Below are 55,633 nucleotides of genomic sequence, written 5' to 3'. Positions count from 1 at the left end.
ATCAAAAACAAGCAGCATAATCAATCACACAACCGAACCAGAGCCTCCAATGTTCAAGCCACTCTGATGTCCCATTTTATATGACGACGGACAGTTCTTGTCACCAGGCTTCTTTTGCTCATGAAGCAGATCGTAGAGAGGGGCTTTCACGCTTTCGGGCGTTCCCACTGGCTGGCCAGTCAATACGTCGATCGGACGACCGTCGCCTTTCACCCAGCCCTCCACTGCGTCAAAGAGCTTGCGGTCGCCAGTCGCTCGGACGTACTCGATTGCGTATTTCAAATCGACCGGCGTGCCAGGATCGTAATGCTCCCACAGGTAGTGAGCACACTCGATTGGGTCTTTGATGCCGCAAGTCCAATCGATCTGTTTCGTTTTTGGATCATAGACCCACCAAGGTTTCCTAGTCATGCGATAGCTCCCCCGGCTGCCACGAAGGCATTGTTAGCAAGGTCCCTGCCCTGTGGATGCTCGGGCTATCCGCCATTCTATGCCCCAGCCTTCTGCATCGGGACAACGTTTTCTCCGGTACCTTTGTCGCCCAGAAGGGCGGCCCATGCCTCCATCATCGGGCGGCGCTGTTCGGTATAGATATCGCGCTGATACGCCTGTTCCACGCTGTCTCCGAACTGGTGAGCCAAAGCAAGCTCTGCGTGTTCGCGGCTGAATCCTTGCTGCCCGGCCCAGACTCGGAAGCATGAACGCAGCCCATGCGGCACTGCCGGGCGTTCGCTGTCCTTATCGAGGAACCCCAGCCCGCCCGCCTTCAAGTCAGACTCGTGCATCCGCTTCATGGTGGCGCTGAGCGTCATATCCGACATCTGGCCACCGCGCGCTGCCGGGAACACTAGACTTTCCATGCGCGGCAACGCTTTCAGCAGAGCCATGGCATCCACAGGAAGGGGCACGGTGTGATCGCGCTTCATTTTCATTCGCTCTGCCGGGATGGTCCATACGCCTTTGTCCAGATCGATCTCATCCCAAGTTGCCCCGCGAACTTCGCCCGAGCGCACCGCTGTCAGGGCAAGGAATTCCAACGCGCGGCTGCCCAACCCCTCCCGCTGGCGTAGATCGGCCATCCAGCGAGCCGCGTCTTCGACCTGTAGGGCGGGCTGGTGCGTCACCTTCGCCCCGGCGGTCTTTGCCGACAGCTTGCGCTTTATCCATCCTGTGGATGCTGGATTCGGGCCTGACCGTTGCTTCTCATCCTCTGCCCAATCCAGAACTGCCGCAATGCGGCCTCGTACCCTTCGCGCGGTATCGGGCGTTCGTTTCGCAATCGGCTCAAGGCAGCGCCAAACGTCTTCCTGTTCGACCTGATCGACCTGCATGTCTTGCAGGCCCTCAACAGCGCGCACGGAGCTGAGCCAGATCAGTCGGTGCTTTTCACTGCTGAACTTGTGCAGATGCTCTCGGTCCCAGCCATCAATTGCCTGCGCGAACGTCAACTTGGCTACCTCGGCGGCCAACGCGACGCGCGCCGCTTTACGTTCTTTTATTGGGTCAATGCCTTGCCGGATCTTGTCCTTGGCCTCGCGCGCCCGGTCGCGGGCCTCGCCAACGCCGACCTCGGGATAGCTGCCCAGACCAAGCGACCGGCGCTTGTACTTGTCCGTGCCCGGCACCCGCACCGAGTAGCGATACGTCCAGCTCTTGCCCTCGCCCGGCGTCAGTTGCAGGTGCAACCCTGCTACACCACCGACAGCTTTGAATACCGGCAGGGGCTTGTTGCCCTTCGCCTTCATCTCCTCGTGCGGATACTCCAAGCGCTTCACTTCAAGCGCGCTCAACTCCTTCACTCGCTTTGGCATATGCTTAATCCTATGGCCTTTCCTATTTGCCATAAGAATTGCCATTTATTACCGAGGCAGGCAAGCCGTTGCCTACGGTTTTTCCATATTATTATTAAACTTCAGTATTCTGAGGCCGATGATTGCCTAAGAATGCCCAAGGATAAATTCGGTAGCAGATAGCCCTACGGGCTACCACCTTGCCAAAAAGCGCTGAAATCATTCATTTTGTGCCGATTTTGCATCCGGAATCGCGGGTGACACACTGTTCCCCGTTTGCCCCTCGCCCCCAACACCTTTCCTAAAGCCGCGAGGTCGCCCGTCCATCTGACAGCACCTCCGGATCAGCTTCACGTACGTTTGCAGCTTGTCGAAGTAGGTATCGGGAACAAACCGTCACCGCATCTGTTGTAGTGATGGGTGACACTGGCGGCATCCCACCGTCGCGATAAACCGATGAAGTCCGGCTTGGACTGCCCCGATGCAATCCCTCCGCTGGGGCATGGCTCTGGTCGCGTTTCGTGTCCCCCGTGGGCGGCGCCCTATGCCAGCCCTTGCGCCGCGGCGGAAACGAACCCTCCCCGTCGGTCGCCGCGGCGCACTTTCCCGGCAAAGCCTGGTTTCCCGCCTCAGCCCTTTGACCAGTCCTCAAGTCCCTCGACAACGCTTTTACCGATGCCCCGCGCTTCGGGCGTCAGAAGCGGACAGGGAAGAGACAGCCGCGCGTTCATGTCCTCCGGATGAAACCCGTCCGGCCGCGCCAGATCGTCCAGCTCCTCCCACGAGACCGGAACCGCGACCGCCGCACCGGGGCGGGCTCGAAGCGAGTAGGGCGCAATGGCAGTGGCACCGCGTTCGTTGCGCAGCCAATCGATGAACACCCGCCCCTTGCGTTTTGACTTGGACATGGTCGCGGTAAAGGCGTCGGGATCGCGATCCGCCAGGATCTGCGCGAAGGTGCGGGCAAAATACTTTACCGTGTTCCAGTCCGAAATCCGGCGCAGGGGCACGATGACATGCACCCCCTTGCCCCCGGTCACCATCGGCACGGACTGAAGGCCGCAAGCTGTCAGCCCCTCACGGACCTGCTGCGCCGCCGCCTTGACTTGCCTGAAATCCAATCCTTCGTCGGGATCAAGATCGAACACCATGCGGTCGGGCCGTTCGATCCGGTCGCGCACCGCGCCCCAGATATGGAACTCGATCGTTCCCATCTGTGCCGCGCCGATCAACCCTTCGCGCGTGGAGACATGCATGTAGTCCTGCACCTCGCCGTCCTTTTCCTCGATCGGCATGGTTTTCACTGCATCGGGAAATCCCTTGCCCGCATGTTTCTGAAAAAAGCAGTCGCCCGAAATCCCGTCCGGGCAGCGCAACAGCGACAGCGGGCGGTTGGCGGCATGGGTCAGCATCCGCTCGCCCACCCTTGCGTAATGCTCGGCCACCCCGCCCTTGGTCAAACCGGCCTCGGGATAGACGACGCGCCCCGCGCTCGAGATACGGACGCCGCCGACCTCCAGTTCTTCATCGCTTTCGCTGTCGGTCTCGGCTTCCGCTTTGGCACTCACGTCCTTGGCCTCCTTGTCCTCGCGCAGGCCCTTGAAAACGCCGTGACGTATCCGGCCTTCGCTGGTGAATTCGGTATATTCGGCTTCGACAACCAGTTTCGGCGTGACCCAGTTGGCGCCGTCTGCTTCGGATGGCAAATCGCTGCCGAAAGGCGGTGATTTGCGGGCAAGCGGGGCAAGCGCTGATTGCAATGTGTCGAAATCCTCTGCGTCAAAGCCCGTGCCGATGCGGCCACGATAGACCAGTTCGCCGCGCTCGTAGCTGCCAAGGATCAACGAGGCGAAGGGCCGCCCCCGCTTTGTCGAGGGCGACCAGCCAGCGATTACGAACTCGGCCCGGCGGACGCATTTGGACTTGATCCAGCTTTTGCTGCGCCCACCGCGATAGGGCGCATCGAGTCGCTTCGAGATGATCCCCTCGCCGCCCGCGTCACACATCGCCGCCAGCGTCGCGGCACCCTCGCCCTCTATGATGGGGCAAAGCCGGATCGGGCCGCGCGGCGGCAGGCCCCTGAACAGTTTCTCCAGCGCCTTGCGTCGCTCCGAAAGGGGCTTCCCGGTCAGGTCCTCGCCATCCAGCGCCATACAGTCGAAGGCATAGCAGGTCAGCGCATCGCCCGATTTCAACGCCGTCTGCAGCGTCGAGAAATCGCCGCCACCGTCCCCGGCAATCACTTCGCCGTCGATCAACGCGGAGTCGCAGGCAATACCCGCCGCCGGTTCGCAAAGCGCGCCGAACCTGTCCGACCAGTCCTTGCCACTGCGCGAATAGAGCCGCACGCCCCCCTTGCCCAAGGCGATCACGCAGCGATAGCCATCGAACTTGGCTTCGTGCTGCCAGTTCTCGCCCTCGGGCGGCGCATCCTTCAGCGTCGCGAGCTGCACCTTGCGAAATCGTGGCCGCGCCTTGCCGTGGCGGGTAGGGGCCGGGGCCTTTCCCTTTGCGATCTCACGCATCGCCCGCCCCGTTGTCACGCTTGTCCTGTGCTTCCGGGTCAGCGCATCTGCGCCCGAATCCGCGAATTCATCGCGCTCCTTGATCAGCAGCCAGTTCTCACGCTTCTCGCCCGCCTTGGCGCGCATCCGCACCAACGCCCAACCGCCCTTCATGCGCGCGCCGTGCAGGCGAAGATGCAGCTTGCCTTCCTTCAACCCCTCTTCGGGGTCATGCAGGGGCTCCCACCAGCCGGTATCCCACAGCATCACAGTGCCGCCGCCGTATTCATCCTCCGGGATCGTGCCCTCGAATGCCCCATATGCCACGGGATGATCTTCGGTCCGGACCGCAAGTCGCTTTTGCGAAGGATCGGTCGATGGTCCCTTGGTCACCGCCCAAGACAGGAGCACGCCGCCCCATTCCAGCCGGAAATCGTAGTGCAGACGACTGGCATCGTGTTTCTGCACCACAAAGGACAGGCGATCTCCGCCTGCCTCGACCAGCTCTGCTCTCGGTTCTGGCGTGGCATCAAAATCACGCTTCTTCTCATACTCCTCAAGCGATCTCATGACGCCTTCTTGCGCCTCCCACCGGACTTGCCGCCCTTGCTTTCCTTGAGGCTTTTCTTCAGCGCGTCCATCAGGTCGACGACGTTCTCGCCCTCGGGTCGATCATCGTCCCCCTCGGCCTTGGCGCGCGGCGTCTTCTTAGAGCGCATTTTGCGGTCGATCAGATCCTTCAGAGCCGCCGCATAGTGATCCTCGAAGGCCGACGGATCAAATGGCGCGGTTTTCCTGTCGATCAACTGCGTGGCGACCTCCAGAAGCTCTTCGTCGGCGGCATCGTCCGCGATCCCCGAGAACAGCGGATCGGCGTCGCGGATTTCCTTTTCGTAGTGCAGGGTCTCCATCAGCAGCCCGTCGCCGCAGGGTCGCACGGCACAGAGATATTCCTTGCCGCGCATCGTCAACTGGCCCAGTCCGGCCTTTTTCGTCTGCCGCAACGCATCGCGGACGACACGGTAGGCATCCTCGGCCAGTTCGTCCGACGGAACAACGTAATAGGGTCGATCAAACCAGATCGGGGCGATCTCCGTGGTCTCGACGAACTGAACCAGTTCCAGCGTCCTTTTTGTCTCAAGCTTGATCGCATCGATCTCGTCGGGCTCCATCAGGATATATTCGCCATCTTCCGTCTCGTAGCCCTTCATGATGTCGTCGCTATCGACAGGGCCGACGCCTTGCACCGTTTTCTGGTAGCGCACGGGCTTTCCGGTCGGCTTGTGGATCTGGCGAAATGACACCCGCGAGCCGGAGTTGCGGGCCGAATGGATTTCCACTGGGATGGACACCAGCGAAAGCCGCAACTGCCCTTTCCAGATTGCTCTTGATGCCATGCCGTGACCCCTTGAGTTACGCGTCGCACGACGCAGCCAGTTCCATGCGGGGCGTCGCACAAGCGGCTACTATCGCTCGATTTCGCCGTCGCGTGGTTCGATCGCTTCGGTCGGTGCGTCTTCGGTCGCCTCCACATCCCCTTTGGGACGCTCGGCCTCCGCCACTTGCGGGTTCGTGTCGGGCGGACCAATGGCGCGGCACCTTTCCACTTTGGAAATCAACGGCAGCGGACCGGAAATGTTCCAGCGGCGGGCGGTGGTGGTTCGCCGCGCTTGTCGTTCTTGGCCCGCACTTGGCGCTCGGGTTCTGAACCCGGCACGCTATCGCGTGCCGGGCATGGATTTCAAGCATCCGTCAATGCCGGTGTTCGGGCAAGCTCTTCAATTCATCCTTGGTCAGCAGCGTGGTCGCATGAACCTTGCCGTTCTCATCGCGCATGAAATTCAGCGCGGAAACATTAAGTGAAACGGGCTTGGCACCGAGGCCCAGAAATCCACCCACATCCACAACCACCTTGGCCGTCGCGCCGGAGCCGTGGAAATGCGAAACGCGGCCGATGTCGTGGTCATCGGGTCCGTAGACATTCGTGCCTTCCAGATTCGACGCGTTCAACTCTTCGGGGCGAAGCGGCGTATGTGCAGAATGATCCATGAGTGAATCTCCCTTGATGCTTGTGTTTCGAGCGGAGGTGAAACAGCTCATTCCCACCTATGTTCCCTCCCGCGCCATAGTATTGGCGAAAGCCCGCCCAGTGGCATCGCGACAGGATCGGTGGGTTGATTGTGGCGCTTGCATGAGCTGCATTTCGCGTCTCTTCCGCCGGTCGGGGAACTCTTAGGCATCACGCGTTGTTCCCCAACTGTCCGCGTCCCCGTGCAAGGGCGCGAACGATGAAAGGAAACGCCATGTCGGACGCGAAAAAGACCACCAGGATCATCCCCACCGAGGTTCAGCGCAAGCGGGGCAATGTCATCAACCAGACCGCTCAGCAGATCGACCCCGCGGGGCGGCACCGCGTTGACGTGAACGCCAATACAGAAGGCGGTCTCAACACCAAGCAACCCGGTCATCTGCCCGAGGACCTGCCCGCCCAAGGGCCCGACCCGCAACAGGACCGCAAGTCGGTTCGCGACGCTGGGACCGAAGAGATGGAGAACCCGCCGAAAAGATGGGACGAGGTCGACGAGGAAAACGACGAGTCCTTTCCGGCGAGCGATCCACCGGCCAATTACTGACTTTACAGACGCGACCGGCTTGGCACGGCTGCCCCAGTGGCTGGGGTCATTTGTCCGGGCGACCGCGCCCTGAGCCCGGTCGCGGGTCATCATCGCGTTGCCAGGGTCTCTCCAGTCCACATTGCGCGCAAACCTCGCGCAGGGCGGTCTTCAGGCCTTCCTCAAGCGTCGGGTGATAAAAGGGCAGTTCCAGCGCCTCGCTTGCTGTGGCCTCGCCTTGGATCAGCCATGCCAGCAGATGCGCCAGATGCTCGCCCCCCGGCGCACAAAGCGACGCGCCGATCAGCTTGCCGTCACTGGCGCGGGCATGAAGCCGGGCAACGCCATGCGCTTGTCCCATCACCACCGCGCGCCCCTGATCCGCGAAGTCCACCACGCCGGTGACATGGCCGCTGTCATCCTCTTCGGGGATCGTGCCGATCACCGCCGCGGCGGGCTGTGTAAAGGCGATGCTGAGCGGAACCTTGCGCGCGGTGCTGCGCAGGTCGGGAAAGGCAGCGGCATTGCGCCCCGCGATCGTGCCTTCCTGGGATGCTTCGTGCAACAATGGCCTGTGATGATTGGCATCGCCCGCGATGAACACCGGCGCATCGCCGCATTGCATCGTCGTCGGATCGAAATGCGGAGTTCCGTGATCGTCAAGGTCCAGCCCGGCGTTCTCAAGCGCCAGTGATTTCAGGTTTGGTGGCCGCCCCGCGCCCATCAGGATCCTGTCGAACCGCGCCTCGCCGTCCCTCCAGCGCAAGGCGACCCCTTCAGGATGCGGCGCGGGGTCGGGTTTGCAATTCAGGTGGATGGAAAAGCTCTGCGTCAGGATGTCGAAAAGCGCCGCACTGGATTCAGCGGGAAGGCCGGCAAGCCGATCACCGGCATCGAACAGTTCGACTCGGACTCCGAGCCGATGCATTGCCTGCGCCATTTCAAGACCCAACGGCCCGGCCCCGATCACGCCCAGCGTTTCGGGCAGGACGTCCAGCCCGAATACCGTGGCGTTGGTCAGGACATTCTGCGCGACCGCCTCATATGGCGCGGGCAGGGCCGGGCTGGCGCCGGTGGCGATGACCACGCTGCGGGCCTCGACCCGCTCGCCATTGTCAAGCGCCAGAACCCCCGGGGCCTCGAAACGGGCGCTGGCCCTGATGCAGGTGCCTTCGGGAAGCGCGGTGATGTCCTCGAGGACTCCCCGGACGAAATCATCGCGCAGTCGGCGCACCCGCTGCATGACGTCGCGCCCGTTGACATGAGGCGCGGCGTGAACCCCGAATTCGACCGCGCGCCTTGCGCCATCTGCCGCCTCGGCGGCGGCGATCAACAGCTTCGAGGGCATGCAGCCCACGGTCGCACAGGTCGTGCCTGCGAAGTCCGGGTCGATCAGTAACGTGCGCGCACCTTCCCGGCGGGCATGGCGTTCCGCAGCCAGACCGGCAGTTCCGGCCCCGATGACCGCAACGTCGGCGCGGTGGGTATCGGTGTTCATCGACGCCTCCAACAGGTGCAAAGGGGATCAACCATCGAGGGGCGTCGCTGGTTCCGTCGGCCCGGCAGGTTCACCCTGGGCGCGCCGCTCTCCCTCGGTCGCACGGATGACCGAGAACGAGCCGTCGGATTCAAGTATCACCGCCGCGATCTCTTTTGTCCCTCGCTGGCCCTCGGTGCGCACCACCGTTTCCAGTTCCGCCCGTGTGACACGGGCCTTGCGCATCGCCTCGGGCAGCGGCTCGCCGTCCCGCAGCAGAAGCGTAGGCTCCGAGCGCACCGCCCGCGCGAACCCTTTTGAGCGCACCGACAGGGCCGTGACCGCATATTGCAGGGCGATCAGCAAGACGAGCGCCGTCATCCCTTCGGTCAAGGCGACATCTTCACCCAGAAGAATGGAGGCCAGCGTCGAGCCGAATGCAACCGTGATGACCAGATCAAAGGCGTTGAGCTTGGCCAGCGTGCGCTTGCCCGACACCCTCAGCGACACGACGAGGAACAGGTAGGCAAGCGTTCCAACGATGATCGTGCGCGCGATTCCGCTCCAGCTTTGAAAGAACATCTCGGTCCAGTTCACGCTTGCCTCCCTGCCTCTTGCGAGGGGCGGGCCCCGGCCCGCGTGCCGATCTGGCGCAAACCGATCAGCGCGCAATGGTGTTCGATCCGCAGCAGCAGCGCCATGGCAGGTCGTCTCCTTCTTGTCTTCAGGGTGCAGGTGCGGCTCTTCAGGGAGCGGTGTAGGATTCAGCCTGAAGCACCACGTTGTACCCGCGCGGGTCATTCTCGAAAATGAACGCGCCTTGGCGTTTCGAATGCGAAGGCAGGTAGCTGAAGGTCACATCGGCCGATTCGACGCTGCGTCCCTCGCTTCGCAATTCAGCGCGGAACTTGATGTTCGCTGCCGTGCCACCGCCCTTGTTCCGCGCGCTGATCTCCATCCTGTAACCGTTGGACACGGGGGTGACGCTTTTCACCACCGCCAGTGGATCGGGATCGGCGTCGGCCTTGGTGAAGGCCTGAAAAAGCAGGAAACCGAGCATCGCCGCGACGATCACGCCAGCGACCGACGCGACCACCCATTCAAGCGTGGCCCCTTTCAGCGTGCTCTGCGTCCGGTCCCGTGAATGTTCAGCCTGTCCCATGAATCCACCTCAAAGAATCAATCTTGCCGCCGCCGCACCGACAGAAGCCGGAAATCCCAGAACCGAGGCCGCGATCGCAATCTGCGTCCAGGATACGTCCTGCGTGCGCCCGAAAGTCCAAAGCACGTAGAGACTGCCGCCTATCGCAATGGCGTAGCCCACAACGGTAAAGAAGAAGAATGCCCCCCGACTGCCGGTATCCGGCATCGGCGCCGTGCCGGTGAACTCGAGCGCATAGGTAAAACCGTGCATGACAATGATCGAAAGCACGATCAGCGCCACGGCATGCCATTCGGTCATCTTGTATGAGATAAGCACCATCTCTTCTGTCGGGGCGACGTTCAGCTCCAGAAACAGCGCGCCGATAAACATCAGGAATAGCTGGCTGAGATAGGTCCGCGTTTCGGTATGCTCCTCGACTTGGGCGGAATCAGCGCCAAGCTGCGACGATCCCAGCAAGGCGCCGATGCTCGCGGGCACGGTCTGTACGGCGATCTTGCCGACGATCTCGTCCGCCGTCATGTTTGCGCCAAGCAGACCCAGAACGGACAGGATCGCACCACACGTGATCAACCCGATACCAAAGGCGATCACGCCATCTCGAACATCGTCCTGCCAGCATTTGGTTCTTTCGAAACCGGCATGATGGGATAGCAGGGCCAGCAGCGGGAGGTTCAAAAGCAAAAGCAGAACCAAGCGGCTTCGCTCAATGTAGAATCCCAGCCACCACATCTCCATCGTCATGAACAGCGGCAAAGCAAAAAGCAACGCCCCGCCAAATCCACGGCCCAGACCCCTCAAAACGTCGGGGATGCGCTTGTCGCCTGGTTCTGTTCGCTCCGCCTTCCCCGGGTCCATGTCCATTCCCGTGAATCCCCGCTTTGCCGTCACTCACGCTGGCGCAGGATTCGCGGCGGGTCATGGTGTTCCGTCGACGCCTCCTTCCAGCCCAAATGACAAACTCGCATCTCGCCGTGAGGTTCCTACGCAAGCGGATCGCGCGAGGGGGACCTGCGGCATTGTCAGACCAAATCGACGTGATACAGTTTTGCAATGGGCGCCCGGCTGGTTTGTTCCGCGTTGCGCGACAGGCGCTGTGAATGAAAAATCACGCCAGGGAACGAAGCTCAGGCCGAGACAAGCGCGAGCCAACCAAACGTGAAATGCCTCACGAGGACCCGCAGCTTAGAGACAGCAAAGGCGTGTGTTATTTTCCGAGTCGTACCCGAACCGAAACCCGATGAAGACGTTCATACCAGAGCAACAGCTTTCTACGGATGACAGGAGCAGGTCGAGATGGAAGGGATCTACTGCGGACCGCCACCCCCACCGGACGCAATCTGGACAAGCTGGAACTTCGATCCGGCGCTGCTGGCCGCGCTGGTTGCGCTGGGTTTCATGTTGCGGCGCGAACCGGCCGGGATATGGGCCGTGGCGATCCTGATCCTGGCCTTTGTCTCGCCGCTGTGCGCGCTGTCCTCGGCGCTGTTTTCGGCGCGGGTCGTTCATCATGTGCTGCTTGTCGCCGTGGCGGCGCCTTTGCTGGCACTTGCGCTGCGCCCCGCGATCCGCGGCGCAATCGCCCTGCCTTTTGCGGTGTCGACCTTGTTCCTCTGGGCGTGGCACCACCCGGCGGTCTATGATCTGGCCCTCGTTAATATCGCCGTCTACTGGTTGATGCAGATCACCCTGCTGGGTAGCGCGATCTGGTTCTGGGCGGCCATTTTCACCGCCGGCAGGACCCCGGTGGACCGGATTCTCTTCATCGTTGCCGGTTTTGCGCAAATGGGGATGCTGGGCGCGCTTCTGACCTTTGCGCCATCGGCGCTGTATGCGACCCATGCGCTGGCGCCGTTCGATTGGGGGCTGACGCCGCTACAGGATCAGCAGCTTGGCGGGCTGATCATGTGGGTGCCCGCGGGCCTTCCTTTTGGCGTGATCGCGGGGTTTCTGGCGCGGCGAAACTGGGCTCAACTCAGGGATGGCGCGGTGTGCTAGACTGGCTTCTCGGGACAATTCCGATCTTCAAGATCGTTCACATCGCCGCGCTGGTGATCTGGTGCGGCGGTCTTCTTGTGCTGCCCTTGATGCTGGCACGTCATGATCCGGCCGTCATCGCCATGGAATACCGTCTCATTCGCCGTGCGACGCACATCACCTATACACTCTGCGTCACGCCAGCGGCGGTCATCGCGGTGATCACCGGAACCTGGCTGATCTTTCTGCGCGAAGCCTTCGTGCCGTGGTTTTTTGCCAAGCTCGTTTTCGTCGCGCTGCTTGTCGTGGTCCACGCCTGGATAGGCGACAATGTGGTGAAGGTCGCCGAGGATCCCGCAAATCACCGACCGCCGCACCCGGCGTTTCCGGTCACGGCCGGGCTGTTGGCCATGATCGCGATCCTGACCCTCGTGCTTGCCAAGCCGGCACTGGACTGGATCGTCTTTCCCGACTGGCTGCTTGAGCCGAGAGGCGGTCAGATGCCCTTCGAGGTCCCGAGCCGATAATCGAAAACGAGCTTGCCGCCATGCCAACCCGTGAAACCCACCACCAGAACGCAAAGGCCCGACAGCAGGATGCCATAGGGCAACACCGCCTGTTCGTATCCATAAAGCCGATAGCCCCAGTTCGCGCCGAGAAGCGCAAGAAGCGTCACCGCGATGATGAAATGGGTCCAGGCGGGCGCGCGCGCGCGAATGCCGGAGACAAGCAGAAGCTCTGCCGTCCCGGCAACCCCGGCAAGCATGCCGAACAGAAATCCAGTGCCGGCGGCCCAGAGGGCGGCCCGCGCCCAGAAGGTCTCCCCGGTCCACCAGTAAAACGCATCGGCGCCCAGAACGCAGAAGGTGAGGGCCACCGGAAAGGCGACGCTCATGGCGTGGATGGGATGGCCGAGCACGGCGATCCGCGATTCCGTCTCGTTGAACCCCGGCAGTTCCGCGATCGGGTCGATCAATTCTTCGGTTTCGTCGTCTGTCTTTTGCGTCATCATGCCGGCATGCTCCTTCGTCTTCCCATCGCGGGTATAACGCTTGGCGCGCTTTCTGGTTGCGAAGGAATGTATTCGACACTCGATCCCGCCGGACCGGCGGCGCGAAACATCGCGACGCTCTGGTGGGTGATGCTGGGCGGCGCGACGTTCATCTTCGGATTGGTGATGATCCTGCTGTTGCTGTCATTCACCCGCCGCAAGGGTGCGGGCGGCGAGGCGCGCCAGCTGAGGATCTGGGTCATCGGACTCGGGCTTGTCTTTCCGCTGGCGGTTCTGGGCGCCCTCTTTGCCTGTGGCCTTGTCATTGGCGAGCGGTTGCTGGCGCGCGCGGATCCGGAGGTCACCCGCGTCAGTGCCGAGGCGCGGAGCTGGGCCTGGAGTTTCGCCTATGAGGACGCCCCCGGCCAGAGAACCGAAGGCGTGCTTCATATTCCCGCCGGGCGGCCTGTGGATGTGGCGATCACCACCGCCGACGTGATCCACAGTTTCTGGGTGCCGCGCCTTGCGGGCAAGCTCGACGCGATACCGGGGCGCGTCAACGTGCTGAGGATCGAGGCCGACCTGCCCGGCACCTATCGGGGTCTCAGCGCCGAGTTCAGTGGCGCCGGGTATGGGGGCTTCACCTTCCAGGTCACCGCCCATGATGCCGCCGGGTGGGACGCGTTTCTGGAGGATGCCCGCCGATGAATGCGCTTGAACGTCACCGCAGGCTGACCACGATCTGGGCCTCCGAGCCGGGGATGCGGGGTTGGGTCTCGACCGTGAACCATACCGATCTGGGCCGGATGTTCCTGTTCACCGCGTTCGTCTTCTTTGTCATCGGCGGCCTGCTGGCGATGCTGATCCGCGCGCAGCTTGCGACGCCGCATTCGGCCTTCGCGGGACCGGAGATCTATAACCAGATCTTCACGATGCACGGCACGATCATGATGTTTCTATTTGCCATCCCCAGTTTCGAGGGGCTGGCGATCTATCTGCTGCCCAAGATCCTGGGCACCCGCGATCTCGCCTTCCCGCGCCTGACTGCCTATGGGTATTGGTGCTATGTCTTTGGCGGGGCGATGCTGCTGGTGTCAATGCTGCTGGGGATCGCGCCCGATGGCGGTTGGTTCATCTATCCGCCCCTGTCCGGGGCGATCCATTCGCCCGGTATCAATATCGATTTCTGGCTGATCGGCATCACCTTCGTCGAGATTTCGGCCATCGCCGCCGCGGTCGAAATCACCGTGTCGATCCTCAAGTATCGGGCGCCCGGCATGTCGCTTGAGAAGATGCCGATCTTCGCCTGGTATGCCCTGATCACCGCGCTGATGATCCTGACGGGCTTTCCGCCACTGATCCTGGAGTCCGTTCTGCTCGAACTCGAGCGCGCCTTCGGGCTGCCGTTCTTTCAGGCCGAACTGGGGGGCGACAGCCTGCTTTGGCAGCACCTGTTCTGGCTGTTCGGCCATCCCGAGGTCTATATCATCTTCCTGCCCGCGGCGGGCGTCATCTCGACCGTGCTGCCGGTGATGTGCCGAACCACGCTTCTGGGCTATGGGTGGATTGTCGCGGCGGCGGTGGCGCTTGCCTTCTTGTCCTTCGGGCTCTGGGTTCATCACATGTTCACCACGGGCATCCCTCATATGGGGCTGGCCTTCTTTTCGGCGGCCTCGACGCTTGTGGCGGTGCCGACCGGCGTGCAGATCTTCGCCTGGATCGGGACGATGTGGAAAGGCCGCCCGGAGTTGCATCTGCCGATGCTGCACATCCTCGGGTTTTTCTGCACCTTCGTCATCGGCGGTCTGACCGGGGTCATGGTCGCGGTGGTGCCGTTCGACTGGCAGGCGCATGACACCGCCTTCATCACCGCGCATCTGCATTATGTGCTGTTTGGCGGTTTCGTCTTTCCGATTCTTGCGGGGGTCTACTATTGGTTGCCCCATGTCACCGGACAACGGCGGTTCTTTCGCCTTGGCGAACTTGCCTTCGCGCTTGTCTTTCTGGGCTTTCACGTCACGTTTCTTGCGATGCACTGGGTGGGTCTGATGGGCCAGCGGCGGCGCATTCCCACATATGCGCCCGAGGATGGCTGGACCGCGATCAACCTGATCTCCTCGATCGGCAGTTTCGTTCTGGCGATCGGCCTCGCCATGATCGTGATCGACGTCGTCCTGCATGCGCTGATCGCCGCGCGCGGCAAGCGCAACCCGTGGGGCGCGGGCACGTCGGAATGGGCGATGATGACCCCGCCCCCGGCCTACAACTTTGCCAGCCTCCCGCATGTGGACAGCCGCGCGCCTCTCGCCGCTGATCCGAATTTGGCGGTCCGGTTGGCGCGCGGAGAGGGCTATCTGGCCACGCCCCGCAAGGGCTGGCGCGAAACGCTGAGCGTGGACATCGCCACCGGACGACCCGAAATGCATGTCATCTATCCGGCCAATACCCGCCTGCCGGTCACCATGTCGGCGGTCACCGGCCTTTTCTTTCTGTCGCTGCTGGTGAAATTCTACTGGACCGTGCCGCTGGCGCTGGCCGGGGTCGTCATTCTTGCATGGAAATGGGTCTGGGGGCTTGGCTGCAAGGAGGATCTCGGCGCGCTGCGGGTGCGCGAGGGGGTCACGCTGCCGAACGCCGCCACCGCGGAGCGGTCGCCGGGATGGTGGGGAACGCTGTTCCTGCTGACCGCCAATGCCACCTTCTTCGGCTCGCTGCTGTTCGGCTTCGCCTTCCTCTGGACCGTCGCGCCGGGCTGGCCGCCGCCGGCCTGGTTCGCTGGCTCGATGGTCACGGCCGGCGTCGGTTGCCTTGGGGCGTTGCTTGGCCCCGTCGCGATGCGGCAGGCGATCCGTGCCAACCGGCGTGGCGACACCCCGCTGCCCGGCATCGTGTTGGTGCTCATCGGTGCTTTGGGCGTGGCGATCGCCTGCACGGCGATGATGCTTCAGACCCCCGCTCCGATGGGGCACGCCTATGGCGCGACGCTGCTTGTGCTGGGCGGCTATGGGCTTTTCCACGCCGTTCTGGGCGTGCTGATGGCGGTTTTTCTAACCGCGCGCGTACTGTCCGGCTTCACCTCGCCCGCGCGGTGGGCCGAGTTCCCCATCGTGTGCCTCTGGATCGACTACCTTTCGATTGTCAGCCTGCTCATTCTGCTGGCCGGACATCTACCCGGTCTCCTGTCATGAAGGATCTGCTGCGCATCCTGATTGCCCCGTTGGTGTGGCTCGCGACATTCAGCGCAATCTACGGGCTGCTGGGGCTGATCTGCGGACATGGGATTGGCGGGACAGTACTGGGCCTATCCCTGCCCCGTGTGCTTCTGATTACGGCCTATGCGCTCGCCATTCTGCTGCAAGTCGCGCTGCTGGCGGTGCTTTATCATCCGCGTCTGGCCTCGCGGTCCGGTTTTGTGCGTTTCGTCAGCCGCATCACGGGCTGGGTCGGCCTTGTTGCCACCGGATATGCCCTATTTCCGGCCACCGTGTCGTCCGTTTGCCTCTAGGATCGCTGAGGCGGATCGAGACAATATCGCGGCGTCTCGACTTCGATCTCGGGGTTATGCAGTAGCGGATGGCACCCACGAAGGTGCATCTATCGGACAAGGAGGCGGCCCACGCGTGACCGCCCCGCTTTTAACGCGATCTTCACAATCGTAAACGCGTCCCTAGCGAACGCCCTGTTAACGGTGCGATTCTGGAAAACGAGACCGACGCGATACCGACAAAATACCGACGTTTTACAGACCCGGGTTTTCGTGCGTTAACAGGGGTTTGCGCTGAGTCGCGGTGCGGGGGCGGGGTGGCAGCGTGCGCCGCGTTCAGGTGGACAGTCCCTTGGCGCCGATCTCCATGAACTTCTTGCGCCGCGCCTGAACCACCGTGCCTCGGTCCATGTCGTCCATTTCCGACAGCATTTCGGCAATGGCATCGCCCACGGCGGCCACGCTCGTGTCGCGGCCGCGATGCGCCCCGCCAAGCGGCTCTCCGACGATGCGGTCGATCACGCCCAGCTTGAAAAGATCTTGCGCTGTCAGACGCATAGCCTCCGCCGCTTCGCGCATTTTCTCAGGATCCTTCCACAGGATCGAGGCGCAGCCCTCGGGTGTGATCACCGAATAGACCGAATGTTCCAGCATCGCCACCTTGTTGGCCGAGGCAAAGGCCACCGCCCCACCCGATCCGCCCTCGCCAATGATGACGGAGACCAGCGGCACACCGATTTGCAGGCATTTCTCGGTCGAGCGGGCAATCGCCTCCGACTGCCCCCGCTCTTCCGCGCCCTTGCCGGGATAGGCGCCGGGCGTGTCCACAAGGGTGATGACCGGCAGGTTGAACTTGTCGGCCATCTCCATCAGGCGGATCGCCTTGCGATAGCCCTCGGGCCGGGCCATGCCGAAATTGCGTTCGATCCGGCTTTTGGTGTCGTGGCCCTTTTCCTGCCCGATCACCATCACCGGGCGGTCATTGAACCGCGCCAATCCGCCCATCACCGCGTGATCGTCGGCAAAGTTGCGGTCCCCGGCCAGCGGGGTGAACTCGGTAAAGAGCGCTTCGATATAATCCTTGCAATGCGGCCGGTCTGGGTGGCGGGCCACTTGGCATTTACGCCATGGAGTCAAGGACTTGTAGAGATCGGAAAGCAGGTTAGCGGCCTTGCGGTCAAGTGCCGACACCTCGTCGTCGATGTCCATTTCCTCGTTCTGGCGAGCGAGGGCGCGCAGCTCCTCGGCCTTGCCTTCGATCTCTGCGAGCGGTTTCTCGAAGTCGAGATAGTTGGTCATGGTGCCCTCTGCCGTCTGCGTCCCGCTATATGACCGCCACCGGCGACAATTGCAACGGGGGCGGCGTCACTCGCCGCGCATGCTGCGTGCGGCGCGGGCGATGAAAGCGGCACAGTCCTCGGGCGCGGTGATCGGTATCATGTGGCCGCGTCCGGGCAGAGTTTCGAAGCTCCAGCCATAGTCGGTCATCGCCTTGCCCTGGGCTTCGGGATCAAGAAGCTGATCTTCGGCGCCGAACAGAACCGCGCCGGGCAGTTTCAGTTCCCCTGCATAGCGCGCGGCCTGATCCGCGATTTCCGTTTGTGATGCCACCATATCCTCGGACGCGGCGATGAACCCGCGCGGGCGCAACCCCAGGGCCCCACCGCCGCGTTCCAGAAAATCCTGAGGCCAGTCCTCCGGCGCGAATACCGCGTCGAGCACCTCTTTCGCGGTTCTGAGCGCCATCGGCACGGCGATCGTATGCCCCAGCAGTCGGCGCAGCGCGGGGGTCTTGATCATCAAGGCACGAAAAATGGCGGGGGGCTCTGGCGTCGGATGGGTGAGCGGGCAGAGAAGCGCCAGCCCCGATATGTCATCGGGTCGCTGCAGGGCGAGCGCCAGCGCCACGGCCCCGCCAAGTGAATGGCCCACGATCAGGGGCTTTTCGATCCCGCGCGCGCTCAGGAACTCCGCGATCATGCGCGCCTGCGTTTCCAGCGTGGCATCCGCTGCGCCGCGCCGGTCGGAATAACCGCTGCCGGGGCGGTCGATGGCGATCACCCGAAAGACGTCTGACAGGCGTGGGGCTATGCCATAGGTAAAATGCTGCAATTGTCCCGACAGCCCGTGAATGAGCACGATGGGCGGGGCGTCCCTCGGGCCGGAGTCGACGAAATGGATCATGCCGCCGGGCACGGGCTGAAGCTCCCCTGCCATCGGCACGTCGCGGACGGCCTGCGCGGCGAGCTTGCGAGTGCGCCATGCCGCGTGCCCCAGATAGGCCGCCACGGTGAGCGCCAGACCGAGGGCGATGGCCAGAAGGGTGAGGATGAAGCCGGACATGGAGCTCTTTCTGCAAACGATTGCCTTTGCCGCCACGCTAGCAGCGCCGGAACACTCTGTCAGGAGGCTTTGCGGCTCAGCCGGGAAAGAGCACAGGGTAGAGCGAGCCAAGCAACAGCAGCGCCATCAGCCAGTTGAACACGGTGAGTCGCGCCGGGCTATGCAGAAGGCGGCGCATCTGTTGGCCCATCACCGTCCAGACGCTGACCGAGGGCAGGTTGATCGCGCCGAAGACCGCGGCCACGAGCACCACGGCGGCAAGGCTGCGCTCAGGCGCGTAGAGTGTGATTGCCGTGAGCGCCATCGTCCACGCCTTGGGGTTCACCCACTGAAAGAGCGCGGCCTGAACGAAGGTCATGGGGCGTCCCGTGCGGGCGGTTCCGTCGGGCGCGCTGGCGTTGGCGATCTTCCACGCCAGCCAGAGCAGGTAGACGACACTGACTACCCTGAGTATGTTGTAGGTGAGGGGAAAGGCGTCGAAGACGCGCATGAGCCCGGTTCCGACCAGAACGATCATCACCGTGAATCCGATGCCGATTCCCAGCATGTGCGGAATCGTGCGAGCGAATCCAAAATTCGCCCCCGAGGCCATCAGCATCAGGTTGTTCGGTCCTGGCGTAATCGACGAGACGAGCGCGAAGGCGGCCAGCGCAGTGAGAATATCCTGTGTCATGGCTGCAATTTATGCCCGTAAAACCGTGGTGTGGAATTGCGTATTGCGAAAACTTGTGGCGAAATACGCAACTAATGGCGAACTTTGACCGCATTGACGAGAAAATATTGCAAGAGCTGACACGGGATGGGCGTATCAGCAATCTCGATCTGGCTGCGCGGGTGGGGCTGTCGCCCTCGGCCTGCCTTCGGCGGGTCTCGGCGTTGGAGCGGCGCGGCGTGATCACCGGCTATCGTGCGGTGCTGGATCGCGGGGCGCTCGGCACCGGGTTCGTGGCCTATGTAACGGTCGGGCTCAACCAGCATACCAAACCGGCGCAAGAGGCGTTCGAGGCGGCAATGGCGCAGTCCCCCGAAGTGCGGGAATGTCACAATATCACCGGCGCGGTGGAATACATGTTGCGGGTGGAGGCGACGGATCTTCAGGCCTACAAGGCGTTTCATACCGATGTGCTCGGCACTTTGCCGCAGGTGCATTCGATAACCTCCTATGTGGTTATGGGCTCGCCCAAGGACGAGCGGGCCTGACGGCGCTTTCCCGCCACAGGTGGAGTGTGGGGCTTTGCCTGACGGGATGCCGTGAGGTATGACAGCACAGATGAAAAAGCAGGAGATCCCGGATGCCCCAGTTTTCCAGGCGTGTGTTTCTGGCCGGTGCGGTTCTGGCGCTCGCAGGGTGCGGGCGCGATCGGGCATCAAGCCGGGGGCGCGCGTCCTATCGCGATGACAGGCAGCTTTATCCCAACGAGACCCCGCAACTGCGCCAATTGATCGAGAAATACGCGGCGCGCTACGAGGTGCCGGTTGATCTTGTGCAACGGGTTGTCGTGCGGGAGTCGACCCACCGGCCTGAGGCGCGGAACGGACCCTACTATGGGTTGATGCAGATCCTGCCACAGACGGCGCGGACGATGGGGTATCGCGGGCCGGCTTCGGGGTTGCTGGATGCGGAGACGAACCTGAAATACGCCGTGAAATACCTGCGCGGGGCGTGGCTTCTGGCCGATGGCAGCCATGACCGGGCGGTGCAGTGGTATGCGCGCGGGTATTACTATGAGGCCAAACGGCGCGGGATGTTGCAGGAGACGGGGTTAAGAGCCTGATTCCATAGGGTTTTATAAAAGGAGTGCGCACGGGGCGCGCGCACGCGGTGTGCGCTTTGCCCCGCCCCCGGGGGCCGGGCAAAGCCGTGCGACGAAAAGTGACGCCCCCAGGGCGGGTCTTGGAAAGCGGCAAAACCGGCTGTCTGTGAAACGTCGGTAAAACGTCGGTATTGCGTCGGTGTCAGGTTCCGCCGGCGATCATCTCGGACTGACGCACGATCACCTCGGCCTGTTTGATCGAGGCAATATCGACCAGCCGGCCCTTGTAGACGGTGGCGCCTTCGCCCTTGGCCTTCGCCTCCTCCATCGCGGCGAGGATCTCGCGCGCCTCGGCGACGGCGGCTTCGGAGGGGGTGAAGACCTCGTTGGCGAGAGTCACCTGCTTGGGATGGATCGCCCATTTGCCGACCATGCCCAGCGTGGCCGAGCGCAGCGCCTGCGCGCGAAAGCCCTCGTCATCAGAGAAATCGCCGAACGGGCCATCGACGGGCAGCACGCCGTGAGTGCGGCAGGCGGCGACGATGGCGGCCTGCGCCCAGTGCCACGGATCGGACCAGTGCTTTTGCCCCTCGTGCAGCATGTAGTAATTCTCCTGCGTGCCGCCGATGCCGGTCGTGGCCATGCCCATGGAGGCGGCGAAATCGGCGGCGCCGAGGCTCATGGCCTCGAGCCGGGGGGAGGCGGCGGCGATCTCTTCGACATGGGCGATGCCGGCGGCGGATTCGATGATCACCTCGAAGGCGATTTTCCGCCCGCGCCCCTTCGCCGCCTCCACGGCGGTGACGAGGGCATCGACGGCGTAGATGTCGGCGGCGCAACCCACCTTGGGGATCATGATCTGGTCGAGCTGGTCGCCGGCCTGCTCCAGCAAGTCCACAACGTCGCGATACCAGTAGGGCGTGTCGAGCCCGTTGATTCGCACGGAGAGCGTCTTGCGGCCCCAATCGATGTCGCCAATGGCCTGAATGATATTGGCGCGGGCGCTGTCCTTGTCGCCGGGAGAAACCGAATCCTCGAGGTCGAGGTTGATCACATCCGCCGCGCTTGACGCCATCTTTTCGAAGATCGCGGGGCGTGAGCCGGGTCCGAAGAGCTGGCAGCGGTTGGGGCGGGCAGGGGGTTGGGGCTGGATGCGGAAGCTCATGATGCGACCTCTTGGTAAGGAAATTACGTTTTCATTCCTCGCAGGGTTAAGAAATTACGCCTCGCGCCGCAAGGGTATTGTGCGGCTGCGGCATGGCGTGCGCTGCATCGCGGCGTGATCGGGTCTCTTGAGGAGGCCGGATCGAGGGGCATGGCGGTTCGACGATCGGCAGGCATATCGACATGAGACGGAAGATTCTTCAGAAATACGGGCAGATTGTCGAAGAAGCCGCTGTGATTCTGCGTCATCTGCGCAGATAGGGGATATAATTGCGGGTGTGTTTCGGCATACTCCGGCCAAACTGACTCATGGGAGACGCGTGATGATCGAGACCCCTTATCTTCTGTTTCTGGGCGATGCACCGGACATGCTTGCCGCCAAGGTGGCGATCGGGATCCGCGACTGGCGCCCTGACAACGCCGTCGGCCAGATCCGCCTTCCGGGGTGCGGCGCGGATCTCGGCCTGACCGACATGACGCTGGCCGAGGCCAAAGCGGCGGGGGCCAAGACCGTTGTGATCGGCGTCGCCAACCGGGGGGGGGTGATCTCTGCCGCATGGAAAGAAGTGCTGATCGAGGCGCTGAGCATGGGGTTCGATCTGGCCTCGGGATTGCACAACCTGCTGCGCGACGAGGGCGATCTTGTCGCCGCCGCGCAGACCCATGGCGCAACGCTTCACGATGTGCGGGTGCCGACGGTCTGGTATCCCATCGCCAACGGCAAGAAACGCAGCGGCAAGCGCTGTCTGGCCGTGGGCACGGATTGTTCGGTGGGCAAGATGTATACTGCGCTGTCGATGGATGCGGAGATGCGCGAGCGCGGCATGAAATCGTCGTTCCGCGCCACCGGGCAGACCGGCATCCTGATCACCGGAAGCGGTGTGCCGCTCGATGCGGTGATCGCGGATTTCATGGCCGGATCGGTGGAATACCTCACGCCGGACAATGACGACGATCACTGGGATCATATCGAGGGGCAGGGGAGCCTCTTTCATGTCTCTTATTCCGGGGTGACGATGGCGTTGATCCACGGGGGGCAGCCCGATGCGCTGATCCTCGCGCATGAACCGACGCGCACGCACATGCGCGGCCTGCCCGATTACGGCCTGCCGTCGCTGGAGCAGCTGCGCGATACGGCGCTGCCGCTGGCACGGGTGGCCAACCCGGCCTGTCAGGTGGCGGGCGTGTCGGTGAACACCCAGCATCTTGGCGAGGATGAGGCACGCAGCTATCTTGCCGAGGTGGAAAAGCGCATGGGCCTTCCGGCAACGGACCCCTACCGTTTCGGCGCCGGGGGTCTGGTGGACGCGCTGGCGGCGCTGTGAGGCTCTGCCTGTCCGTCGGTGGCGCCTGCCCGGTGCCTCCGGCGGGAGTATTTTGGAACAGAGAAAGGGCGGGGTTTTCATGCGGATCACCGTGACACGCGATACCTTCCGGCTGGCGCAGGTGTTCACCATCTCTCGCGGCTCGCGGAGTGAGGCTCAGGTGCTGACCGTGGCGATCGAGGACGGCGGCGCGACCGGGCGCGGGGAATGCGTGCCCTATGCTCGCTATGACGAGACGCTGGACAGCGTGGCCGCCGAGATCGCAGGGCTGCCGAAGCGGTTCACCCGCGCCGGATTGCAGGGGCTTCTGCCTGCTGGCGCGGCGCGCAACGCGGTGGACTGCGCGCTTTGGGATCTGGAGGCCAAGCAGGCGGGCAAACGGGTCTGGGAACTGGCCGGGCTACCGACGCCGGGGCCGGAGATCACCGCCTATACGCTTTCGCTCGATACGCCGCAGGCGATGCGGTCGCAGGCGGCGGCCAATGCGCATCGTCCGCTTCTGAAGATCAAGCTGGGCACGCCCGACGACATGGCCCGGCTGGAAGCGGTGCGCGAGGGGGCGCCCAAATCGCGGATTATCGTGGACGCCAACGAGGGCTGGACTACGCAGGTCTATGCCGATCTGGCGCCGCATCTGGTGCGGCTTGGGGTGGACCTGGTCGAGCAGCCGCTGCCCGCCGGTGAGGATGACGCGCTGATCGGGATGGCGCGTCCCGTGCCGGTCTGCGCCGACGAAAGCTGCCATGACCGGGCGTCGCTTCCTGCGCTCAAGGGCAAGTATGACGTGGTCAACATCAAGCTCGACAAGACCGGGGGGCTGACCGAGGCGCTGGCGCTGCGCGATGCGGCGCGCGCCGAGGGGTATGAGGTGATGGTGGGCTGCATGGTGGGCTCGTCGCTCGCCATGGCGCCGGCGACGCTGGTGGCGCAGGGGGCGATGGTGACCGATCTTGACGGGCCGCTGCTTCTGGCGCAGGACCGCGCGACGCCGCTGCATTTCGACGAGGACGGGGTGCACCCGCCCGAGGCCGCCCTTTGGGGATGATACGCACCTCCGGGGCCGTGACAGACAGAGAAAGAGGACCAAGAGTGATGCGCACCGTTTACGTGAACGGCGACTACGTGCCCGAGAATGAGGCCGTGATCTCCATCTTCGACCGGGGGTTTCTGATGGCCGACGGGGTGTACGAGGTCACCTCCGTGCTGGGGGGCAAGCTGATCGATTTCGAGGGGCATGCCGCGCGGTTGGAGCGGTCCCTGAGCGAGCTGGATATGCCGCATCCGTGCACCAAGGACGAAATGCTCGAGATTCATCGAGAGCTGGTGCGACTGAACGGGATCGAGGAGGGGCTGGTTTACCTTCAGGTCACACGCGGGTCGGACGGGGACCGCGATTTCGTCTTTCCCGATCGCGAGACGACGAAACCAACGATTGTGCTGTTCACGCAAAGCAAGCCGGGATTGGCCGATAACCCGGCCGCGAAGCGTGGGACAAAGGTCATTTCGATCGACGATATCCGCTGGGGGCGGCGCGACATCAAGACGGTGCAGCTTCTCTATCCGTCGATGGGCAAGATGATGGCCAAGGCGGCGGGAGCGGATGACGCCTGGATGATCGAGGACGGGGCCGTCACGGAAGGCACGTCCAACAACGCCTATATCGTCAAGGACGGAAAGATCGTGACTCGGGGATTGTCGAGCGACATCCTGCATGGGATCACACGAGCCGCCGTGCTGCGATTCGCGCGCGAGGCACAGATGGAGGTCGAGGAGCGCGCCTTCACCATCGAGGAGGCGAAGGCGGCGGAGGAGGCGTTCTCCACCTCGGCCTCGGCCTTCGTGATGCCGGTGGTGGAAATCGACGGCGTCCCCTTGGGCGACGGCACGCCGGGGCCGGTGGCGCGGCGGCTGCGGGAGATCTATCTGGACGAGAGCCTCAAGACGGCGATCTGACCGGGCGGGGCGCGCGTTCCGCGCGCGCTCTTGCAGTGTGCGCTCAGGGCGCGCGGCCCCTGGGGCGCTGCCCCAGACCCCCGAGGTATTTGACCCGACAAGATGCCGGGGTGCGAGAGTGATCCCGGTCAGCCGACGCGCAGGACGATCTTGCCGATATGTTTGCCCTCTTCCATGCGGGCGTGGGCCTTTGCCGCCTCGGCGAGGGGGAATTCGCTGTCCATGACCGGGGCGACGCGGCCCGAGTCCAGCAAGGGCCAGACCTTTTCGAGAAGCGATTCGGCGATCCTGGCCTTGGCCAGATCGCTTTGCGGGCGCAGGGTGGAACCGGTGATCGTCAGCCGCCGCGCCATGACCTGCGCGAAGTTCAGCTCCGCCTTGGGCCCGGACAGAAAGGCGATCTGCACCAATCGGCCGTCATCGGCCAGCGCGCGGACGTTGCGCGGGATATAGTCGCCGCCGACCATGTCGAGGATGAGGTTGGCGCCGCCCTCCTCGCGCAGAATTTCGACGAAATCCTCCTGCCGGTAGTTGATCGCGCGCTCTGCCCCCAGCGCGCGGCAGGAGGCGCATTTCTCGTCCGATCCGGCGGTGGCGAAGACGCGCACGCCGAAGACGGTGGCCAGCTGAATCGCCGTGGTGCCAATGCCGGAAGAGCCGCCGTGAACGAGAAACCTCTCGCCGGCCTGAAGGCCGCCGCGATCGAATACATTGGTCCAGACGGTAAAACAGGTCTCCGGCAGGCAGGCGGCCTCTTTCAACCCCATGCCTTGCGGGATCGGCAGGCAGTGGGCGGCGGGCGTGAGCGCGTATTCGGCATAGCCGCCACCGGGGAGAAGGGCACAGACCGCGTCGCCTTCGGCCCAATCGGTCACGCCCGGTCCGATGGCGGCGATGGTGCCCGATGCCTCCAGCCCCGGCAGGTCCGAGGCGGTCGGGGGCGGCGCGTAGGCGCCTGCGCGTTGCAGCGCATCGGGGCGGTTCACCCCGGCATAGGCGATCCTGAGCACGACCTCGCCGGGGCCGGGATCGGGGATCGGGCGGTCGGTCAGGCGAAGCACATCCGGCCCGCCGGCTTCTGAAATCTCGATTGCGCGCATGGTGCCTCTCATCCGTCGTGTTTGTATTGCGTGTCGTGATGCCGGCCCGGCAGGTCATCGCGCCCGGCTGGCGGGCGCACCCGCGACAGCGCCGAGAGCGGACCGGAGAGCGCCTTGCCCAGCGGGCTTTTGTTGAAACCGGCCTTGGCCTTTTCGAACTGCATCACGTTGTCGATCCGGCGATCCAGAAAGGCCCATGTTGCGGCGTGGCCGGGGCTGTCGTCGCCCAGCCAGTAGAGCACGGTGGCGGAATAGACCGCGCCGAGCGTCATCCGCTTGGTATACCAGTTGATGTCGTCGGAGCTGTCGCCAAGCGCGGTCCAGATCGCATCCGCCGTCCCCCAGATCAGGTCCGCGCCGGTGCCGGCGTGCTGCGGCAGGGCAAAGAGCGTCATGCCGCGGCGCACCACTTCCTTGTCGTCGCAAAGCGCCAGCCGGATCTGCACCGCGCGGGCGATCCGGTCGCGAAACCGCAGATCCGATAGATCCTCGGCGGCAAGTCGCGCGCGCATCTCGGCATCGCCCCGGCGGTGATAGGCCACGGCGAGATCGACTGCCCCTCGCGGGCAAAGCGCGGTGGCAAGCGCCGGATCGGTGCCGGTGTCGGCCACGGCGGAGTCAAAGCTGTCTTGTGTCCAGCCGTCGAAGGGCACATGCAGCAGGGCCGCGTCCAGAAGACGTGATTTGATGTCCGGGTCTTGAGGGTCTTGCATCCTGCTCTCCTTTTGCGCTGAACATAGGGGGCGCTCGCGCGAATGTCACGCCGGTGGTGCGGCAATGCCTGCCCTTGGGGGTGGACAGGCGAGCGTGTCTTTGCTATACGCCGTGCTCCTGCAATTTCATGCAACTCAACTTAGAAAGGTGGTGACAACCACATGCAGGTTAGTGTTCGCGACAACAATGTCGATCAGGCGCTTCGTGCCCTGAAAAAGAAGCTGCAGCGCGAAGGCGTGTTCCGCGAGATGAAGCTCAAGCAACATTTCGAGAAACCGTCCGAGAAAAAAGCGCGCGAGAAGGCTGAAGCGATCCGCCGTGCCCGTAAACTGGCACGCAAGAAAGCACAGCGCGAAGGTCTTCTCTAAGACCGGACGCAGCTTTGAACACACAATGATTCTGACGGCCCCCGGACCCCGGTCTCGGGGGTTTGTCGTTTCTGCGATCAAGTTTCGTTGAAGGGAAATGAGCGCAAGGGATTTGTAATTCCCCCTCTCCCAAGTGACAGTGCGGCCAAACGACGAAACAGGACGGAGTCTCCGATGAGCGACAACAGCAGCTATACCCCCCCGAAAGTCTGGACATGGGAGGCCGAAAGCGGTGGCCGGTTCGCCAGTATCAACCGACCCATTGCCGGGCCGACCCATGACAAGGCGCTGTCCGTGGGCAAGCATCCGATCCAGATCTATTCCATGGGAACGCCCAACGGGGTAAAGGTGACCGTGATGCTGGAGGAGCTTCTGGCCGCCGGGCATAGCGGGGCGGAATACGATGCCTGGCTTGTCCGTATCGGAGATGGCGATCAGTTCGGTAGCGGGTTCGTGGAGATCAACCCGAACTCCAAGATCCCGGCGATGGTGGATCATTCCACCACTCCGCCGACGCGGGTGTTCGAATCGGGCGCGATCCTTCTGTATCTCGCGGAGAAATTCGGAGCCTTCATCCCCGAGGGGTATGTGGGTAGGACCGAATGCCTCAACTGGCTGTTCTGGCAGATGGGCAGCGCGCCCTATCTGGGCGGCGGTTTCGGGCATTTCTACGCCTATGCGCCGGAGAAGTGGCAATATCCCATCAATCGCTTCGCGATGGAGGTGAAGCGGCAACTGGATGTGCTGAACCGGCATCTGGCCGACAGTGAATTCATGGTGGGCGGCGATTACAGCATTGCCGACATGGCCATCTGGCCGTGGTATGGGCAGCTTACGCTCAGCCGGCTTTACGAGGCGGGGGAGTTTCTGGACGTGGAAAGCTATTCCCATGTGCAGCGTTGGGCCAAGGCGATTGACGCGCGCCCGGCGGTGACGCGGGGGCGGATGGTCAACCGTACCTTCGGCGACCCGGCGATGCAGCTTCTAGAGCGTCACGATGCCAGCGATTTCGAGACCCGCACGCAGGACAAGATCGGGGAATAGTCATGGACACGATTTTGTGACGTTTCCGTGACATCGGTGGTTTGCATCCGCTGCCCGGAGCGATAGACACTGGCGCAACGTCTTTCGCAATCCGGGTGGTGCCATGTCTTTGATCCAACAGGTTGACCGTTTTCTTCTGGCCCTCGTTGTTGTGGCTCTTGTCGTGTCGGTCGGTGTCGCGATGTGGGACGGAGATTTCTTTCAGTACCGCTATGCGGTTGAGGATGGTCCGGTTGAAAACGCCACCGCCCTGTTCCTGTTCGGGGCGGCGGTCGTGCTGGCCTCCCATGGGCGGTCGCTCTTGGCGCGGGGGGCTGCGCGGTTGGCGGCGTTCACCTTTCTCTATGCGATCGTGTTCGTGTTCGGCGCCGGCGAAGAGATTTCCTGGGGCCAACGTGTATTTGACTGGGATACCGGGGAATTCTTTCAAGAGCACAATATCCAGAATGAAACCAACCTGCATAACCTCGTTGTGGGGGAGACGCATTTGACCAAATCGCTATTCGGCCCGATCCTCACCCTTATCATCCTCACCTATCTGGTCGTGCTGCCGCTGCTCTATGGTCGGTGGCATTGGCTGGATGGCGTCGTGAACTGGATGGCGGTGCCGGTGCCGGGGCGGCGCCACGCGGTGCTTGCGGTGCTCGCGACCGTGGTAATCGGGGTATTGGCGGCAACGCGCAAGTGGGAAGTCTACGAGCTTGTCTTCGGACTTCTGGCCATGTCGGTGTTTCTCTTGCCGCAGAACCGGGACAAGATCGTCTGAGATGGTGTTAGACCGGCAGCGCGGTGGTCTTGAATACGGTGCGCAGGGCGAAGGAGGATTGCATCTGCATCACGCCGGGCAGGCGCGAGAGGTGCTGGCGGTGGATGCGGGCGAAATCGTCGGTGTTCTCGGCCACGATCTTGAGAATGTAGTCGGCGGTTCCCGCCATCAGGTGACATTCGAGGACATCGGGAATGCGCGCCACCGCGGTCTCGAAGGTTTCAAGAAGATCTTCTGCCTGTCCGGCGAGCGTGATCTCGACGAAGACGGTGGTGGGCAGTTCCATCTTGCGGCTGTCCAATAGCGCGACATAGCCGCGGATATAGCCTTCGCCTTCGAGCCTTTGAACCCGTCGGTGGCAGGCCGAGGGCGACAGGTGGATGCTCTCGGCCAGATCCGCGTTTGACATGCGTCCGTCCTTCTGAAGCGCGCGCAGGATGCGACGATCGGTTTCGTCGAGTGCCATTTGTGGGTGATCCTTTCGTTTGCTCCTTTCTTATGCGAAGACTCTTCGAAACGGAAGTTTTTGAATTGCCCAGATAACAAGCACATTTCACTTGATCCGTGCCAGGATGCGGGTCGAGTTTCGGGAGGGAGCATAATGAAAATCGGATGTCCGACAGAGATCAAGCCACAGGAGTTTCGCGTCGGGGTCACGCCCAATGCCGCGCAGGAAGCGGTTTCGCACGGCCATGAGGTGATGATTCAGGCCGGCGCGGGCAATGGCGCAGGCTTCACCGATGACGATTACCACGGCGCCGGGGCGCAGATCGTCGGGACGGCAGAGGAAATCTTTGCCAGCGCCGACATGATCGTGAAGGTGAAAGAGCCGCAGGCGGTGGAGCGCAGGATGCTGCGCGAGGGGCAGGTGCTGTTCACCTATCTGCATCTGGCCCCGGACCCCGAGCAGACCAGGGATCTGATCGCGTCGGGCTGCACGGCCATCGCCTATGAGACCGTGACGGACGATCGCGGGGGTCTGCCGCTTCTGGCACCCATGTCAGAGGTGGCCGGGCGCCTTTCCCCGCAGGTGGGGGCGTGGACCCTGCAAAAGGCCAATGGCGGACGCGGCGTGCTGATGGGCGGTGTGCCCGGTGTCGGCCCGGCCAAGGTCGTTGTGATCGGCGGCGGCGTTGTGGGCACCCATGCGGCCAAGATCGCCGCGGGGATGGGCGCGGATGTCACCGTTCTCGACCGCTCTCTTCCGCGTCTGAAATATCTCGACGACGTCTTTGGCGGCACCTTCAAGAATCAGTATTCCACCGCCGGGGCCACGGCGGGACTGGTGCGGGAGGCCGACATGGTAATCGGCGCGGTCCTGATCCCCGGCGCGGCGGCGCCGAAGCTCATCACCCGCGCGCAACTGTCCGAGATGAAACCGGGGGCGGCGCTTGTGGATGTCGCGATCGATCAGGGCGGCTGTTTCGAGACGTCGCATGCCACCACCCATGCCGATCCGATCTATGACGTGGACGGGATCATGCACTACTGCGTTGCCAACATGCCGGGCGCCGTGGCGCGCACCTCGACCATCGCGCTTGGCAATGCGACGATGCCGTTCATGCTGGCGCTGGCCGACAAGGGGTGGCGTCGGGCGTGCGAGGATGATCCGCATCTGCTCAACGGGCTGAACGTGCATGCGGGCAACCTGACCTACTACGCCGTGGGCAAGGCGCTTGGCATCGACGTGCTGTCGCCCGCCATGGCGCTCAAGGCCTGACTGGTCGGAAACCGGAAACGAAACAGGCCGGCGGAAAGCATCCCGCCGGCCGTTTGTGCGCGTCGGCCGATCAACCCTGTTTCTGAATTTCGACCGTGTGCGGGTAGGGGATGGTGACGCCTTCGGCGTCAAATGCCTCTTTCACCGCCTTGGTGAGGGTGAATTTCAGATCCCAGTAATCGGCGGCGTCGCACCAGAGCCGCGCGGTGAGATCCACTGAACTGTCGCCCAGATTGGTCACCCGCACCCAAGGGGCCGGTTCGGGATGCACCCGCCCGTCGTCCACGGCCAGCCGGGTGATGATGTCTATCGCCTTGTCGGCATCGTCGCCATAATCGATCCCGAATGTCAGATCGCAGCGCCGCGTGGCGTGGTGCGAATAATTGGTGATTACCGATCCCCAGGCCTGACCGTTGGGCAGGATGACCTGCACGTTGTCGGGGGTCACAAGCTCTGTCATGAATAGGTTGAGATCGGCCACCGTGCCGGAGGTGCCGCCGATATCCACGTATTGGCCGAGCTTGTAGGGGCGAAACAGTATGAGCATGAAACCCGCCGCCAGATCGCTCAGCGTGCCTTGCAGCGCCAGACCGAGGGCCAGCGTCGCGGCGCCGAGAATGGCAACAAGGCTCGTCGCCTCGATCCCGAATAGACCGAGCACGGCGATCAGGGTGATGACGATAATCACCCAACGCACGATGTTGGACACGAAAGCGCCTATCGTCGCGTCGATGCGCGGGTGGGACGTGACGCGCTTGCGGATGGCGCCGCTGATGATTCCGGCGAGGATCCAGCCGATCAGAAGGACGACAATCGCCTTGCCCACGTTGAGGGCAAGCGGGCCGTAGCTTCCCATTTGACCGATCATCTGTTCCATGTTTCCCGTTCCTTCCTGTCCTGTTCTCATCTTGTGGCAGGCAACCTGCCAGCACACGTCAATGCCGAGCCAGTCCAAATCGCCGGCGGTAAAAATCCCATATGCCTGAAGAGTTCACGCCCTGCGAACCTTACTGCGGCAGTTCGCCGGTGAGCACGTAGCGCAGGATGTCCACCACCTGCCGTGGCTGTTCGGCCACGCCGAGCGCGGCAGCATGCACCTCCTTGAGCGCGTGCTGGTGTTCCGGCGGGCTCAGCACGATGATGGATTTGCCAAGCGCGGCGGCATAGCCCGCATCGAAGGCGGCGTTCCATTGCTTGTACTTGTCACCGAAGCGGACGACGACGACATCGGCCTCTTCGATGCCCTTGCGGGTGCGGATGGCATTGACCATCGCGCCCTTGTGGTCATGCCAGTACTTGCTGTCCTCCGGCCCGAGGATCGCCGCGCCGCAATCATCGCTGGCGGCATGATCGGTCACCGGGCCGTTGAACGTGATGTCGAGACCCTGGGCGCCGTCGATGACCTGATCGCGCCAGTCGGTATGAATCTCGCCCGAGAGATAGACGTTCAGCATGGGCTGTCTCCTTCTTCGTTGTCCTGTCCATTCGTACCGCGCAGCATGGCGGCGACCTCGTCATCGCGCACCTGCGGGAAGTCGGCGTAATGCACTCCCACGGCGTAGAAAGGGTGCGGCGTGGCAAGGCAGATCACCTCATCGACCAGCGGACGCAGCGCCTCCAGCGTATCGGCGGGGGCCACGGGGACTGCAAGGATCACGCGGGCGGGCTCGCGCGATTTCAGCCCGCGCAGGGCGGCGCGGACCGTAGCGCCGGTGGCGATGCCGTCATCGACGACGATGGCATCTTGCCCGTCCAGCGGCACCGGTTCGCGCCCGATGAAATACTGCGCGCGGCGGGCGGCATTCTCGCGGCGCTTTTCCGCGATGGCGTCGGCGAAATCCGCGCGGGTGAGTCCATGAGCACGCAGCACATCGTCGTTGAACACGGTCGCCGCGTCCTCGACCACGGCGCCGGCGGCGTATTCCGCATGGCCGGGCAGGCCGAGCTTGCGCACCAGCAGAAGATCGAGCGGCGCCGCCAATGCCTGCGCGACCGGAAGCGCCACGGGCACCCCGCCGCGCGGTAATGCAAGCACCACCGGACTGTCGAACGTCCTTTGCCGCAGTTCTGTCGCCAGCCGTTCCCCGGCGTTGGTTCGATCCTGAAACATTTGGTCCTCCCTTGACGCGCGGACCCACTATAACGCGGCAACCAGGAAAGGACACAACCGCGCCCTTTCTCTGTTCGCAAAATACTCAAATCCACTTTCTCAGCCGCGCAGCACGCCGCCGGTGGCCTTGGTGACCTTGTCCACGATCCGGGCCGCCACGGCCTCGATCTCGGCCTCCTTGAGGGTCTTTTCAACAGGCTGAAGGCGTACTGTGATCGCGAGAGATTTCTTGCCCGCGCCAAGGCTGCCGCCGATGAACTCATCGAAAAGCCGCACATCCTCGATCAATGTCCTGTCGGCCCCGGCGGCGGCATTGATCAGCGTGAGCGCCTCGACCTCCGTATCCACCACGAAGGCGAAATCGCGTTCCACCGCTTGCAGATCGTGCAGGTGGAGCGCCGGGCGTGTTGCCGACTTGCGGCGCGGCAGCGGCACGTTCTCGGGGTAGAGGGTGAAGGCCACGGCGGGGCCTTTCACGTCCAGGGCCGAGAGGACCTTCGGGTGGAGTTCCCCGAACACCCCAAGCACCTTTTTCGGGCCAAGGCAGATCCGGCCGTGGCGACCGGGGTGCCACCACTCTTCGGCGCCGCGCAGGATCTGCACCTTGGCGGGGGCGCCGATGGCCGACAGGATCGCCTCCGCGTCGGCCTTGGAATCGAATAGATCGACGCTGCGCGATTGTCCGTGCACATCCTTGGGCCCGGTGCGGCCGACGAGAAGGCCGCTCACCTGAAGGTGCTGGTCTTCGGGCTCTCCGCCGTGGAAGGCCGCGCCCACCTCGAACAGGGCCAGGTCCATGAACCCGCGGGCCTGATTGCGGGCGGCGGCCTGTAGCAGCCCCGGCAGCAGGTCGGGGCGCATGTGGCTCATTTCGCTGGAGATCGGGTTTTCCAGCATGGTGGCCGCACCGCCGCCGCCGAAGAGCGCGGCGCTCGCGGCGTCGATGAAACTGTAGCTGACGCATTCATTGTAGCCGAGCGCCGCGGCGGTGCGGCGGGCGGTCTGCTCGCGCTTCTGCTTGTCGGTCAGGATCGGGCGCGGCACGCCGGGGTGGGTGCGGGGCAGGGGCTTGCCTTCGAGTTTCGTGAGCGAGGCGATGCGTGCCACCTCCTCCACCAGATCGGCCTCTCCCTGCACGTCGGGGCGCCAGCTTGGCACATGTGCCATGTCGCCTTCGAGGGTAAAACCCAATGCTTCCAGTGTCTTGCGCTGCTGATCGGCGGGGATGTCCATACCCACGAGCGATTGCACCCGCGCGGTGTCGAGCCGGTAGGCGCGGCTTGTATCGGGCACCTTGCCGGCCACCACCACCTCTGACGCCTCGCCGCCGCACAGATCGAGGATCATCCGCGTGGCAAGGGCGTGGCCCTCCATGTTGAATTCCGGGTCGATGCCGCGCTCGTTACGATAGCGGGCGTCGGAGTTGATCTTCAGCGCGCGGCCGGTGAGCGCGATCTGGATGTGATCCCAGACCGCCGCCTCCAGAAACACGTTGGTGGTCTCTTCGGTGCAGCCTGTGGCCAGCCCGCCCATGATCCCCGCGATGCTTTCGATCCCTGTGTCGTCGGAGATGACGACCTGCCCCTCGGAGAAGGAATACTCCTTTTCGTCCAAGCCTGTAAGGGTTTCACCGCCCTTCGCCCGGTGGATGCGCAGATCGCCCGTCACCTTGTCGGCGTCGAAGACATGCAGGGGGCGGTTGCGGTCGAAGGTGAAGAAATTGGTGATGTCCACCAGCGCCGAGATCGGGCGCAGCCCGATGGCGCGCAGGCGGTCCTGAAGCCATTGCGGCGAGGGGCCGTTCGTCACCCCGCGGATGAGCCGCCCGGCGAAGACCTCGCAGCCGTTCTCGCGCGTGTCCTCGTCGATGCTCACGCCGATGGGGCAGGGGAAATCCCCCTTTATTTCAAACGTTTGCGCGGGTTTCAGAGTGCCGAGGCCGCGCGCGGCGAGATCGCGCGCGATGCCCCGTACGCCAAGCGCGTCGGGGCGGTTGGGGGTGATGGCGATCTCGATCACGGCATCGACCTTGGCCGGATCATGCGCGGCGAGCCAGTCGGTGAAGGGCTCTCCCACCTCGCCAGAGGGCAGTTCGATGATGCCCTCATGCTCGTCCGACAGCTCCATCTCGCGCTCGGAGCACATCATGCCGTGGCTTTCCACGCCGCGGATCCTGCCGACCTGAATGGTGGTGTCGATGCCGGGAATATACATCCCGGGCTTGGCGATCACGACGGTGATTCCGGCACGCGCGTTGGGCGCGCCGCAGATGATCTGCTTCTCGCCCTCATCGGTAAGCACCTGACAAACCTTGAGTTTATCGGCGTCCGGATGCTTTTCCGCGCTCAGCACCTTGCCGATGGTGAAGCCCTGAAGCTTGTCGGCGGGATTGGAAATCTCTTCCACTTCCAGCCCAAGATCGGTCAGGGTCTCGGCAATCTCGTTCAGCGACGCCTCTGTATCGAGGTGATCGCGAAGCCAGGAGAGGGTGAATTTCATGTCGGCCTACCTTGCAGCAAAACGCGGTTTGGCAGGGCATAGCCGATTGCGGGGGCGGGGAAAAGGCCCGGCGGGCCGCCGCGGCGGGGCCGGTGCGCGGCGGTCTCGGCAGGGCGATGAGACGGGTCAGTGACGGGGATGGGGCGAATCACCTCAAGCCATTGTTAACGCGGAAAAACCCATGTCGGTAAAACGTCGGTATTGCGTCGGTATCGCGTCGGTGCCGGTGTCGGGATTTGGCCTGTTTAACGCGGCGTTCGGTGGCAAGGCGTCAATATCGGGTTAATGCCGGGGGAAGGGCAGGGTCCGGCCCATCGCAGTCAAGGGCGCGGGATCAAGGCGCGGACCGCGCCGCCGCGCAGCGCCCGACCGCCCCCTCGGGCGGGCGCTTTTGCAACCTACCGCGCCTTTGATAGCGCGCATGATGTTGGCTGGCATAAAGTGCGATCCACACCCGTTGCGGCGCCCACCCGGCGGTCGGGCACCGCGCGGCCCCCGTCGCCGCGCGGCGGCGACTCTCCGACATATTGTAGCAAAGATGAAGCTGCGCGGCGGGTTGGCGCCTTACCGGCTCAGCCCGCCATGCAGCGTCGGGATGTCGAGCGCGGAGAAGCCGTAGTGGCGCAGCCAGCGCAGATCGGAATCGAAGAAGGCGCGCAGGTCGGGGATGCCGTATTTCAGCATGGCGATGCGGTCGATCCCCATGCCGAAGGCGAAGCCCTGCCACTGGTCGGAGTCGATCCCGCCGGCGCGGAGCACCTTGGGATGGACCATGCCGGAGCCCAGCACCTCCATCCAGTCGTCGCCCTCGCCGATGCGCAATTGCCCGTCCACCCAGGAGCATTGGATGTCGACCTCCGCCGAAGGTTCGGTGAAGGGGAAATGCGAGGCGCGAAAGCGGGTCTTGATGCCGTCGATCTCGAAGAAGGCGGCGAAGAATTCCTCCAGCACCCATTTGAGGTTCGCCATGGAGATGTCGCGGTCGATGGCCAGCCCCTCCACCTGATGGAACATCGGGGTGTGCGTCTGGTCATAATCGGCGCGGTAGACCCCGCCGGGGCAGATGATGCGCAGCGGCGCGCCCTCGGCCTCCATCGTGCGGATCTGCACCGGGCTGGTATGGGTGCGCAGCACATGCGGCGGGCGGTCGTCGCCCGGCTCGCGGTGCATGTAGAAGGTGTCCATCTCGGCCCGCGCGGGGTGGTGGGCAGGGATGTTGAGCGCGTCGAAGTTATACCAGTCGGTGTCGATGCGCGGCCCTTCGGCCACGGCAAAGCCCATGTCGGCGAAGATCGCCGCCACCTCTTCGGAGACCTGGCTGACGGGGTGGATCGTGCCCTGCCGGCGCGGGCGGCCCGGCAGCGTCACGTCGAGCCATTCGCCGCGCAAACGCTCATCGAGCGCGGCATCGGCCAGCGCGGCCTTTTTCGCGGCCAGTGCGGAGTTAATCTCATCCTTGAGCGCGTTGAGCGCGGGGCCGGCGATCTGACGCTCTTCGGGGGACATCTTGCCCAACTCGCGCATGCGCAGGCTGATCTCGCCCTTCTTGCCGACCGCCTGCACGCGCAGCGCCTCCAGCGCGTTTTCATCCGCGGCGTCGGCGATCAGGCCGATATACTTGTCTCTGAGATCGTCCATCCGGGCCTCCGTCAGCTTTGCGCCTCTGCTAGCGGCAGCACGGTGCGAATGCAAGCCGCGCCCTTGCGCCCGCGCGCCGGGCGCGACAAGCTGCGGCGCAAAAGAGGAAAGGCAGAGCGTATGACCCATTCGACGGAGGAGCCGCTGCGCCCGTGGCTGGTGTTGACCGGGCTGGCGCTGGGGGTGTGCGTGACCAACGGTTTCGCGCGCTTCGCCTATGGGCTGATCCTGCCGGCGATGAAGGACGACCTGAGCTGGAGCTATGCGCAGGCGGGCTGGCTCAATACCGCGAATGCGCTTGGCTATATCGCGGGGGCGGTGCTGACGATGGTGCTGATCGCGCGGATCAGCCCGTCGCGGCTTTTCTCCGCTGGGCTGGTGGCGACGACGCTGTGCCTTCTGGCGACAGGGCTGCACGAGGCGCTGTGGTGGCAGACGCTCTGGCGGGGTCTGACGGGGCTGTTCGGGGCGCTATCGTTTTCCACGGCCGGGGCGCTGACCGCGCGGCTGTTCACCGACAACCCGCGGCGCAACGCGCTGGCCATCGCGATCCTGTTCGGGTCGGGGGGCGGCATGGGGATCGTTCTGGCGGGCGCGGCGCTGCCGCCGATGATCGAGGTCTGGGGCAACGGAAGCTGGCCCTGGGCCTGGGTTCTCGTGGGGGGCGCGAGCCTGACGTTTCTGCCGCTGGGGCTATGGTCGGCGCGGGTGCTGCGGGCGCCGGTGCAGCGCGGGGCGGTGGCGGCGCCGCTGCCGCTGCGGCGGATCTGGCCGGAGATCGGGGGATATGCCGGTTTCGGCCTTGGCTATATCGTTTATCTGACGTTCCTGTCGGCATGGATGGGCGAGCAGGCGATGAGCGCGCTTCAGATCGCGCTTGTCTGGGTGCTGCTGGGTCTGTGCATCAGCCTGTCGCCCTTAGTCTGGCGGGGGATCTTCGCGCGCCATGCCTCCGGCGTGCCGCTGGCGATGGTGCTGACCGGGATCGCGGTCGGCTCGGCGCTGCCGGTGCTAGTGCCGACGCTGGCGGGGCTTGTCCTGTCGGCGCTGGTGTTCGGGCTGTCGGTGTTCATGGCACCAGGGGCGGTGACGCATTTCACCCGCCAGAACCTGCCGCCCGAAAGCTGGGCGCGGGCGATCAGCCTGTTCACGGTGGTGTTTTCGGTGGCGCAGACGGTGGGCCCCTATGGCGCGGGGCTTCTGGGGGACATGGCCGGCAGCATCGGGGTGAGCCTTCTGGTGGCGGCGGGCATCCTGATCTGCGGGGCGCTGGTGGCGCTCTTGCAGCGGCCGCTGGAGCTGTGAGCCATGCGCAAGGGTCCGCTTCTGCGAAGTCCTGAAGTCGTTTCGCCCTGCGCGGCGGTTCGTGCAAGGCTTTGAGGTCGTCCGGATCTGGCAGGGATAAAGCACTGGCCCACAAACGTCGGATCGCAGCACCACGGCCCGTCGATGCGCGCCTTGGAAGAAATGGCCGCCAACGGCGCGGAGCGGTCATTGCGCTGCGGGCCTCCGGATCACGGATCTGCATCATTTATTGCAAAAGGGCCGCCCCGGAAAGGCGGCCCTTGCGGTCTGTCGGTGTGCGGTGCGGTTACGCGGGCAGCGCGGCCTTGGCCTGATCGACGATGGCGCTGAACGCCTCGGGCTCATGCACGGCCAGATCGGCGAGTACCTTGCGGTCCACCTCGATCCCGGCGAGCGACAGCCCGTTGATGAAGCGCGAGTAGGTCAGCCCCTCATCATGGGCGCGCACGGCGGCGTTGATCCGCTGAATCCACAGCGCGCGGAAATTGCGCTTGCGGTTCTTGCGGTCGCGGGTCGCATACTGGTTGGCCTTGTCGACGGCCTGACGCGCCACCTTGAAGGAGCTCTTGCGGCGGCCATAGTAGCCTTTCGCGGCGTCGACGACCTTCTTGTGACGGGCGTGGGTGACTGTTCCACCTTTGGTACGGGACATATCCGGGCCTCCTTAGCGCGCGTAGGGCATGTATTGCTTGACGATCTTGGTGTCCGGTTCGGACATCACGGTCGTCCCGCGTGCATCGCGGATGAACTTGTTCGTCCGCTTGATCATGCCGTGACGCTTGCCGGCCTGGGCGTGTTTGATCTTGCCGGTGGCGGTCACCTTGAACCGCTTCTTGCAGCTCGCCTTTGTTTTCATCTTGGGCATTTCCGTCTCCTTTTACGGTCGGTATTTTGCGCGGACCGGCATGCCACTTGGGCCGGGCGCGCGCATGAGGGCGCCGTATACGCCGCAAGGCGGGGCAAGGCAAGGGGGTATTCGGCGCGCGGCCCGGCGCTCAGCGGATCATTCGGGCGATGACCTCGATCACCACATTGGGCACGTCTGCCAGCTCATATCCGCCGGGTTTCTGCGTGACCGCCCAGGCGATGGTCGCGGCGGCGAGGATGAAGGCGGCCATGGAATAGCGCGGCGCGCGATCCTCGGAATAGGCTGAAAGCATGGCGGGGATGGAAAAGACCCCGATCAAGAGCCCGATGGTCAACGCCGTGTCCGTATTCATACCTGCCCGTCACCCACAAAAAACCGAACTGTCCGACAGATTACTCCGGATCGGTGTTGTAAATCAAACGTTCATCGCAGGGCGCGACGCGCAGGATGTTGGTGGTGCCGGGCACGTTGAACGGCAGCCCGGCGGTGACGACGATCTGATCTTCCGGCTCGGCATAGCCTTGCGCGCGGGCGGCCCGGGCGGCGGAGACCACGGCCATCTTGAAGCGCGTCACCTCGCTCGTGATGACGCAATTGGTGCCCCATGTGAGCGCGAGCCGGCGTGCCGTGCCGCGCAGGCTTGTCAGCGCGATGATCGGCACGCGAGGGCGTTCGCGCGCGGTCAGAAGCGCGGTCGTGCCGGATTCGGTGAAACAGCAGATCGCCTTGATTTCCGTGGTCTCGGCAATCTCGCGGGCGGCGGCGACAATGGCGTCGGCCACGGAGGTGCGGTTGGCGGTGCGCTGCGCCTCGATGATCTGGGTATAGGTGGGATCGCTTTCGACCTCGACCGCGACGTTGTTCATGGTCGTGACCGCCTCGACCGGATAATCGCCGGCCGCCGACTCCGCCGAAAGCATGATCGCATCGGCGCCTTCATAGATGGCGGTGGCCACGTCGGAGACCTCGGCCCGCGTGGGCATCGGGCTGGAAATCATGCTTTCGAGCATCTGGGTCGCCACGATCACGGGTTTCGCCGCCGCGCGGCAGCGGCGCACGAGGCGTTTCTGGATGGGCGGCACGTTCTGCACCGGAAGCTCCACCCCCAGATCGCCGCGCGCCACCATGATCCCGTCGGAAGCGGCCAAGATCGCCTCGAAGCCATCCACGGCGGAGGGCTTTTCGATCTTCGACAGCACCGCGGCGCGGCCCTGCACCAGAGCGCGCGCTTCCTCCACGTCCTCGGCGCGTTGCACGAAGGACAGCGCCAGCCAGTCCACGCCAAGCCCGCAGACGAATTCCAGATCGTCGCGGTCCTTGTCCGAGAGCGCGGCGAGCGGCAGGACCACATCGGGCACGTTCACGCCCTTGCGATTGGAAATCGTGCCGCCCGCGATCACCTCGCAGGTGGCGAACTCGGGGCCGCAGTCGGTCACGCGCAGGCGGATTTTCCCATCGTTGACAAGCAGATGGGCGCCCTTGGACAGCGCCGCGAAAATCTCTGGGTGGGGAAGCTGCACGCGGGTGGCGTCGCCCGGCACATCGTCAAGATCGAAGCGGAAGGTGGCGCCATCGGCAAGCTCTTCCTCCTCGTTGGCAAAGACGCCGACGCGCAGTTTCGGCCCCTGAAGGTCGGCCAGAATGGCGATCGGACTGTCGAGTTCCTTCTCGATCTGGCGGATGATGCGGTGTTTCTCGCGAATCTCGTCGTGGGTGCCGTGGCTCATGTTGAGACGGAACACGTCGGCTCCGGCCTCGTAGAGGGCGCGGATCATGTCGTAATCTTCGGAAGCCGGGCCGAGGGTGGCCACGATTTTCACATTTCTCAGGCGTCGCATGGTGTATCCGCTTGCAGTTCGGGGCGGCGAGGCCGCTGTTATCGCTAACTAACGCCGTGGTCGCAGAGGTGCAATTCCATTCCGGTGCGAAAGCCCCTAAATGAAAGGCGAAAGAGATCACGGGCGTATGACATATCAACCCTATACCATAGACGGCGCCGGGCGTGTATCGCGCTGGCTGATCACATGCGATCACGCGGCCAATACCGTGCCGGAGGCGGTGAACGGCGGGGATCTTGGCCTCGATCCGGCGGATATGCAGCGGCATATCGCCCATGACATTGGCGCGAAGGCGGTGTCGCTTCTGCTGGGGGAGATGCTGGAGGCGCCAGTGATCTGTTCCAATTTCTCGCGTCTGGTGATCGACCCGAACCGGGGAGAGGACGATCCGACCCTGATCATGCAGCTTTATGACGGGACGATCATTCCGGGCAACCGGACCCTTGACGCCGCCGAGCGCGAAAGGCGGCTGGAGGCGTATTATCGCCCGTATCACAAGGCGTTGGAGGATCTGGCGGCGCGGCGCGAGGATACGGTGATCGTGGCGGTGCACAGCTTCGCGCCACGGCTGAACGGGCGCGCGCCGCGCCCGTGGGAGGTGGGCATCCTGCATGCGCCATGGGAGGAGCGGTTCAGCCGCGCGCTGATCGAGCGGCTGCGCGCCGAGGGGGATCTGACGGTGGGCGAGAACGAGCCCTATCCCGGCCATCTGCCCGGCGATTCGATGGATTGCCATGCGCTTCGCCACGGGCGGGACAACACGCTGATCGAACTTCGCCAAGACCTGATCGCGGATGCCGCCGGGCAGCGGCACTGGGCCGGGCGGCTTGCGCCGATCCTGCGCGATGTGCTTGAAAACATGTAGAAAACACTGGAGGATCACATGGACGATAAGACCAGAACTGAGCTTGAGGCCGCGGCCTTTCGGACGCTGCGCGAGCATTTGATGGAAAAGCGCACCGATGTGCAGAACATCGACATGATGAACCTTGCCGGGTTCTGCCGGAACTGCCTGTCGCGCTGGTATCAGGAGGCGGCCAACGCGCGCGGGATCGAGATGGGCAAGGAGGAGGCGCGCGAGATCTTCTATGGCATGCCCTACGACGAGTGGAAGGCCAAACATCAGACCGAGGCCAGCGCGGACAAGCAGTCGCAATTCGAGACCGCGTTCCGCGAGAATGTGGAGGGCAAGGACTGAACCGGGCGAATCGGTTCAAGCCCCTGTTAACGCTGAAAAACAGCAGGCTGTAAAACGTCGGTATTCTGTCGGTATCGCGTCGGTGGCGGTGGTCGGGATCGGCCCGGTTAACGGGGCGTTCGGTAGGCAGACATGACAAAGGCGCCCCGGGGGACGCCTTTGTTCCGGGCCGGATCGGGCGCACTGCCTATTTTCGCGGGGGGCTGCGCTCGAACGATCCCTCGCCGTGGCCGGACCATCCGCCGGAGACTTCCTCGGTCGATTCGGCCGAGAGATCCTCGGGCAGGATGAGGTTGAGCACGATGGCGATCACGGCGGCGGGCAGAAGGCCGCTTGTCATCAGAACCTTGGCGGTGTCCGACAGGTGCTGCACCGCACCGGGTTCGAGTTGCAGGCCAAGGCCGACCGACAGCGCGATGGCGAAGATCACCATGTTGCGGCGGTTCCAGTGGACATCGGACAGCATCGAGATGCCCGCCGCCACCACCATGCCGAACATCACGATCACGCCGCCGCCCAGAACCTCGATCGGGACGGTGCGGATCACGCCGCCCACCTTGGGGACAAGGCCGCAGATGATCAGGAAGATCGCGCCGCAGGTCACAACGTGGCGGCTCATCACGCCGGTCATGGCGATCAGCCCGACGTTCTGCGAGAACGAGGTGTTGGGCAGCCCGCCGAAGATGCCCGCCACGGCGGAGCCGACCCCGTCGGCATAGGTGGCGCCGGCGATTTCCTTTTCGGTCGCCTCGCGGCCCGCGCCGCCCTTGGTGATGCCCGACACGTCGCCCACGGTCTCGATCGCGGAGATGAAGGCCATCAGGCAGAAACCGAGAATGGCGGCGATGGAGAACTCGATCCCGTATTTGAAGGGCTGCGGCAGCGCGAAAGCGGCAGAGTTCTGCCACGATCCGGCGATCGCCTCGAAGGTCAGCATGCCGATGGCCAGCGCGTAGATGTAGCCGACGATCAGCCCGATCAGCACCGCCGAGATGCTCAGCATGCCGCGGGTGAAGAACTTCAGCCCCAGCGTGACGAGGATCACCACGATCGCCGCCGACCAGTTGAGAAGCGAGCCGTATTCCGGCGTGCCGATGGCCGGAACGCCGCCCGCCGCGTATTGAATGCCGACCTTGACCAGGGCAAGGCCGATCATCGTGACCACAAGCCCGGTGACGAGCGGCGGCAGCGCAAAGCGCAGCTTGCCCACGAATGTGCCGATGATGGCGTGGAAGATGCCGCCGACGATCACCCCGCCGAAAAGCGCGGCGAGACCGTCCACCCCCTTGCCCGCCACCAGCGGGATCATGATCGGCAGAAAGGCGAAGGAGGTGCCCTGCACGATGGGCAGCCCGGCGCCGATGGGGCCGAGGGTGAGCGTTTGCAGCAGCGTTGCCACCCCGGCGAAGAGCATCGACATCTGGATGAGATAGAGCAGTTCGGGGAAATCGGGCGAGTTCGAGCCGAAGCCGAAACCCGCCGCCCCGGCCACGATGATCGCGGGCGTGACGTTGGAGACGAACATCGCGAGAACGTGCTGGATGCCCAGCGGAATCGCCTTCATCAATGGCGGTGTGTAATTGGGATCGCGGAGCTGTTCCGGTGTCCCTATCGAGGTGTCAGACATGTCTTTCTTCTCCTGTCGGTCGTTGGGGCTGCCGCTTCTGATCAGGCGGCTTGCGGTGTCAGGTCGGCACGACCGTGTAGGGCGTGTCGAACCAGAATTCTTCGAGGTTTTCGCCGGGGCCGATCCGGTCCACGACGGCGAAGAGGCCGGGGGCCGAGAGCGGGGTGAGCACCCCGTGCCATGTGCCCCGGTGGTAGTTGATGGCCTGCCCCGGCGCGGTGAGAAAGGCGCGCGGCGTGCCGGGGCGGCCGCCGTCATCGGGGGCGACGATGACGAGGAACGGCGCCTGCGTCATGGGAATGAACGCCTGCGATCCTTCGGGGTGACGCTCCATCATGTCGAGCCGGTAGGGCAGGCGGCGCGGCTCCGCGTCGAAAAGGGAAATCCCCGCGCGCCCGTCGGTGCCGAACTCGAGCCGCGCCAGATCGTGATGGCGCCCGCAGAGCCCCTGATTGATGATCTTGTCGGGGGCGCCGCGCAGGGCGATCACGTCCCCGAAGGGGGCGAAGGCATCGGCGGTAAGGGGTTGGGCGATGATCTCGGTCATGGGGTGGTGCTCTGTGTTGGACGGGCAATCCCGTGCCCGGATCGCTTGCGATCCGGGATGCGCCCGCCCGCGTGGGGATACAGGAAGCTCACGGCAGCATGTCCTTCAGGCGCAGTTCCGCGATACGCTCCACCTGTTTGCACGCCTCCTCGAATTCCGTCCTGCGGTCGTTGCCGATGCGGCGGTGGAATGCCTTGAGGATGCTGTCCTTGGTGTTGTCGCGCACGGCGATGATGAAGGGAAAGCCGTGCTTTTCCACGTATTCGGTGTTCAGCCGGGTAAAGGTCTCGCGCTCTTCGTCGGTGAGCATGTCGAGCCCCGCGCCGGCCTGCTCGGAGGTGCTTTCTGCGGTGAGTCGCCCGGCGGAGGCCAGTTTTCCGGCCAGATCGGGGTGGGCGGTGAGCACCGACAGGCGCCGCTCGTCGCCGGCGGAGCGGAAGATGCGGGCGAGCGCGTTATGCACACCCGCAGCGCAGTCATGGGCGGGGCCGAGTTCGAGCGCATGGGCGCCCTCGGCGATCCATGGGGAATGTTCGAAGACGGAGCCGAATGTCGCAACGAAGGTCTCGCGGTCCATCGTGCTGGGCCGGTCGCGGCGCCGATGCGGGTGGGTGGCGGCCCAGTGGTGCGCGATGTCGAGGCGGCAGGGCGTCCAGACCCCCTCAACCCCTGCGATATGGTCGAGGAAGCGTTTCAGCCCCGCCAGCTTGCCCGGTCGGCCGATCAGGCGGCAGTGCAGCCCGATCGACAGCATTTTCGGAGCGCCCTCCTGCCCCTCGGCGTAAAGAACGTCGAAGGCGTCCTTGAGGTAGGTGAAGAACTGCTCTCCGGTGATATAGCCGGGCGCGGTGGCAAAGCGCATGTCGTTGGCTTCGAGCGTGTAGGGGATGATGAGCTGATCGCGCGCGCCAAATTCGCGCCAGTAGGGCAGATCGTCGTCATAGGCGTCGGAGATATAGTCGAAACCGCCCTCTTCGGCGACGAGGCGCACGGTGTTTTCGCTGCACCGCCCGGTATACCAGCCGCGCGGACGCTCTCCCACGACTTCTGTGTGCAGGCGGACCGCCTCGGCGATGGCGGCGCGCTCTTCCTCCTCGGGCATGTCCTTGTGCTCGACCCATTTCAACCCGTGGGAGGCGATCTCCCAGCCGGCCGATTTCATCGCGGCGACCTGTTCGGGCGAGCGGGCCAGCGCGGTGGCCACGCCATAGATGGTGAGCGGAATCCCCGCGCCGGTGAACAGCCGGTGCAGCCGCCAGAACCCGGCCCTCGCGCCGTAGTCGTAGATCGATTCCATGTTCCAGTGGCGCTGCCCGGGCCAGGGCGCGGCGCCGGCGATGTCGGACAGGAACGCCTCGGACGCGGCGTCGCCGTGCAGCACGGAGTTTTCCCCGCCCTCTTCGTAGTTCAGGACGAATTGCACGGCGATCTTCGCATCACCGGGCCATTGCGCATCGGGCACATCCGGCCCGTAGCCGCGCATGTCGCGGACATATCGTGTCAAACTGATCCTCCGCTTTCGTTCGACTAGGTTCTATCCCAGAACAATATGGAAGACTTTCTTATTCTTTTTGAAAGAGCTATTGGCACAAGCCCGTGTCCTTTGCCAATGTCCTGCGCGATAAACGGGCAGAGTGAATGAAAGAGGTGACGCATGGCCGGATTTCTGACCACACATGTCCTTGATACCGCGCGGGGGTGCCCGGCGCAGGGGCTGAAGATCGCGCTTTACCGGATCGAGGGGGAGGAGCGCGAGCATCTCAAGACGGTGGTGACGAACGCTGACGGGCGCACCGATGAACAGATCCTGCCGGAGGCGGAGTTTGCCGTGGGCACCTATGAGCTTGTGTTTCACGCCGGGGACTATCTCGATGCCAGCGGCGCGGCGCCGGAGAGCCCGAGGTTCCTTGACGTGGTGCCGATCCGCTTCGGGATGAGCGAGGCGGCGCACTACCATGTGCCGCTGTTGCTGTCGCCGTTCGGGTATTCGACCTATCGCGGAAGCTAGACGGGGCGCGCGTTGCTGTCGCAGCGCGGCTTTACCCGCCCGGGACCGGCCGGGCGGCGTCTGTTTTCGCCTGAAGCGCGCCCTGTATCCGGTCCACCATGAAGTCGATGAAAAGCCGGGTCTTGGGGTCCTGATGGCGGCGGTGGGTGTAGAGGCAGGCCATCTGCGTCGGAATCGGGGGGAAGTCGGTCAGCACCGGCACGAGCGCGCCGCTGGCCAGTTCATCCGCAATCTCGAAGGCGGGTTTGAGCACGATGCCATGCCCGCCAAGCGCCCAGCCGGTGAGCACGTCGCCGTCGTCAGATTCGAACGGGCCGGTGACGGCGAACCGCTGCACCCCTTCGGGGGTCTGAAGCGGCCACTGGAATTCCGGTGCGCCGGGGTAGCGCAAGTTGAGGCAATCATGGGTGCCATCGGTCAGATCGCGCGGGTCGCCCGGCGTGCCGCGCGCGGCCAGATAGGCCGGGGCGGCGCAGAGCAGGCGCGGGCAGTCCGCGATCTTGCGGATGCGCAGCGTGCTGTCCTCGGGCAGGCCGAGAAAGAAGGAGACATCGAGTCCTTCGGCGGTCAGATCCAGCTTGCGGTCCGAGAGCCGCAGGCGCAAATCGATCAGCGGATAGTCCTGTTTGAACGCGGGCACCTGCGGCGCGATCAGCCGCCGCCCGATGCCCAGCGGCGCCGCGACATAGAGAGAGCCGCGCGGACTTTGGGTGACGGAGTTCACCGCCGCCTCCGCCTCGTCTATGGTCTCCAGGATCTTGCAGGCGCCGGTGTAGAAGATCCGCCCCTGTTCGGTGGGTTGAAGTTGCCGTGTCGTGCGCTGAAACAGGCGCACGTTGAGATATCCCTCAAGCTGCGAGATGCGCGAGGAGGCGACCGCCGCGGAAATGCGCTGATCGCGGGCCGCGGCGGACATGTTGCCCAATTCGTAGACGCGGACAAAGGTGCGGACATTGGCAATATAGGACATTTGCTCTTTTTATTTGAAACTGTTGGGCATTTTTCCTTGATAGAGGATAATCGCGCGTTGCGCTAGCGTGGGGCGGCGCATCAGACGAGGAGACAGAAATGTTCGAACTTGCCATCATGTGGGACTGGCTCGGCTTTGCCGTGCGCTGGCTGCATGTGATCACGGCGATGGCCTGGATCGGGTCGTCCTTCTATTTCATCGCGCTGGACCTTGGGCTACGCAAGGCGCCCGATCTGCCCAAGGGCGCGCATGGCGAGGAATGGCAGGTTCACGGGGGCGGGTTCTATCACATCCGCAAGTTCCTTGTGGCGCCCGAGGCGATGCCGGAGCATCTGACGTGGTTCAAGTGGGAAAGCTATTCCACATGGCTGTCGGGCGCGGCGCTTCTGATGATCGTCTACTGGGCCGGCGGTGAGCTTTACCTGATCGACACGCACAAGGCGGATCTGGCGCTCTGGCAGGGGATCGTGATTTCCGCCGCCTCGCTGAGCATCGGCTGGCTGATCTATGACCTGCTGTGCAAGTCGGGGCTGGGCGAGCGGCCCACGCTTCTGATGGTCATTCTGTTCATCCTGCTTGTGGCGATGGGCTATGGATACAATGAGGTGTTCACCGGGCGCGCGATGATGCTTCATCTGGGGGCGTTCACCGCGACGATCATGACCGCCAACGTGTTCTTCATCATCATACCCAATCAACGTGTCGTGGTCGCCGATCTGAAGGCGGGGCGGACGCCGGACCCGAAATACGGCAAGATCGCCAAGCTGCGGTCGACCCACAACAATTACCTGACGCTGCCGGTCATCTTCCTGATGCTGAGCAACCATTATCCGCTGGCGTTCGCCACGGAATATAACTGGATCATCGCGTCGCTGGTGTTCCTGATGGGGGTGACGATCCGGCATTTCTTCAACTCCATGCACGCGGGGCGGGGGCTGCCGTGGTGGACATGGGCCGCGACCGTCATCCTGTTCATTGTCATCATGTGGCTGTCGGTCGCGCCGTTGGAACAGCGCGATCTGGCGGAGGCCGAGAAGGCGGGCATTCCGGCCTCTGCGCAGGCGTTCGCCGAGGCGGACGGGTTTCAGGAGGTCAGCGACATCGTGATGGGGCGCTGTTCGATGTGCCATGCGCGCGAGCCGTTCTATGACGGCATTCACCGCGCGCCGAAGAATCTTCTGCTGGAAACACGCGGGGACATCGCCAAGGCGGCGCGCGACATCTATCTTCAGGCGGGGATGAGCGATGCCATGCCGCCCGCGAATGTCACATGGATGGAGACCGAAGAGCGCGACGCGATCATCCGCTGGTTCCGGGCGGCGCAGAAGGGCTGATCCACTGGCATCGGTGCCGCGCCGTTTCACGCCCTTGGCGATCACGCGCCCCGCGCGGCGGCCTGAATCGCGGCCAGTTGTGTGGGCAGATCGCGCCCCGGTGCCGGGAATGCCCCGTCGAGCGCCGCCGTGCCGATGGTGAACCCGGCGGCCCCCGCCGCGCGCGCCGCCGCGATCCGGTCCGGCCGGTCAATGGAGCCGGCCATGATCACCGGCTTGTTCACACTCTCGCACACCGACCGCATGAGCGCCGCCGCATCGCCATCGTTGCGATAGGCCAGAAGGTCGATCCCGTCCACCCCTTCGACCGCGCAGAGGGTGCGGGCGGAATGGCGGATATGCTCCGCCGGGCCGTGCAGGACGCTGGGATGCCCGCTGACCCGCCCGGCAAAGGGGTAGTAGCGCAGCCCGTGCCCGCGCAGCAGCGCCGCGACCTGCGCGGCATGGGTGCCGCCAAGCAGCACGTCCACCCCGACGCGCAGCGCGGCGCGGGCCGATTTCACCTCTGCCTCCAGCCCTGGCGAGACCACTTCGAGATAGGCGGTCGCCCCGGCCTGCCGGATCACGCGGATGAGTGCGGCCAGATCGGCCTCCGGCAGGCCGGTGTCCTTGACCCCGATATGGGTCACGCCCGCGGCCAGCGCGGTTTCGAGGTGCAGCGCCGCATCGGTTACGGTGCGGTCATTGCGGGTGAGCATGAAGATGAAATCGAATGGCATCGTGCGCCTCCGGTCGGTTCGGTCAACTGTGGCGCAGCCCGCCCGCCCGTGGCAAGGGGCGGCGCGGGGAGCGCGTCTCTTCGGCTTGCGGGCGCTTGTGGGTGGTGATTTTCCGGGCGGAAAACAGGTGCCCCATTTTTGTGAATGTGTTAAGGATATGCGGGAAAGACCCGGCACGACCACGTCCCGAGAAAGGCGAAACCCATGGCCAAGGCGAAAAACATTCTCTTCATCATGTTCGATCAGCTGCGCTGGGATTACCTGAGCTGCTACGGTCATCCGCATCTGCAAACGCCCAATATCGACCGGCTGGCGCGGATGGGGATGCGGTTCGACCGGGCCTATATCCAGTCGCCGATCTGCGGCAGTTCGCGCATGTCCACCTATACCGGGCGTTATGTGCAGTCGCACGGGGCGTCCAACAACATGGTCCCGCTCAAGGTCGGCGAGATGACGATGGGCGATCACCTGCGCCGCGCGGGGATGGGCTGCTGGCTGGTGGGCAAGACGCATATGGCCGCCGACGCCGAGGGGATGGCGCGCCTTGGTCTTGCGCCCGAGAGCGAGATCGGCGCGCGGGTGGCCGAGTGCGGTTTCGACATCTTCGAGCGCGATGACGGGATGCGCCCGGAGGGGCCGGAGGGACTCTATGATCCCAAGGGGGCGCTGACCTATAACGCGCATCTGCGCGAGAAGGGCTATGACAGCGACAACCCGTGGCACGACTTCGCCAACTCCGGTCTGGACGAGGATGGTAACGTCCTGTCCGGCTGGTTCCTGAAAAACTCCGCCCATGCGGCCAATATCGCCGATGAGGACAGCGAGACCCCCTATCTGACCACGCGGGGGATGGAGTTCATGGCGCAGGCGGAGGCGCCGTGGTGCTGCCATCTGAGCTATATCAAGCCGCATTGGCCTTATATCGTGCCCGAGCCCTATGCCAGCATGTACGGCCCCGAGCATATCCTGCCCCCGGTTCGCAGCGATGCGGAATACGCGGCGGCGCATCCGGTGCTGCGCGCCTTCATGGACACGCGCGTGGGCAAGGCGTTCAGCCGCGAGGACGTGCGCGATGCGGTGATCCCGGCCTACATGGGGCTGATCAAGCAGGCCGATGACCAGATGGGGCGGCTGTTCGACTGGATGGAGGAGACCGGGCGGATGGACGACACGATGATCGTCCTGACCTCCGATCACGGAGATTTTCTTGGCGATCACTGGATGGGGGAAAAGACGTTCTTCCACGATGCCTCCACCCGCGTGCCGCTGATCGTCTATGACCCGGACGCGGCGGCGGATGCCACGCGCAGCACGGTGAGCGATGCGCTGGTCGAGAGCATAGACCTTGCGCCGACGTTCCTTGAGGTGGCGGACGGGGCGCCGGCGGGGCATGTGCTTGAGGGGCATTCGCTTCAACCGATCCTGCACGGGCAAGCCACGGAGACGGGGCGCGCCGTGGTGGTCTGCGAATACGATTATTCCATGTCGCCGCTGGCCGAGACGCTGAACCGCGACGTGGGCGACGCGGTGATGTTCATGGTGGCGGACCGCAAATGGAAGCTGATCCATTGCGAAGGGGGCTATCCGCCGATTCTGTTCGATCTTCAGAACGATCCCGGCGAACTGACCGATCTGGGCCAGAGCGCGGAGCATGAGGCGGTGATCGCGGACATGTACGACCACCTGTTCACATGGGCGCGGCGGGTGTCGCAGCGCACCACTCTCTCGGAAGAGCAGATCATCGCGCGGCGCGCGAAGGGGCCCGCGCTCAAGGGAGTGTTGATCGGGGTCAACGACGAGGACGATCTGCCGCCGGAGATCACGGAACCCTATCGCGGGCGCACCGCGCGGCCCTATACCGACCTCAAGCGCGAGAGCTGACAGGGGGCGCCCGCCTGCGGGCCCCTTCGTTGACCCATATCAAGGACAGGACGGGCACCAGCCCCCAGAGTTCGCGGCAGGCGGATGAAGGGGCAAAACTTGTGTTGAAAAGAGTGCTGATCACGTTGGGCGCGGCGATCCTGTGCGTTCAGACCGCGCTGGCGGGTCCGTTCGTCGTCATATCCGAAGGTGACGGGCCGACCGAACGGGTCGTCGAGTATCGGCTTTCGCCCGATGGGGAGGGACTGTCGGACAACAGTGTCGAGGCGGTTCTGGGTGCGATGCAGACAGAGCGCACGTCAGCGATCATGCAATCGGCACTGAATACCGGTTTTCAGATGTTCGGCGATGGCCTCGGGGCTGCGGGGGGGCTGGCGACGATCGCTGAACATGCGGTGATGATTCCCTCTCTGAGCACGACGAATAACATTCTGGCTTACGCGGGGCTTGTCGTCACGGTGGTGCAGGTTGCGGGCGATCTTCGCGCGGGCGAGCACAAGAGCGCAGGGGTCAATGCCTACAAGGGCACGCTGAGCTTCGTGGTCAGCAAATTCGGCTGGGGCGCGTTGCAGATCGGCGGTGTGTCGCTTTTCGTCGTCGATGTCATTCTGCGCGAGGTCGAATCCGGCGCGCGCGACATTTACCTTGATCGCTGGCGCCCGGTCTTCGCGCGATACCTGCGCGAAGCCCCCGAGGCGCGGCGCAGCATCAACGACTGGAAACGGATTGTCTGGAACCTTTACCTGAAGGCGGAAAGCTATGCGGGCGACGACAGCGAAGAACGGCGAGACTATTTTCGTGGGGCCCTGAGTGACGAGATCGCCAGCTATCTGGGCAAGGCCGACATGGCCAGCATCAGCCTTTACGCCGATTTCGACCGAACCGGGGGCGGGACCAGTGGGCTGAATGACGAGATCCTCAAGGACCTTAGGGAAACATTCACCTTCCGGTTGGAGGCGATGCTTGCGCGTGATGTGCTTCCAGAGATCATCGAGCGCGCGGAAGAGCGTCAGCTTCGGCTGATTCTGGAGCGCATGAACCGCGATCTGCGGCCCGAGATGAACAAGCCGGTGCGTCTGGATGTGACCGCTTGGGGCGTGCCGTCGGGGCAGGTTCGCATCCCCCTCGCCGAGGGCGAATGGGGCGGGCCGCTGGAGCCGAACGGCACCTTCAGCATGGAGTTCACGAATTTCGCCTGGATCAAGGCCGGCTTGCCGCAGAAGATCATTCTGGACGGGCCCGATGGCCGGCAGGAGGCGCCGCTACAGGTGCAGGGAGATCGCGCCGTCGCCATCTTCGGTCAGCCCAAGGCATCGCTTATCGCGCGATCGGTTCTGACCGAGGGGAGGCGTTATTGTGCGCTTACGCGATATACGCTCGACCGGACATTCATTGATCACGAAAGACGCGAGGACCGCGACCGCGCGCCGGTGACTCTCGATACCGCGACCCTGCCGGATGGGCTGGTGATCGTGGGCCGCTATGACGGCGACACAGGGCAATGGACGCAGGCCTCGCCGGGCGTGTGGCGCTATGGCGATCAGCTTCATCTGGGTGAGCCGCGCATTGACGGCCTGAGCATCCTCGAGAACTGCCGGATTTCACTGCTGACACCGGAGGGCGAGGTGGCGCAAAGCCAGTGCCGTCTTGCGCGGCAGCGCGAATGGATTCGGGGCGGGGAGTTGCGGAGCCTGCGGTGCGACAGCGATGCCGAGGTCGATCTTCGGGGGGTGTTCGCGGATGTGGGCGAGGGGATGCAGTATTACGCGCTCGATGGGGAAGTCGGAACGATGTTGACGCAGATTCTGCGGCGCTCGATCAACGAGGGGGTCGAAGACATGTCGCCCGACATGTTGCAGGGGTTGAGCGGCGGTTTGCCGGGGGGAAATTGAGATGAAACGACTTGGAAAACCGCTGATCTTTCGCGCCGTGATCGTTGCGGCCGCCTGTCTTGCACCGCCTGCGCTGTTTGGTCAGACGATGGAGACGCTGGCCACCGAAGCCTATGAGCTTGTGCCGCAAGAGGCCCCCCTGCCGCTTGGGCAGCTTGTGGATACGGATGCACCCCTGCCCGATCTTGCGGAGCTGGACTTTGACGCGCCCGTTGCGGAGACGGAGCCGGGAATCGCACCAGAGCTTTGGGTCGAGGCGGGGCTGCCGGATGCCGTGCCACTGGACGCCGAGGCGGTGCGCGAGGGTGGGGCCGGTTCGGGCATGGAGCCGGTAGAGACGCCCGCGACATGGGCCCGGCACGATTTCGAGGGCACGGAGTTTGCCGTGCCCGGCGACTGGGCCGTGATGGAAGAGGACGATCTGGAACTGGTCGTCTTTTCCGGCGATACCTCGCCGCCGACCGGCCACATCCTGATGATCAGCATCAGCGATAGCGATGGCGACAGCATCGACGAGGTGATCGCCAGCGCCGAGGATGATGGCGGTGTCGTGGGCGACCGGGGCGAGATCGCCCTGCCCGGTGGGGAAGTGTTCGAGTGGGCCGATCTGGAGATGAAACTGGGCGGTGTGGCAATGGATGTCCGCATGTATGTGTCGCGGTCCATGTTCACGGAGGATCGCGCGCCGTTCCTGCTTTCGGTGGGGACAGTCGGCGCGGCGGAGCCGTTCGATCCGGCGGTGCGCGATGCCTTTCTGTCCAGCTTTCGCTTCGCGCCGCAAAGCCCCCTGCCCGAAGAGGTGCCCGAACAGGAGAGCGCAGGCACAGGTCAGATTTCGGTGCTGAGCGGGCGTTTGACGTTCACGCCCCCGTCCGGGTGGATGGTGATCGAATACCCCGACGAGGCGGCGCTCACCGCGCCCGACAGCAGCGGGTCGGTGCGCTTCCTGCGGGGCGTTGAGCTTCGGCAACGGCTCGCCCGGTTGCCGGATGGAACGAGGCATGAGGAGGACACGCTGGCTGGGTATCCGGTGCGATCCTATGAGACAACCGAGGGCACGCTGAGCGTCTGGACACATTGCCCGCGCCCCGATGAGCCGCTGGCGGTTCTGGTGGCGGGCGATGCGGGGTTCTTCGGGCCGGCGGCACATGACGCGCTGTTCGGCGGTCTGGCGATCGAGGGCATGGAAGGGGCGCCGGAGTGTGCCTTTGCGGCAGCCGCCCTCGGCGGAGAGCGCGATGAAGCGGCCGATGCCGCCGATACCGCGGGTGGCGAACCCGACAGGTTCGAAGAGATCGGCGGCGGCTATACCACCTATCGCAACGCGCGCTATGGCACAGAGGTCTCCTATCCCGGCACCTATTTCGTCGCGCAGGCGGCCCCGGGAAGCGGTGACGGACGGCGGTTCGAAGCGGTGGACGGTCAGGCGCATTTCATCGTCTTCACCCAATACGATGCGCTTGATCGGGGTCTTTCGGGGATGCTGGCGGACATCCGCGCGGAGATGGATGAGGTGCAGGAGGAAACCTCCGGCCCCGGGGTTTTCGAGATCACCGGGACCGAAGGACAGACAAGACGGTTTTTCAAGGTGATTCGGAATGCGGACGGGCTGACGCGACGACTTGAAATCACCTATCCGGTCGCGCGGGAGGCCGAATTTCGGGCTGTCGTCTCCTACATGGCACGGAGTTTCGGCCCGCCGCCGGAGTTGAGTGTTTCGGTGCCGCAGCCGCCCGCTCCTGTTTCGGTTCCGCAGCCGCCTGACGCAGGGGATGAGCCCGCGCCGGTGGCACCGCCGCAAGGCGAGCGTGTCACCGAGTTCTCGAATGGTCGGGCGAATGGCTGGTCGGGGCTGCTCAGCACGGTGGAACCGAAGATGACCGGCGGACCGGAGGGGCGCGGCTATCTTGAGAGTGTGTCACCCGGTGACGGCCATGACGGGTATTATGTCGCGCCGCCGGAATTTCACGGTGACTGGCGCGATCTCGATACCATCGAGGTGCAGATTCGCGGCGCCAGCGGAGACTACTATGGCGCTTTGGGCCGCAAGGGGGTCGATATTGTCATCGAAAGCGACCGGGGCTGGGCGAGCACGGGATTCGACCGGGAGGTTGCCCCCTTCTGGGCGACTCAGCGGGTTCGGCTTGACGATCCGGGCCGGTGGACGCTGACGCGGGGCGCGAGCCGCCTTGAGGACGTTCTGGCGAACGTGACAGGATTCAGGATCAGGGCGGAGTATATTCTGGGCGACACGTCGGGCGGGCTTGCGCGTGTGGTGGTTGTCGTGGCCGGCCCGGATGACGGCCAGAGCGCCGATCCCGCCATGCCGCGGGGCGGGCCGGACGCCGTTACGCTTGGCAATATCTTTACACCAGAGCGGGGCACCGCGACGCGGGGGGAGCTGATGGATGCCGCCCGCGTGCCGATCCAGGGCGAAATCGGGGTGCCGATCCTCTTCGTTGTCGATGTTCTCAATACCGATGGCCACTGGGCTTACTTGCAGGCGAGGCCAGTCAATCGCGACGGCACGCCCGTCAACTGGGACCGCACCCGATTTGCGCGCGAAATGGCGGGCGGGTTCATGAGCGACGTGGTGATGGTGCTTTTTCGCAAGGAGTTCGGGAACTGGGGCGTGATCGACTATGTGCTGGGGCCGACCGATGTGGCCTGGTATGAATGGGTTGAGCGGTATGGCTTTCCCGAATGGTTCTTCATGAAGTGACGCTGCGCCGGGCGCGCCCGTTCGGTCCGCTCAACCGGCGTTCTGGCGATCCAGCTGTGCGCGCAGTTCCTCGGCCTCGCTCCGGGCGTCGCGCAGCCCCTCCATCGCGGCGGATAGCTCTGCCTCGGTCTGGCTGAGCTGGTTGGTCAGTTCCGCCTCGCGCTGTTGCAGATAGGTGATGGCCTGATCGCGGGTCTCCTCGGCCTCGTGCAGTTCCTGGCTCATGCGT

At 64.0% G+C, this 55,633-nt stretch carries 57 protein-coding genes (2 of these 57 cut by a window edge); 24 read left to right on the top strand and 33 right to left on the bottom strand.

The genetic code is table 11. The features are described from left to right. On the top strand, nt 1–20 hold part of the coding region annotated (locus BMW66_RS10725; protein WP_139196151.1) for an integrase core domain-containing protein (this coding region is incomplete at its 5' end). 220 nt of the annotated region lie to the left of the window's left edge; 20 of 240 annotated nt are visible. A 4-nt stretch (nt 21–24) separates the two neighbouring features. On the opposite strand, the gene BMW66_RS10720 is transcribed toward BMW66_RS10725, so the two are convergent. The 6 genes from BMW66_RS10720 to BMW66_RS10700 all read right to left on the bottom strand — a co-directional run bounded on the left by BMW66_RS10720 (nt 25) and on the right by BMW66_RS10700 (nt 6,343). Continuing rightward, complete coding sequence (locus tag BMW66_RS10720; RefSeq protein ID WP_093118303.1) at nt 25–411, bottom strand: hypothetical protein; 387 nt, start codon at nt 409–411, stop codon at nt 25–27. 77 nt (nt 412–488) lie between these two features. Beyond that, on the bottom strand, nt 489–1,799 hold the full coding sequence (locus BMW66_RS10715) for a tyrosine-type recombinase/integrase (protein WP_245729448.1): 1,311 nt from the start codon (nt 1,797–1,799) through the stop codon (nt 489–491). Between the two features lie 620 nt (nt 1,800–2,419). After that, nucleotides 2,420–4,864 (bottom strand): DNA ligase D, encoded by a 2,445-nt coding sequence (gene ligD / locus BMW66_RS10710; protein WP_093118301.1) that lies wholly within the window; start codon nt 4,862–4,864, stop codon nt 2,420–2,422. Continuing rightward, nucleotides 4,861–5,691: a non-homologous end joining protein Ku gene (gene ku / locus BMW66_RS10705; protein WP_093118299.1), complete on the bottom strand. Its 831-nt coding sequence runs from the start codon at nt 5,689–5,691 to the stop codon at nt 4,861–4,863. Before ku ends, ligD begins: the two co-directional genes overlap by 4 nt. A 69-nt stretch (nt 5,692–5,760) precedes the next feature. Next, entirely contained in the window at nt 5,761–5,901 is a 141-nt protein-coding gene (locus BMW66_RS20320) for a hypothetical protein (protein ID WP_175483213.1), read from the bottom strand. A 145-nt stretch (nt 5,902–6,046) separates the two neighbouring features. Continuing rightward, the gene (locus BMW66_RS10700) at nt 6,047–6,343 is read right to left on the bottom strand and encodes a PRC-barrel domain-containing protein (protein ID WP_093118297.1); all 297 of its coding nucleotides are present in this window, start codon (nt 6,341–6,343) and stop codon (nt 6,047–6,049) included. Between the two features lie 254 nt (nt 6,344–6,597). On the opposite strand from BMW66_RS10700, the gene BMW66_RS10695 reads away from it, so the two are divergent. Further along, on the top strand, nt 6,598–6,927 hold the full coding sequence (locus tag BMW66_RS10695) for a hypothetical protein (protein WP_093118295.1): 330 nt from the start codon (nt 6,598–6,600) through the stop codon (nt 6,925–6,927). 46 nt (nt 6,928–6,973) lie between these two features. Here BMW66_RS10695 and BMW66_RS10690 read toward each other — a convergent pair whose 3' ends face one another. The 4 genes from BMW66_RS10690 to BMW66_RS10675 form a co-directional block, all read right to left on the bottom strand. Beyond that, nucleotides 6,974–8,404, bottom strand: coding sequence for a dihydrolipoyl dehydrogenase (locus BMW66_RS10690; protein WP_093118317.1), 1,431 nt, complete (start codon nt 8,402–8,404; stop codon nt 6,974–6,976). 27 nt (nt 8,405–8,431) lie between these two features. Further along, entirely contained in the window at nt 8,432–8,980 is a 549-nt protein-coding gene (locus BMW66_RS10685) for a DUF421 domain-containing protein (RefSeq protein WP_093118293.1), read from the bottom strand. Nucleotides 8,981–9,128: 148 nt separating this feature from the next. Continuing rightward, nucleotides 9,129–9,545 (bottom strand): TIGR02588 family protein, encoded by a 417-nt coding sequence (locus tag BMW66_RS10680; protein ID WP_093118291.1) that lies wholly within the window; start codon nt 9,543–9,545, stop codon nt 9,129–9,131. A gap of 9 nt (nt 9,546–9,554) precedes the next feature. Then, nucleotides 9,555–10,403, bottom strand: a complete 849-nt coding sequence (locus BMW66_RS10675) for a TIGR02587 family membrane protein (RefSeq protein WP_093118315.1) — start codon at nt 10,401–10,403, stop codon at nt 9,555–9,557. 438 nt (nt 10,404–10,841) lie between these two features. Between BMW66_RS10675 and BMW66_RS10670 the strand changes: the two genes are divergently transcribed. Next, nucleotides 10,842–11,543, top strand: coding sequence for a cytochrome c oxidase assembly protein (locus tag BMW66_RS10670; RefSeq protein WP_093118289.1), 702 nt, complete (start codon nt 10,842–10,844; stop codon nt 11,541–11,543). After that, the gene (locus BMW66_RS10665; RefSeq protein ID WP_093118287.1) at nt 11,537–12,049 is read left to right on the top strand and encodes a CopD family protein; all 513 of its coding nucleotides are present in this window, start codon (nt 11,537–11,539) and stop codon (nt 12,047–12,049) included. The genes BMW66_RS10670 and BMW66_RS10665 overlap by 7 nt, the downstream gene beginning before the upstream one ends. Here BMW66_RS10665 and BMW66_RS10660 read toward each other — a convergent pair. Further along, nucleotides 12,019–12,534: a DUF2231 domain-containing protein gene (locus BMW66_RS10660; protein ID WP_425441321.1), complete on the bottom strand. Its 516-nt coding sequence runs from the start codon at nt 12,532–12,534 to the stop codon at nt 12,019–12,021. The genes BMW66_RS10665 and BMW66_RS10660 overlap by 31 nt on opposite strands. Nucleotides 12,535–12,540: 6 nt before the next feature. Between BMW66_RS10660 and BMW66_RS10655 the strand changes: the two genes are divergently transcribed. The 3 genes from BMW66_RS10655 to BMW66_RS10645 are packed head-to-tail and all read left to right on the top strand — an operon-like array spanning nt 12,541 to nt 16,018. Further along, nucleotides 12,541–13,221 (top strand): cytochrome c oxidase subunit II, encoded by a 681-nt coding sequence (locus BMW66_RS10655; RefSeq protein WP_093118284.1) that lies wholly within the window; start codon nt 12,541–12,543, stop codon nt 13,219–13,221. Beyond that, nucleotides 13,218–15,701 carry a cytochrome c oxidase subunit I gene (gene ctaD, locus BMW66_RS10650; RefSeq protein WP_093118282.1) on the top strand — a complete coding sequence of 828 codons (2,484 nt, stop codon included), beginning with the start codon at nt 13,218–13,220 and terminating at the stop codon, nt 15,699–15,701. The genes BMW66_RS10655 and ctaD overlap by 4 nt, the downstream gene beginning before the upstream one ends. After that, nucleotides 15,698–16,018, top strand: a complete 321-nt coding sequence (locus tag BMW66_RS10645; RefSeq protein WP_093118280.1) for a hypothetical protein — start codon at nt 15,698–15,700, stop codon at nt 16,016–16,018. Before ctaD ends, BMW66_RS10645 begins: the two co-directional genes overlap by 4 nt. 315 nt (nt 16,019–16,333) lie before the next feature. Here the strand turns inward: BMW66_RS10645 and BMW66_RS10640 are convergent, their stop codons facing one another. The 3 genes from BMW66_RS10640 to BMW66_RS10630 form a co-directional block, all read right to left on the bottom strand. Continuing rightward, a complete protein-coding gene (locus BMW66_RS10640; protein WP_093118278.1) occupies nt 16,334–17,296 on the bottom strand; it encodes an acetyl-CoA carboxylase carboxyltransferase subunit alpha in 963 nt (320 codons plus the stop codon). Between the two features lie 66 nt (nt 17,297–17,362). Continuing rightward, nucleotides 17,363–18,340, bottom strand: a complete 978-nt coding sequence (locus BMW66_RS10635) for an alpha/beta fold hydrolase (RefSeq protein WP_093118276.1) — start codon at nt 18,338–18,340, stop codon at nt 17,363–17,365. 76 nt (nt 18,341–18,416) lie between these two features. Continuing rightward, the gene (locus tag BMW66_RS10630) at nt 18,417–19,013 is read right to left on the bottom strand and encodes a LysE family translocator (protein WP_093118274.1); all 597 of its coding nucleotides are present in this window, start codon (nt 19,011–19,013) and stop codon (nt 18,417–18,419) included. Nucleotides 19,014–19,087: 74 nt separating this feature from the next. Between BMW66_RS10630 and BMW66_RS10625 the strand changes: the two genes are divergently transcribed. After that, nucleotides 19,088–19,540 carry an Lrp/AsnC family transcriptional regulator gene (locus tag BMW66_RS10625; protein ID WP_093118272.1) on the top strand — a complete coding sequence of 151 codons (453 nt, stop codon included), beginning with the start codon at nt 19,088–19,090 and terminating at the stop codon, nt 19,538–19,540. A 92-nt stretch (nt 19,541–19,632) separates the two neighbouring features. Then, a complete protein-coding gene (locus tag BMW66_RS10620; RefSeq protein ID WP_093118270.1) occupies nt 19,633–20,115 on the top strand; it encodes a lytic transglycosylase domain-containing protein in 483 nt (160 codons plus the stop codon). 181 nt (nt 20,116–20,296) lie between these two features. Here the strand turns inward: BMW66_RS10620 and BMW66_RS10615 are convergent, their stop codons facing one another. Continuing rightward, on the bottom strand, nt 20,297–21,259 hold the full coding sequence (locus tag BMW66_RS10615; RefSeq protein ID WP_093118268.1) for an L-malyl-CoA/beta-methylmalyl-CoA lyase: 963 nt from the start codon (nt 21,257–21,259) through the stop codon (nt 20,297–20,299). A 322-nt stretch (nt 21,260–21,581) separates the two neighbouring features. Here BMW66_RS10615 and dgcN point away from each other — a divergent pair, with 322 nt between their 5' ends. From dgcN to BMW66_RS10600, 3 genes are all read left to right on the top strand, one after another. After that, complete coding sequence (gene dgcN / locus BMW66_RS10610; RefSeq protein WP_093118265.1) at nt 21,582–22,583, top strand: N-acetyltransferase DgcN; 1,002 nt, start codon at nt 21,582–21,584, stop codon at nt 22,581–22,583. Nucleotides 22,584–22,662: 79 nt separating this feature from the next. Further along, nucleotides 22,663–23,628: an N-acetyl-D-Glu racemase DgcA gene (gene dgcA, locus BMW66_RS10605; RefSeq protein WP_093118263.1), complete on the top strand. Its 966-nt coding sequence runs from the start codon at nt 22,663–22,665 to the stop codon at nt 23,626–23,628. Between the two features lie 44 nt (nt 23,629–23,672). After that, the gene (locus BMW66_RS10600; RefSeq protein ID WP_093118261.1) at nt 23,673–24,536 is read left to right on the top strand and encodes a D-amino-acid transaminase; all 864 of its coding nucleotides are present in this window, start codon (nt 23,673–23,675) and stop codon (nt 24,534–24,536) included. A 128-nt stretch (nt 24,537–24,664) separates the two neighbouring features. Here BMW66_RS10600 and BMW66_RS10595 read toward each other — a convergent pair whose 3' ends face one another. Further along, nucleotides 24,665–25,648, bottom strand: coding sequence for an NAD(P)H-quinone oxidoreductase (locus BMW66_RS10595; RefSeq protein WP_093118259.1), 984 nt, complete (start codon nt 25,646–25,648; stop codon nt 24,665–24,667). Further along, a complete protein-coding gene (locus BMW66_RS10590) occupies nt 25,645–26,349 on the bottom strand; it encodes a COQ9 family protein (protein ID WP_093118257.1) in 705 nt (234 codons plus the stop codon). Before BMW66_RS10590 ends, BMW66_RS10595 begins: the two co-directional genes overlap by 4 nt. 162 nt (nt 26,350–26,511) lie before the next feature. Between BMW66_RS10590 and rpsU the strand changes: the two genes are divergently transcribed. The 3 genes from rpsU (at nt 26,512) to BMW66_RS10575 (ending at nt 28,528) form a co-directional block, all read left to right on the top strand. Next, nucleotides 26,512–26,718: a 30S ribosomal protein S21 gene (gene rpsU / locus BMW66_RS10585; RefSeq protein ID WP_005614280.1), complete on the top strand. Its 207-nt coding sequence runs from the start codon at nt 26,512–26,514 to the stop codon at nt 26,716–26,718. 174 nt (nt 26,719–26,892) lie between these two features. Further along, complete coding sequence (gene yghU / locus BMW66_RS10580; RefSeq protein WP_093118255.1) at nt 26,893–27,762, top strand: glutathione-dependent disulfide-bond oxidoreductase; 870 nt, start codon at nt 26,893–26,895, stop codon at nt 27,760–27,762. 103 nt (nt 27,763–27,865) lie between these two features. Then, nucleotides 27,866–28,528: a hypothetical protein gene (locus BMW66_RS10575; protein WP_093118253.1), complete on the top strand. Its 663-nt coding sequence runs from the start codon at nt 27,866–27,868 to the stop codon at nt 28,526–28,528. A gap of 7 nt (nt 28,529–28,535) precedes the next feature. On the opposite strand, the gene BMW66_RS10570 is transcribed toward BMW66_RS10575, so the two are convergent. Beyond that, nucleotides 28,536–28,994: an Lrp/AsnC family transcriptional regulator gene (locus BMW66_RS10570; RefSeq protein WP_093118251.1), complete on the bottom strand. Its 459-nt coding sequence runs from the start codon at nt 28,992–28,994 to the stop codon at nt 28,536–28,538. Nucleotides 28,995–29,129: 135 nt separating this feature from the next. Here BMW66_RS10570 and ald point away from each other — a divergent pair, with 135 nt between their 5' ends. Beyond that, nucleotides 29,130–30,248: an alanine dehydrogenase gene (ald, locus tag BMW66_RS10565; protein ID WP_093118248.1), complete on the top strand. Its 1,119-nt coding sequence runs from the start codon at nt 29,130–29,132 to the stop codon at nt 30,246–30,248. A 70-nt stretch (nt 30,249–30,318) separates the two neighbouring features. Here the strand turns inward: ald and BMW66_RS10560 are convergent, their stop codons facing one another. The 5 genes from BMW66_RS10560 to pheS all read right to left on the bottom strand — a co-directional run bounded on the left by BMW66_RS10560 (nt 30,319) and on the right by pheS (nt 36,495). After that, a complete protein-coding gene (locus tag BMW66_RS10560; protein WP_093118246.1) occupies nt 30,319–31,125 on the bottom strand; it encodes a mechanosensitive ion channel family protein in 807 nt (268 codons plus the stop codon). A 130-nt stretch (nt 31,126–31,255) separates the two neighbouring features. Next, nucleotides 31,256–31,702: a YtoQ family protein gene (locus BMW66_RS10555; protein ID WP_093118244.1), complete on the bottom strand. Its 447-nt coding sequence runs from the start codon at nt 31,700–31,702 to the stop codon at nt 31,256–31,258. Further along, nucleotides 31,696–32,358, bottom strand: a complete 663-nt coding sequence (locus tag BMW66_RS10550) for a phosphoribosyltransferase (protein ID WP_093118242.1) — start codon at nt 32,356–32,358, stop codon at nt 31,696–31,698. The genes BMW66_RS10555 and BMW66_RS10550 overlap by 7 nt, the downstream gene beginning before the upstream one ends. Nucleotides 32,359–32,457: 99 nt before the next feature. Next, nucleotides 32,458–34,857: a phenylalanine--tRNA ligase subunit beta gene (pheT, locus tag BMW66_RS10545; RefSeq protein WP_093118240.1), complete on the bottom strand. Its 2,400-nt coding sequence runs from the start codon at nt 34,855–34,857 to the stop codon at nt 32,458–32,460. Nucleotides 34,858–35,421: 564 nt separating this feature from the next. Next, nucleotides 35,422–36,495, bottom strand: a complete 1,074-nt coding sequence (gene pheS, locus BMW66_RS10540; protein ID WP_093118238.1) for a phenylalanine--tRNA ligase subunit alpha — start codon at nt 36,493–36,495, stop codon at nt 35,422–35,424. 120 nt (nt 36,496–36,615) lie between these two features. Between pheS and BMW66_RS10535 the strand changes: the two genes are divergently transcribed. Then, on the top strand, nt 36,616–37,800 hold the full coding sequence (locus tag BMW66_RS10535; RefSeq protein ID WP_093118311.1) for a YbfB/YjiJ family MFS transporter: 1,185 nt from the start codon (nt 36,616–36,618) through the stop codon (nt 37,798–37,800). Between the two features lie 286 nt (nt 37,801–38,086). Here BMW66_RS10535 and rplT read toward each other — a convergent pair whose 3' ends face one another. From rplT to pyk, 4 genes are all read right to left on the bottom strand, one after another. Next, entirely contained in the window at nt 38,087–38,452 is a 366-nt protein-coding gene (gene rplT, locus BMW66_RS10530; RefSeq protein WP_093118236.1) for a 50S ribosomal protein L20, read from the bottom strand. Nucleotides 38,453–38,464: 12 nt separating this feature from the next. Beyond that, nucleotides 38,465–38,665, bottom strand: a complete 201-nt coding sequence (rpmI, locus tag BMW66_RS10525; protein ID WP_093118234.1) for a 50S ribosomal protein L35 — start codon at nt 38,663–38,665, stop codon at nt 38,465–38,467. A 130-nt stretch (nt 38,666–38,795) separates the two neighbouring features. Next, nucleotides 38,796–39,020 carry a hypothetical protein gene (locus tag BMW66_RS10520; protein WP_093118232.1) on the bottom strand — a complete coding sequence of 75 codons (225 nt, stop codon included), beginning with the start codon at nt 39,018–39,020 and terminating at the stop codon, nt 38,796–38,798. A 40-nt stretch (nt 39,021–39,060) separates the two neighbouring features. Further along, nucleotides 39,061–40,506 (bottom strand): pyruvate kinase, encoded by a 1,446-nt coding sequence (gene pyk, locus BMW66_RS10515; RefSeq protein WP_093118230.1) that lies wholly within the window; start codon nt 40,504–40,506, stop codon nt 39,061–39,063. A gap of 127 nt (nt 40,507–40,633) precedes the next feature. Here pyk and BMW66_RS10510 point away from each other — a divergent pair, with 127 nt between their 5' ends. Both BMW66_RS10510 and BMW66_RS10505 read left to right on the top strand, forming a co-directional pair. Beyond that, on the top strand, nt 40,634–41,371 hold the full coding sequence (locus BMW66_RS10510; protein WP_093118228.1) for an N-formylglutamate amidohydrolase: 738 nt from the start codon (nt 40,634–40,636) through the stop codon (nt 41,369–41,371). An 18-nt stretch (nt 41,372–41,389) separates the two neighbouring features. Then, a complete protein-coding gene (locus BMW66_RS10505) occupies nt 41,390–41,704 on the top strand; it encodes a DUF1244 domain-containing protein (RefSeq protein WP_093118226.1) in 315 nt (104 codons plus the stop codon). Nucleotides 41,705–41,891: 187 nt separating this feature from the next. Here BMW66_RS10505 and BMW66_RS10500 read toward each other — a convergent pair whose 3' ends face one another. The 3 genes from BMW66_RS10500 to puuE all read right to left on the bottom strand — a co-directional run bounded on the left by BMW66_RS10500 (nt 41,892) and on the right by puuE (nt 45,382). Then, nucleotides 41,892–43,331 (bottom strand): uracil-xanthine permease family protein, encoded by a 1,440-nt coding sequence (locus BMW66_RS10500; protein WP_093118224.1) that lies wholly within the window; start codon nt 43,329–43,331, stop codon nt 41,892–41,894. A 58-nt stretch (nt 43,332–43,389) separates the two neighbouring features. Continuing rightward, on the bottom strand, nt 43,390–43,878 hold the full coding sequence (locus BMW66_RS10495; RefSeq protein ID WP_093118222.1) for an ureidoglycolate lyase: 489 nt from the start codon (nt 43,876–43,878) through the stop codon (nt 43,390–43,392). 88 nt (nt 43,879–43,966) lie between these two features. Continuing rightward, on the bottom strand, nt 43,967–45,382 hold the full coding sequence (gene puuE / locus BMW66_RS10490; protein ID WP_093118220.1) for an allantoinase PuuE: 1,416 nt from the start codon (nt 45,380–45,382) through the stop codon (nt 43,967–43,969). Between the two features lie 150 nt (nt 45,383–45,532). Between puuE and uraH the strand changes: the two genes are divergently transcribed. After that, complete coding sequence (gene uraH, locus BMW66_RS10485) at nt 45,533–45,886, top strand: hydroxyisourate hydrolase (RefSeq protein ID WP_093118218.1); 354 nt, start codon at nt 45,533–45,535, stop codon at nt 45,884–45,886. Between the two features lie 31 nt (nt 45,887–45,917). On the opposite strand, the gene BMW66_RS10480 is transcribed toward uraH, so the two are convergent. Continuing rightward, on the bottom strand, nt 45,918–46,856 hold the full coding sequence (locus BMW66_RS10480) for a LysR family transcriptional regulator (RefSeq protein ID WP_093118216.1): 939 nt from the start codon (nt 46,854–46,856) through the stop codon (nt 45,918–45,920). A 98-nt stretch (nt 46,857–46,954) separates the two neighbouring features. On the opposite strand from BMW66_RS10480, the gene BMW66_RS10475 reads away from it, so the two are divergent. After that, complete coding sequence (locus BMW66_RS10475; protein ID WP_093118214.1) at nt 46,955–48,190, top strand: urate hydroxylase PuuD; 1,236 nt, start codon at nt 46,955–46,957, stop codon at nt 48,188–48,190. 41 nt (nt 48,191–48,231) lie between these two features. Here the strand turns inward: BMW66_RS10475 and BMW66_RS10470 are convergent, their stop codons facing one another. Beyond that, complete coding sequence (locus tag BMW66_RS10470; RefSeq protein WP_093118212.1) at nt 48,232–48,909, bottom strand: 4-hydroxythreonine-4-phosphate dehydrogenase; 678 nt, start codon at nt 48,907–48,909, stop codon at nt 48,232–48,234. Between the two features lie 204 nt (nt 48,910–49,113). Here BMW66_RS10470 and BMW66_RS10465 point away from each other — a divergent pair, with 204 nt between their 5' ends. From BMW66_RS10465 to BMW66_RS10455, 3 genes are all read left to right on the top strand, one after another. After that, nucleotides 49,114–50,790: a sulfatase-like hydrolase/transferase gene (locus tag BMW66_RS10465; RefSeq protein WP_093118210.1), complete on the top strand. Its 1,677-nt coding sequence runs from the start codon at nt 49,114–49,116 to the stop codon at nt 50,788–50,790. Between the two features lie 113 nt (nt 50,791–50,903). After that, nucleotides 50,904–52,682 carry a hypothetical protein gene (locus BMW66_RS10460; protein ID WP_093118208.1) on the top strand — a complete coding sequence of 593 codons (1,779 nt, stop codon included), beginning with the start codon at nt 50,904–50,906 and terminating at the stop codon, nt 52,680–52,682. Nucleotide 52,683: 1 nt separating this feature from the next. Then, on the top strand, nt 52,684–55,404 hold the full coding sequence (locus BMW66_RS10455; RefSeq protein ID WP_093118206.1) for a hypothetical protein: 2,721 nt from the start codon (nt 52,684–52,686) through the stop codon (nt 55,402–55,404). A 30-nt stretch (nt 55,405–55,434) separates the two neighbouring features. Here the strand turns inward: BMW66_RS10455 and BMW66_RS10450 are convergent, their stop codons facing one another. After that, nucleotides 55,435–55,633, bottom strand: partial view of a hypothetical protein gene (locus tag BMW66_RS10450; RefSeq protein ID WP_093118204.1) — the 3' portion only. It continues 128 nt past the right edge of the window; only the last 199 of its 327 coding nucleotides appear in the window; the start codon falls outside the window, past its right edge; the stop codon is at nt 55,435–55,437.

Origin of the sequence: Salinihabitans flavidus (genome assembly GCF_900110425.1) — a bacterium.
Classification (GTDB): Bacteria; Pseudomonadota; Alphaproteobacteria; order Rhodobacterales; family Rhodobacteraceae; genus Salinihabitans; species Salinihabitans flavidus.
Note: the sequence above shows the minus strand (reverse complement) of the source record. Positions and strands in the feature narration are given on the sequence as shown.

Coding starts and splice junctions, on each gene's coding strand:
- BMW66_RS10720 (WP_093118303.1), bottom strand. CDS start 411: ATGACTAGGAAACCTTGGTGGGTCTATGATCCAAAAACGAAACAGATC.
- ligD (WP_093118301.1), bottom strand. CDS start 4,864: ATGAGATCGCTTGAGGAGTATGAGAAGAAGCGTGATTTTGATGCCACG.
- ku (WP_093118299.1), bottom strand. CDS start 5,691: ATGGCATCAAGAGCAATCTGGAAAGGGCAGTTGCGGCTTTCGCTGGTG.
- BMW66_RS10700 (WP_093118297.1), bottom strand. CDS start 6,343: ATGGATCATTCTGCACATACGCCGCTTCGCCCCGAAGAGTTGAACGCG.
- BMW66_RS10695 (WP_093118295.1), top strand. CDS start 6,598: ATGTCGGACGCGAAAAAGACCACCAGGATCATCCCCACCGAGGTTCAG.
- BMW66_RS10690 (WP_093118317.1), bottom strand. CDS start 8,404: ATGAACACCGATACCCACCGCGCCGACGTTGCGGTCATCGGGGCCGGA.
- BMW66_RS10680 (WP_093118291.1), bottom strand. CDS start 9,545: ATGGGACAGGCTGAACATTCACGGGACCGGACGCAGAGCACGCTGAAA.
- BMW66_RS10675 (WP_093118315.1), bottom strand. CDS start 10,403: ATGGACCCGGGGAAGGCGGAGCGAACAGAACCAGGCGACAAGCGCATC.
- BMW66_RS10670 (WP_093118289.1), top strand. CDS start 10,842: ATGGAAGGGATCTACTGCGGACCGCCACCCCCACCGGACGCAATCTGG.
- BMW66_RS10660 (WP_425441321.1), bottom strand. CDS start 12,534: ATGATGACGCAAAAGACAGACGACGAAACCGAAGAATTGATCGACCCG.
- BMW66_RS10655 (WP_093118284.1), top strand. CDS start 12,541: ATGCTCCTTCGTCTTCCCATCGCGGGTATAACGCTTGGCGCGCTTTCT.
- ctaD (WP_093118282.1), top strand. CDS start 13,218: ATGAATGCGCTTGAACGTCACCGCAGGCTGACCACGATCTGGGCCTCC.
- BMW66_RS10645 (WP_093118280.1), top strand. CDS start 15,698: ATGAAGGATCTGCTGCGCATCCTGATTGCCCCGTTGGTGTGGCTCGCG.
- BMW66_RS10640 (WP_093118278.1), bottom strand. CDS start 17,296: ATGACCAACTATCTCGACTTCGAGAAACCGCTCGCAGAGATCGAAGGC.
- BMW66_RS10635 (WP_093118276.1), bottom strand. CDS start 18,340: ATGTCCGGCTTCATCCTCACCCTTCTGGCCATCGCCCTCGGTCTGGCG.
- BMW66_RS10630 (WP_093118274.1), bottom strand. CDS start 19,013: ATGACACAGGATATTCTCACTGCGCTGGCCGCCTTCGCGCTCGTCTCG.
- BMW66_RS10625 (WP_093118272.1), top strand. CDS start 19,088: ATGGCGAACTTTGACCGCATTGACGAGAAAATATTGCAAGAGCTGACA.
- BMW66_RS10620 (WP_093118270.1), top strand. CDS start 19,633: ATGCCCCAGTTTTCCAGGCGTGTGTTTCTGGCCGGTGCGGTTCTGGCG.
- BMW66_RS10615 (WP_093118268.1), bottom strand. CDS start 21,259: ATGAGCTTCCGCATCCAGCCCCAACCCCCTGCCCGCCCCAACCGCTGC.
- dgcN (WP_093118265.1), top strand. CDS start 21,582: ATGATCGAGACCCCTTATCTTCTGTTTCTGGGCGATGCACCGGACATG.
- dgcA (WP_093118263.1), top strand. CDS start 22,663: ATGCGGATCACCGTGACACGCGATACCTTCCGGCTGGCGCAGGTGTTC.
- BMW66_RS10595 (WP_093118259.1), bottom strand. CDS start 25,648: ATGAGAGGCACCATGCGCGCAATCGAGATTTCAGAAGCCGGCGGGCCG.
- BMW66_RS10590 (WP_093118257.1), bottom strand. CDS start 26,349: ATGCAAGACCCTCAAGACCCGGACATCAAATCACGTCTTCTGGACGCG.
- rpsU (WP_005614280.1), top strand. CDS start 26,512: ATGCAGGTTAGTGTTCGCGACAACAATGTCGATCAGGCGCTTCGTGCC.
- yghU (WP_093118255.1), top strand. CDS start 26,893: ATGAGCGACAACAGCAGCTATACCCCCCCGAAAGTCTGGACATGGGAG.
- BMW66_RS10575 (WP_093118253.1), top strand. CDS start 27,866: ATGTCTTTGATCCAACAGGTTGACCGTTTTCTTCTGGCCCTCGTTGTT.
- BMW66_RS10570 (WP_093118251.1), bottom strand. CDS start 28,994: ATGGCACTCGACGAAACCGATCGTCGCATCCTGCGCGCGCTTCAGAAG.
- ald (WP_093118248.1), top strand. CDS start 29,130: ATGAAAATCGGATGTCCGACAGAGATCAAGCCACAGGAGTTTCGCGTC.
- BMW66_RS10560 (WP_093118246.1), bottom strand. CDS start 31,125: ATGGAACAGATGATCGGTCAAATGGGAAGCTACGGCCCGCTTGCCCTC.
- BMW66_RS10555 (WP_093118244.1), bottom strand. CDS start 31,702: ATGCTGAACGTCTATCTCTCGGGCGAGATTCATACCGACTGGCGCGAT.
- BMW66_RS10550 (WP_093118242.1), bottom strand. CDS start 32,358: ATGTTTCAGGATCGAACCAACGCCGGGGAACGGCTGGCGACAGAACTG.
- pheT (WP_093118240.1), bottom strand. CDS start 34,857: ATGAAATTCACCCTCTCCTGGCTTCGCGATCACCTCGATACAGAGGCG.
- pheS (WP_093118238.1), bottom strand. CDS start 36,495: ATGGACGATCTCAGAGACAAGTATATCGGCCTGATCGCCGACGCCGCG.
- BMW66_RS10535 (WP_093118311.1), top strand. CDS start 36,616: ATGACCCATTCGACGGAGGAGCCGCTGCGCCCGTGGCTGGTGTTGACC.
- rplT (WP_093118236.1), bottom strand. CDS start 38,452: ATGTCCCGTACCAAAGGTGGAACAGTCACCCACGCCCGTCACAAGAAG.
- rpmI (WP_093118234.1), bottom strand. CDS start 38,665: ATGCCCAAGATGAAAACAAAGGCGAGCTGCAAGAAGCGGTTCAAGGTG.
- BMW66_RS10520 (WP_093118232.1), bottom strand. CDS start 39,020: ATGAATACGGACACGGCGTTGACCATCGGGCTCTTGATCGGGGTCTTT.
- pyk (WP_093118230.1), bottom strand. CDS start 40,506: ATGCGACGCCTGAGAAATGTGAAAATCGTGGCCACCCTCGGCCCGGCT.
- BMW66_RS10510 (WP_093118228.1), top strand. CDS start 40,634: ATGACATATCAACCCTATACCATAGACGGCGCCGGGCGTGTATCGCGC.
- BMW66_RS10505 (WP_093118226.1), top strand. CDS start 41,390: ATGGACGATAAGACCAGAACTGAGCTTGAGGCCGCGGCCTTTCGGACG.
- BMW66_RS10500 (WP_093118224.1), bottom strand. CDS start 43,331: ATGTCTGACACCTCGATAGGGACACCGGAACAGCTCCGCGATCCCAAT.
- BMW66_RS10495 (WP_093118222.1), bottom strand. CDS start 43,878: ATGACCGAGATCATCGCCCAACCCCTTACCGCCGATGCCTTCGCCCCC.
- uraH (WP_093118218.1), top strand. CDS start 45,533: ATGGCCGGATTTCTGACCACACATGTCCTTGATACCGCGCGGGGGTGC.
- BMW66_RS10480 (WP_093118216.1), bottom strand. CDS start 46,856: ATGTCCTATATTGCCAATGTCCGCACCTTTGTCCGCGTCTACGAATTG.
- BMW66_RS10475 (WP_093118214.1), top strand. CDS start 46,955: ATGTTCGAACTTGCCATCATGTGGGACTGGCTCGGCTTTGCCGTGCGC.
- BMW66_RS10470 (WP_093118212.1), bottom strand. CDS start 48,909: ATGCCATTCGATTTCATCTTCATGCTCACCCGCAATGACCGCACCGTA.
- BMW66_RS10465 (WP_093118210.1), top strand. CDS start 49,114: ATGGCCAAGGCGAAAAACATTCTCTTCATCATGTTCGATCAGCTGCGC.
- BMW66_RS10455 (WP_093118206.1), top strand. CDS start 52,684: ATGAAACGACTTGGAAAACCGCTGATCTTTCGCGCCGTGATCGTTGCG.